We start from the raw sequence: 56798 nt of genomic DNA, 5'->3' as shown, positions 1-56798 counted from the left end.
TCAGCCACGGCTGCACCGGCATGAGCGAGCCCAACGCCGGCTGGCTCTACGACAACGTCACGATCGGCGACGTCGTGGAGACCACCGGCACCGACCGCCCCATGACCATGGGCAACGGCTACGCCGACTGGAACCTCAGCCCGACCCTGTGGGCGGCCGGCTCCGCGCTCTGACCGGAACACCACGAGGCGTCACGAGACGTCGTGAGGCCTTGTCAGGCGGCGCTGCGCTCCCCCAGCTCGGCGGCCGTCTCGACGGCCGCCCGCTGAACCGCCCGCGCGACGTGCAGCGCGACCGTGCCGAGGCCGCAGGCCGGCGTCACGACCACCTCGGTCAGCCCTGCCGGCGCCAGTCCCGTGCGACGCCAGGCGTCGACGAGCGGGCCCGCGAGCTCCTGCGGCCGCGTGCGGCTGCCGTCGGTGGGCACCGCCCCGGCGTGGAGCCGTATGCCGTCCTCCACCGCCACGGCGATGCCCTCCCACTCGCGGGGGCGCAGGAGCGAGGTGTCGAGCGAGAGCGCCGACGGGTGCACCCCGCGCAGCAGCGGGAGGGGCGGGTTCGCCGCACAGCAGTGGACCACCGTGTCGCCGTCGTGTGCCTGCAGGACCGTCGTGAGGCCGGCCGCGGCGACCTGGGGGTCGAGGCTGGGCAGCCGGCCGAAGCCGGACACCGTGGGCAGCCGCCCGGCCAGCACCGTCGGCAGGCTCGGCTCGTCCACCTGCAGCACGACCTGCGCGCCGGGCACGAGCCGGCGGACGGCCGCCACGTGCACGCGTACGCCCTCGGCGAGCGAGTCGACGAGGTCGCGGCACGCGCCCGGATCGACCACGACGCGCTCCCCGCGCGTGAGCCAGAGGTTGGCCGCCAGCGTCCACGGGCCGACGACCTGGAGCTTGAGCGGCCCGACGTGGCCGTCGAACGCCTCGGCGAGCTCGTCGAGGTCCTCACGCCACAGGGCGGCGGTGCGGGCGGCGTCCTTGCCGGGGCGGTCGACGAGTCGCCACCCGGTCGGCTGCAGGTCGACGGGCAGCTCCACGAGCAGGCCCGTCGTGCGCCCCACCATGTCGGCACCCGGGCCGCGCGCAGGCAGCTCGGGCAGGTAGGGCAGCTGCCCGTCGAGCAGCTCACGCACCTGCGCGAGGGCGTCGCGCACGGAGGTGCCGGGCCAGGAGCCGATGCCGGTTGCGAGGGTCACCGCGCCAGCCTAGGCGCCTGCTCTCGCAGGTAGCGTGGCGCCCGTGCAGCGCCACGACTTCTCCGGCCCCGCGGACCTGCGGGCGATGCAGGACCTGTGCTCCCGGACTTGGTCGCCGACGAGCCGCTTCCACCCGGGCCAGCTGGCGTGGAGCCGCTACTACCGCCCCGTCGACCCCGAGGCCCTCGACGACGGGGAGGCCGTCGCGGTGTGGACCCGGGACGGCGCGGTGACCGGCTTCGGGTGGGCCGAGGCGCCCGACTGGCTCGAGCTGCAGGTCGACTCCGCCTGTCCCGAGGTGGCGGCCCTGGTCGTCGAGTGGTTCGAGGAGTGGAGCGACGCCGAGGAGCAGTCCGTCATGGTGGTCGAGGGCGACGCAGCCGTCGAGCGCGCCCTGGCCGCCGCGGGGTTCGAACCGGAGCCCGGGGCCCCCTTCTTCACCCACCACGTCCTGCGGCTGGACGCCATCTCGCCCGTCCCCCACGTCCCGGGGTACGCGTTCCGGCCCGTGCAGGCCGGCGAGGCTGCGGCGAGGGCCGGCGTCCACGCCCGTGCGTGGTCTGATGTGGCCCCCTCGCGGGTGGACGCCGCGGCCTACCGGCAGCTCATGCGGGCGTGGCCGTACCGCCTCGACCTCGACTGGGTCGCCGTCGACGAACAGGGCGAGATGGTCGCCTCGGCGCTGGCGTGGCTCGACCCCGCCACGGGTGTCGGGCTCGTCGAGCCCGTCGGCTGCGTCCCGGGGCACCGGGGCCGGGGCCTGGCCGGCGCCGTGACGCTCGCCGCCCTGCACGCGCTCCGCGAGGCGGGTGGGCGGATCGCCCAGGTGACGCCGCGGGGCGACGACGACTACCCCGGACCCCGGCGGCTCTACCGGGGGCTGGGGTTCGGGCCAACGGCCCGCGTCCTCACGTGGACGCGCTCCGCGCTCTGACGTGCGTAGGTCTCCCCGTCAGGGGACGCGCTCCCGGTCGAGGCGGGCAGCGGCGATGGTCGCCGACCCGACGACCCGCGTGCCGTCGTAGAGCACCACGGACTGGCCCGGGGCCACGCCGCGGATGCGGCTGTCGAGGCGGACCTCGACCCGGTCGCCGTCGGCCCACGCCGTGGCCGCATACTCCTCTCCGTGGGCGCGCACCTGGGCGCCGACGTGCACGACGCCGTCGGGGGCGGGACCGCACCACCGGGCGTGGTCGCCCGTGATCGCGTTGACGCCGAGCAGGTCGGCCGTACCGACGACGACCTGGTTGGCCTCCGGGCGCACCTCCACGACGTATCGGGGCTGTCCGTCGGAAGCAGGCCTGCCGAGGGCCAGGCCGCGGCGCTGCCCGACGGTGTACGCGAAGGCTCCCTGGTGCTCTCCGAGGACGGTTCCGTCGCTGTCGACGATCTCCCCCGGCTTCGCGCCGAGCTGGCGCGTCAGCCAGCCGCGGGTGTCGCCGTCGGGAATGAAGCAGATGTCGTGGCTGTCGGGCTTGTTCGCGACGTAGAAGCCCCGCTCGGCCGCCTCGCGCCGGATCTCCGGCTTCGTCGTGTCGCCGAGCGGGAAGAACGAGCGCGCCAGCTGCTCGGCGTCGAGGACGCCGAGCACGTAGCTCTGGTCCTTGGCCGCGTCGACGGCCCGGTGCAGCTCGCGACGCACTCCGCCGTCGGCGCCGGTGGCCTCGACGACGCGGGCGTAGTGCCCGGTGGCGACGGCGTCGAACCCCAGGGCCAGGGCCTTGTCGAGCAGGGCGGCGAACTTGATCTTCTCGTTGCAGCGCAGGCACGGGTTGGGGGTGCGGCCGGCGGCGTACTCGGCGCGGAAGTCCTCGACGACGTCGCGCTGGAAGCGCGCCGCCATGTCCCAGACGTAGAAGGGGATGCCGAGCACGTCGGCGACCCGGCGGGCGTCCCCGGCGTCCTCGATGGTGCAGCAGCCGCGGGCGGACTCGCGCAGGGTCGCGGCGCTCTGGCTCAGGGCGAGGTGCACCCCGACGACCTCGTGGCCGGCGTCGAGCATGCGGGCGGCGGCCACGGCCGAGTCGACGCCACCGCTCATCGCTGCGACGACCCTCACGAGGCGGTCGCCTCCCGGGCGCGTCGGGCGCGCTCGATGGCCGCGGGGAGCGCCTCGATGAACGCGTCGACGTCGTCCTGCGTGGACGTGTGCCCGAGGGTCACGCGGAGGGCACCGCGCGCGTCGCTCTCGGCCACCCCCATGGCCAGCAGGACGTGGCTCGGCTGCGGCACTCCGGCCTGGCACGCTGACCCGGTCGAGCAGGAGATGCCGGCCGCGTCGAGGAGGTAGAGCAGGGAGTCGCCGTCGCAGCCGGGTACGAGCAGGTGCACGTTGCCGGGAAGGCGTGAGGAGGCGTCACCTCGGTGCCAGACGCCGGAGGGGCGGATGTCGGGCGCGAGAGCCATGGCCCGCTCGATGAGGTCGTCACGGAGGGCGACGAGCCGGGCCGCCTCGGCGGCCAGGTGGGCGGTCGCCTCCACGACGGCCTGGGCGAAACCGGCGATGGCCGGTGTGTCGAGGGTGCCCGACCGGACCTGGCGCTCCTGCCCTCCGCCGTGGGTCAGCGGGACGAGGGTCGCGTCCCGCCGCACGACGAGGGCGCCCACGCCGATGGGGCCGCCGAGCTTGTGGGCGGTCACGGACATGAGGTCGGCGCCGCTCGCGGCGAAGTCGACCGGCAGGTGACCGGCCGCCTGGACGGCGTCGGTGTGGAAGGGCACGGAGTACTCGTGGGCGACCTCGGAGATGGCCCGGACGTCCTGGACGGCCCCGACCTCGTTGTTGGCCCACATCACCGACACGAGCGCGACCGAGTCGGGGTCGGCCTCGATGGCGGCGCGCACCGTCGCCGGCTCGACGACGCCCTCGGACGTGCACTCGAGCCAGGTGACCTTGGCGCCCTCGTGCGCGACGAGGAAGTCGATGCAGTCGAGCACGGCGTGGTGCTCGGTGGCCCCGACGAGCAGCCGCACGCGCGCCGGGTCGCGGTCGCGACGGGCCCAGAAGGTGCCCTTGATCGCGAGGTTGTCGGACTCGGTGCCCCCGGAGGTGAAGACCACCTCGGAGGGGCGGGCGCCGAGGCAGCGCGCGATCTTCTCGCGGGACTCCTCGACGACGCGCCGCGCCTCCCGGCCGGTGCGGTGCAGCGAGGAGGGGTTGCCCACGACCGCGAGCCGCTCCGTCATCGCCGCGAGGGCAGCGGGGAGCATCGGCGTCGTCGCCGCATGGTCGAGGTAGACGGTCACCGGGTGATTCTAGGCCGCCGGCGCAGGGCTCCCAACTGCCGAGGGGACGGGAACGGGAACATGAAGCGGCCCCCGACCGAGTGGTCGGGGGCCGCTGTCGCGCGCCGTGCCGGGGACCGGGAAGGACCCCTGGCGAGGCAGGTGGTTCAGTCCTTGGCGGCCTTGATGGCCTCGGTCGCCTGCGGCAGGACCGAGAACAGGTCACCCACGACACCGAAGTCGACGAGCTCGAAGATCGGGGCCTCGTTGTCCTTGTTGACGGCCACGATCGTCTTGGACGTCTGCATGCCGGCGCGGTGCTGGATCGCGCCCGAGATGCCGCACGCGACGTAGAGCTGCGGGCTGACCTGCTTGCCGGTCTGGCCGACCTGCGAGGTGTGCGGGTACCAGCCGGCGTCGACGGCCGCGCGGGAGGCGCCCACCGCGGCACCGAGGCTGTCGGCGAACTCCTCGACCTTGGAGAAGTCGCCGGCCGTGCCGCGGCCGCCGGAGACCACGATCGCGGCCTCGGTCAGCTCGGGACGCCCGGTGGCCTGCTTGGGCTTGGACTCGGTGATCCGCGCGCCCTTGGCCGCCTCGGACGGCGTGAAGTCGAGGACCTCGTCGGCGGCGGCCGCCGCCGCCTCCTCCGGGGTGGCCGAGTTGGGCTTGACCGCGACGATGGGCGTGCCCTTCGTGACGGTCGCCGAGACGGTGTAGGAGCCGGCGAACACCGACTGCGTCGTCGCGACACCACCGTCGGCGGCATGGACGTCGACGGCGTCGGTGATCAGGCCCGACTCCGTCTTGACCGCGAGGCGGGCGGCGATCTCCTTGCCCTCGGGCGAGGAGGGCAGCAGGACCGCTGCCGGGGACTTCTCGGAGACGAGCTGTGCGAGCAGCTCGGCCTGGGGCACGACGAGGTGCTCGAGCACCTCCGGGGACTCGACGCGGTAGACCTTCTCGGCGCCGAAGCGGGCGAGGGCCTCCTTGGCCGTGTCGAACCCGGTGCCGACGAAGACGGCGGACGGCTCACCGAGGCGACGGGCGATCGTCAGCAGCTCGGCCGTGGTCTTGCGGACCTTGCCCTCGACGTGGTCGACGAGCACGAGTACTTCAGCCATGGTGCGGATCTCCTTTGCTGGCTGGAAAGGTCAAGAGGAAGTCAGACGAACTTGCGCTCGGTGAGGAAGGCGGCGAGCCTGCTGCCGCCGTCGCCCTCGTCGGCGACGATCTCGCCCTGCGTGCGCGGCGGGCGGGCGGCGAAGGAGTCGACCTTCGTCCACGCGGCGTCGAGACCGACCTGCGCGGGGTCGATGCCGAGGTCGGCGAGGCTCCACTGCTCGACCGGCTTCTTCTTGGCCGCCATGATCCCCTTGAACGAGGGGTAGCGCGGCTCGTTGATCTGGTCGGTGACTGACACGAGGGCCGGCAGCGTCGCCGTGATCGTCTGGGTGGAGGCGTCGCCGTCGCGGCGGATCGTGGCGACACCGCCGTCGACGCTCAGCTCGGAGGCGAAGGTCACGGCCGGCAGGCCGAGGCGCTCGGCCAGCATGGCGGGGACGACACCCATCGTGCCGTCGGTCGAGGCCATGCCGGTCATGACGAGGTCGACGTCACCCAGCTTCTTGACGGCCTCGGCGAGGACGAGCGAGGTGGCGACGGCGTCGGATCCGTGGATGGCCTCGTCGCTGACGTGCACGCCCTTGTGGGCGCCCATCTGCAGCGCCTTCTTGATGGCGTCGGCCGCGGCGTCGGGGCCGACGGTCAGGACGGTCACCTCGCCCTCGCCCGCCTCGACGATCTTCAGGGCCTCCTCGACCGCGTACTCGTCGAGCTCGGACAGCAGGCCGTCGACGTTCTCGCGGTCGGTCGTGTTGTCAGATGCGTTGAACGTGCGCTCGGCCTGTGCGTCCGGCACGTACTTGACACAGACGACGATGTTCATGGGTGAACGTCCTCTTCCGTTGCTGGTGGTGGTGCTCGTGGGAGCTGCCGGAGGTCGCCCCGGCACTGCCGACCATCCTCTCACTGAGCGCCCGCTTAGTCCGCACGCCGCGGGCGTGACGCTCACCACCAGGGCGATGGCGTATGCCGTCGGCCCGGCTCTGCGACAAAGACGTCCGACCCGGTGTGGTGAGGGTCAGCCGGGGTCGACCTCGGCGGTCTCGATGACGTGGAAGGCGGGCTCCTCGTACGGGTGCACCGCCCGCAGTGCCGCGACGACGCGGGCGCGGGCGGTGCGCGGAAGGGTCACCTCGACCCGGTGCTCGGGCAGGCGCTCGAGCGCGCCGACGGCGCCGATCGCGGGGTCGGCGCCGGGCCCGGGGCGGAACTGTCCCGAGCCCTCGACCCGCCAGGCGCACTCGGTGTAGTCGCCGACGGCGCCCGCCCCCGCGGCGAAGAGGGCCGCCAGGACGTCCTCGGTCGACTCGACCGGCGAGTAGAACACGAGGACGTCCAGCGGCTCACCCATGGGGCTCAGCGACCCTCGAACTGCGCCTTGCCCGGGCCCTGCTCGACGAACGAGGTCATGCCGATCTCGCGGTCCCTCGTCGCGAAGAGGGAGGCGAAGAGCATCCGCTCGATCTCGAGACCGGTCTCGAGGTCGACCTCGAGGCCGCGGTCGACGGCCTCCTTGGCGGCGCGGACGGCGTACGACGCGGCTCCCACGAACGTCGAGGCCCACTGGCGGGAGGCGGTGTAGACGTCGGCGGCGGGCACGACCTTGTCGGCCAGCCCGATGGCCAGCGCCTCCTGCGCGTCGACGAAGCGACCGCTGAAGATGATCTCCTTGGCCCGCGAGGATCCGACGAGGCGCGAGAGCCGTTGCGTGCCACCGGCGCCCGGGATGATGCCGAGCAGGATCTCGGGCTGGCCGAGCTTGGCGTCGTCGGCGACGACGCGGAAGTCGCAGGCCAGCGCGAGCTCGCACCCGCCGCCCAAGGCGTAGCCGGTGATGGCGGCGATGACCGGCTTGGGGATCCGCGCGACGGCGCTGATGGAGCTCGTGAGCGGTCCGGAGCGCTCGACCATGTCGGTGTACGACATGGACTGCATCTCCTTGATGTCGGCGCCCGCGGCGAACACCCGCTCACCGCCGTAGACGATGACGGCCTTGACGTCGGTGCGCGTGGACGCCTCGAGGGCGGCCTCGCGGATCTCCTCCTGGACCTGGACGTTGAGGGCGTTCATCTTCGGCCGGTCGAGGCGGATCGTGCCGACGCCGTCCTCGACCTCGAGCCGGACGAACTCGCCCATCAGGCGTCGCCGGGCGTGCCGGCAGGCGCGTCGTCCATGGGCAGCCAGGACTGGAAGAAGAAGCCGACGCTCTGGAGGATGTGGTTGACCGACAGCGGCACGAGGATGTCGAGGTCGGCGTTCGGGGTGATGACGTGCTCGGCGGAGACGACGAGGCTCTCCTGGACGAGCGAGAGCTTGACGAGGTTGAGCTGCATGGTCAGGTCGTTGCAGCGGGCGAGGCGCTCGTTGCGGTCGGGCGAGACGGGCTCGGCGAGCTGCCACTGGCCGAAGAAGCGCACGAGGGCCAGGTCGCCCTCGGCGATGCGGGCGAAGAGGGTGGTGCTCGTGCCCTGGTCGTCGACGATGGCGAACTCGAGGTCGCCGTCGCCGTCGACGCTCGCGTCGATGCCGAGGCCCTTGAGGACGTCGAGGATGCGGTCGCGCACCGGCGTGTCGCTCGCGGGAACGCCGTTCGGAGCGGCGTCGGGGGCGCTCGGCATGAAGTTGGGCAGCGAAGTCGGATCGGTCATGCGTCAACCGTAACCAGCCCGCGCCGAGAGGTCGATCCGGGCGGTCGCGCCCGGCCACCCGTACGCTCGGACACATGTGCCCATCCCCTCCCGCGATGCCCGATCTGCCTCCGGAGCCGGGCGTCCACCTGACAGGCGAGGGAGCGCAGTTCGCCGTCTACGCGGGGCACGCGAGGGGCGTGGAGGTGTGCCTCTTCGACACCGGGCCCGACGGCTCCGTCACGGAGCGGCGGCTGCCGCTCCGGCACCACGCGTACGGCACGTGGTACGACGTCGTGCCGGACGTGGGGCCCGGCCAGCGCTACGGCTTCCGCGTCGACGGCGAGTGGGATCCGGACCGGTCCCTGCTGCACAACCCGGACAAGCTGCTCCTCGACCCGTACGCCCGGGCGGTCGAGGGCGAGGTGCGGCTCGACCCCGCGCTCTACGGCCACCGGGTCGGCGACGACCTGCGCGGCGACCTGTGGGTGCGCGACGAGCGCGACTCGGCGCCGTACATGCCGCGCTGCGTCGTCGTCGAGGACGAGTTCGACTGGGGCACGGACGAGCCGCCACGCCACTCCCTCACCGAGTCGCTCGTCTACGAGGTCCACGTCAAGAACGCGACGAAGCTGCACCCCGGCGTCCCCGAGCACCTGCGCGGGACGTATGCCGGACTGGCCCACCCCGCCTTCGTCGAGCACCTGCAGGGCCTCGGCGTGACCGCCGTCGAGCTGCTGCCGGTCCACACCTTCACCCACGAGCCCGACCTCGTGCAGCGCGGGCTGCGCAACCACTGGGGCTACAACACCCTGGGCTTCTTCGCGCCCCACGCGGCCTACGCCTCGACCGCCGACCCGCAGGGTGTGCTCGACGAGTTCAAGACGATGGTCAGGGACCTGCACGCAGCCGGCATCGAGGTCCTGCTCGACGTCGTCTACAACCACACGGCCGAGAACTCGCGCGAGGACCTGACCCTGTCGTGGCGTGGCCTGGACCAGCGGGCCTACTACCGCCTCGACGGGCGCGGACGCGACGTCGACGTCACCGGGTGCGGCAACACGCTCGACCTGACGCACCCGGTCGTCGCGCGCATGGTGCTGGACTCGCTGCGCTACTGGGTGCAGGAGTGCCACGTCGACGGCTTCCGCTTCGACCTGGCCGTGGCGCTCGGCCGGGGCAAGGACGACGGCTACGACCGCGACCACCCGTTCCTCGTCGCCCTGCGCACCGACCCGGTGCTCTCCCGCACCAAGCTCGTCGCCGAGCCGTGGGACCTCGGCATCCACGGCTGGCGCACCGGTCAGTTCCCGCCGCCCTTCTCGGAGTGGAACGACCGCTACCGCGACGCCACGCGCACCTTCTGGCTGCGCGACCTCGCCGCCTCCACCGCGGGCGGCGTCGGTCACGGCGTCCGCGAGCTCGCCACCCGCCTGGCCGGCTCGCAGGACCTCTTCGACGGCCACGACCGCGGCACCATCGCCTCGGTCAACTTCGTCACCGCCCACGACGGCTTCACGCTGGCCGACCTCACGGCATACGACACGAAGCACAACGCGGCGAACGGCCACAGCGGGACCGACGGCTCCAACGACAACCGGTCGTGGAACCACGGCATCGAGGGCCCCACCGACATCGCCGAGGTCGCCGCCGCCCGGCGGCGGTCGATGCGCAACCTGCTCGGGACGCTGCTGCTCTCGACCGGCGTGCCGATGCTGAACGCCGGCGACGAGCTGGGCCGCAGCCAGGGCGGCAACAACAACCCCTACTGCCAGGACAACGAGACGAGCTGGACGTCGTGGGACCTCGAGCCCTGGCAGGAGGACCTCCTGGAGACCACCCGTCACCTCGCGCGGCTGCGCCGCGAGCACCCGGTGCTGCGCCGGCGGGCGTTCTTCTCCGGAAGGCAGGTGGATGCCGACGGATCCACCGACCTGGCCTGGTTCGCGGCCGACGGCCAGCCCGTGGGGCCCCGTTGGGACGGTCCGGGCCTCAACGTCCTGCAGGCGCTCTACAACGGCACCGCGCTCGGCCAGGACTCGGTGCTGCTCGTCGTGAACGGGTGGGCCTGGCCGGTCGACGTCACCCTCCCCCGGGCGCCGGGCGTCACGGCGTACCAGCTGCTCTGGGACAGCGTCGACGAGCGCCCCACGTGCGCCGCGGAGCTCGCCGACCCGGGCACGACCGTGCCCATGGAGTCGGCCTCCATGCGCGTCTGGCGCGCCCTCGGGCCCGGCTGACACGCGGCCGGCGCAGCGCCGCCACACCGCTCGGCGCGCACCCCGGAGGTGTGCCGAGAGCCCGGACCCACGCGGGTCCGGGCTCTCGGTCGTGGTGAGGTGTCAGGCGTTGCGCGCGAGCCCCAGCTCGGCGGCGCTGGCGAGCCCGGCGTGCTTGGGCACGACCCGGACGCTGTAGCCGAACGAGCCGGTGCGACGCAGCGGCTGCGAGCCGGCGAACTGGTGCCGGCCGTCCTCGTAGGACTCGACGAGCTGCAGCGGCGCGACCTCGGTGCCCCAGAGCTCGTCGCCCTCGGTGACGTGCCCGTGCACGAGCTGGACGTCGACGTCGTCCGGGGTCAGCCCGTCGAGCGAGACGTAGGCGCGCAGGTCGAGGACGTCCCCGATCTGCGGTGAGTCCGACAGCCCGGAGGGCTCGACGTGCTCGACCTTGACCTTGGGCCACGCGGCGTGGACCTTGGCCTTGTAGGCGGCGAGGTCCTTGGCGCCGGCGAAGTCGGAGGCACCCACCGAGCGCCCCGCACCGGCGGCCGGGCTGTAGAGCTTCCCGGTGTAGTCCTCGACCATGCGGCTCGCCAGCACCTTCGGGCCCAGCGTCTTGAGGGTGTGGGTCATCATCGCGATCCAGCCCTGCGGCAGGCCGGCGGCGTCGCGGTCGTAGAACTTCGCCGCGACGTCGTGCTCGATGAGGTCGTAGAGCGCGGAGGCCTCGATGTCGTCACGCCGGTCGGCGTCCTCGACACCGTCGGCGGTCGGGATCGCCCAGCCGTTGCGGCCGTCGAACCACTCGTCCCACCAGCCGTCGAGGATCGAGAGGTTGAGCCCGCCGTTGAGGGCGGCCTTCATGCCCGAGGTGCCGCACGCCTCGAACGGGCGCAGGGGGTTGTTGAGCCAGACGTCGCAGCCCGGGTAGAGGTGCTGGGCCATGGCGATGTCGTAGTTGGGCAGGAAGACGATGCGGTGGCGCACCTCGGGGTCGTCGGCGAACCGGACCATCTCCTGGATGAGGCGCTTGCCGGTCTCGTCGGCGGGATGCGACTTGCCGGCGATCACGAGCTGGACCGGACGGGTCGGGTGCAGCAGCAGCGCCTTGAGGCGCTGGGGGTCACGCAGCATCAACGTCAGGCGCTTGTAGGTGGGCACGCGCCGGGCGAAGCCGATCGTGAGCACGTCCGGGTCGAGGACGTCCTCGACCCAGCCGAGCTCGGCGTCGCTCGCGCCGCGCTTGTGCCACGAGGAGCGCACGCGGCGACGGACGTCCGCGACGAGCTTCTCGCGCATCTCACGCTTGGTGGACCAGACGGCGTCAGCCGGCACCTCGTCGATGCGGTTCCAGGCGTCCTGCCCCGCGATGTCGGCGGTGCCGAGGTGCTTGCGGGCCACGTCGTAGACGGCACGGTCGACCCACGTCGGGGCGTGGACACCGTTGGTGATGCTGGTGATCGGCACCTCGTCGTCGTCGAAGCCCGGCCACAGGCCGTCGAACATCTCGCGGCTGACGACACCGTGCAGCTGGGAGACGCCGTTGGCGCGCTGTGCGAGGCGCAGGCCCATGACGGCCATGTTGAAGATGCCGGGCTGGCCGCCCTCGTAGTCCTCGGCGCCCAGGGCGAGGAGCCGCTCGACGGGCACGCCGGGGATGGCGTTGGCGCCGCCGAAGAAGAGGTTGATCTTGGCGGCGTCGAAACGGTCGATGCCGGCCGGGACGGGGGTGTGCGTGGTGAACACGGTCGCCGCGCGCACGGCCTCGAGGGCCTCGTCGAAGGTCAGGCCGTGGTCGCGGACGAGCTCGGTGATGCGCTCGACGCCGAGGAAGCCGGCGTGACCCTCGTTGGTGTGGTAGACCTCCGGCGTCGGTGCGCCGGACAGGCGCGACCAGAGGCGCAGCGCACGCACGCCGCCGATGCCGAGGAGCAGCTCCTGCTCGAGGCGGGTGTCGCCTCCGCCGCCGTAGAGGGACTCGGTGACCTTGCGGGTCTGCTCGTCGTTGCCGGGCACGTCGGAGTCGAGCAGCAGCAGCGGGACGCGGCCGACCTGCGCCTTCCAGACGTGGGCGTGCAGCTGGCGGCCGGCGGGCAGGTTGACGGTCACGACCGCGGGCGTGCCGTCGTCCTCGCGCAGCAGCGACAGGGGCAGGCCGTCGGGGTCGAGGACGGGGTAGGTCTCGACCTGCCAGCCGTCGCGGTTGAGGGACTGCTTGAAGTAGCCGGTCTTGTAGAAGAGGCCGACGCCGACGATCGGCACGCCGAGGTCGGACGCGGACTTGAGGTGGTCGCCGGCGAGGATGCCGAGCCCGCCGGAGTACTGGGGCAGCACGGAGGTGATGCCGAACTCGGGGCTGAAGTAGGCGATCGCGGCGGGCGCGGCCTTGCCGGCGGCCTCCTGCTCACGACTCCAGGACTGGTACCAGCGCTCGTCGGTGAGGTAGTGGTGGAGGTCCTCGTTGGCGCGCACGACGTTCGCGACGAACTCGTCGTCGGCGGCGAGAGCGGCGAGCTCGTCGGAGGAGAGGCGGGAGAGGAGCTTGACAGGGTCCTCGCCCGCCTGGGCCCACTTGCGGGGGCTGATGCTCTCGAACAGGTCGCGGGTCGGCGGGTGCCAGGACCAGCGGAGGTTGCTCGCGAGGACGCCGAGTCCTTCGATGCGGCTCGGCAGAACGGTACGGACGCTGAAGCGTCGGATGGCCTTCACAAGGCGACAGCATAGAGGGCGCGATGACGGCTTCTTGCAGATCTTGCAGCGAGGTTTCACCCACCGGACCGCGGGCGAACGCCTCATGCCTTATGCGCCGCATGTTCGATACGGTCGACGGGTGACCGGCTCAGCGAAGAAGTCTCGTCCCAGCAGGCCAACCCGAGTGCGCAACGCCGCCCCCAAGCGTGCGGATGCCACCCCGACAGCAGACACCGCGTTCGTCGACGACACCGAGGCCGGAGCCGTGCACCTGGCTCCCGCCCACCCCGTGAGCACCCCACCGACCGTAGAGGGTATGCCGGGTGGCGCGCTCCCGATGGGCCGCATCCCCGTCAGCGACGTCCGCCCGCTCGTCGACTGCGGCCGGCGCCCGGCCAAGTCCGTGGTGGGCGAGGAGTTCACCGTCAAGGCCAAGGTGTTCCGTGAGGGACACGACGCGGTCAACGCGACGGCGGTCCTGACCGACCCCGATGGGGGCGAGCACTACTTCGCGATGCACAGCGTCAACCCGGGCCTGTCCGAGTGGTCGACCACCGTCGTGGCCGACCGCGAGGGCTGGTGGACCTACCGCGTCGAGGGCTGGTCCGACCCCTACGCGACCTGGGTCCACGACGCCGGCATCAAGATCGCGGCCGGCGTCGACGAGGACCTCATGTGCGCCGAGGGGGTCCGCGTGCTCGAGCGGTTCGCCGAGTCGGTGCGCGGCCTGGGCGTCGACGCCTCCGCCATCGACCAGGGCATCGTCGCCCTCGGCGACAACCGCAGCCCGGCCGCCCACCGCTTCGGCGCCGCGACCTCGCCCGAGATCCAGGGCCTCGCCTCGCTGGTCCCGCTGCGCGAGTTCGTGTCGAGCTCACCGGCATACTCCCTGCACGTCGAGCGCGAGCGTGCGCTCTACGGGGCGTGGTACGAGATCTTCCCGCGCTCCGAGGGCGCCCACCGCGACGAGAAGACCGGCGAGTGGGTGTCCGGCACGTTCCGCACCGCCGCCGAGCGGCTGCCCGCCATCGCCGAGATGGGGTTCGACGTCGTCTACCTCACGCCGATCCACCCCATCGGCACGACGGCTCGCAAGGGGCGCAACAACACCTTGGCGGCGCAGCCCGGCGACCCCGGATCTCCCTACGCCATCGGCTCGCCCGACGGTGGGCACGACGCGATCCACCCCGACCTCGGGACCTTCGAGGACTTCGACCACTTCGTCGCCGAGGCGAGGCGCAACGGCCTGGAGGTGGCCCTCGACATCGCGCTGCAGGCCTCCCCCGACCACCCGTGGGTGCAGACCCACCCGTCGCTCTTCACGACGCGCGCCGACGGCTCCATCGCCTACGCCGAGAACCCGCCGAAGAAGTACCAGGACATCTACCCCCTGAACTTCGACAACGACCCTGCCGCGGCCTACGCCGAGGTGCGCCGGGTCATCCAGGTCTGGCTCGACCACGGCGTCCGCATCTTCCGCGTCGACAACCCGCACACCAAGCCGGTCGCCTTCTGGCAGTGGCTGATCGCCGACGTCGCGCTGGAGCACCCCGAGACGATCTGGCTGTCCGAGGCCTTCACCAAGCCGGCGATGATGCACGAGCTGGCCAAGGCCGGCTTCCAGCAGAGCTACACCTACTACGCGTGGCGCAACGCCCGGTGGGAGCTCGAGGAGTACGGCCGCGAGCTGGCCGGCGACGAGACCGGCGCGGCATACATGCGCCCGTCGTTCTGGCCCACCACGCACGACATCCTCACGCCCTACATGCAGTACGGCGGGCCCACCGCCTGGAAGCTGCGCGCGGCCGTGGCCGCGACGATGTCGCCGACCTACGGCATCTACGCCGGCTACGAGCTCATGGAGCACGTGGCCCGGCCCGGCGCCGAGGAGCAGATCGACAACGAGAAGTACGAGTACAAGGACCGCCAGTGGTACCTCTACGAGCCGGGCGGCCCCCTCGAGAGCCGCTCGCTCGCGTGGTATCTCAAGCGGCTCAACGAGATCCGCGGCTGGCACCCCGCCCTGCGCTGGCTGCGCAACCTGCGCTTCCACTCCGCCGACGACGAGAACGTCCTCGTCTTCAGCAAGTCGCGCGTCGTCGACGCCGCAACCGGTGAGCGCGACACCGTCCTCGTCGTCGCCAACCTCGACCCCCACGCCAGCCGTGAGACCTGGGTGCATCTCGACATGGAGGCGCTGGGTATGGCGACATGGTCCACCTTCGACGCCCACGACCACATCACCAACCAGACGTGGGAGTGGCGCCAGGACAACTTCGTCCGTCTCGGGCCGGACTCCGAACCCGTCCACATCATCCACGTGAGGAGCCACTGACCGCATGCAGGGACTCAACCTCTCCCAGCCGGGGCTGAAGCACGACCCGCAGTGGTTCAAGAAGGCCGTCTTCTACGAGGTGCTCGTCCGCGCCTTCGCCGACTCCAAGGGGGTGGGAGCCGGCGACTTCACGGGCCTGATCCAGCGCCTCGACTACCTGCAGTGGCTCGGTGTCGACTGCCTGTGGCTGCCGCCCTTCTACGCCTCGCCGCTGCGCGACGGCGGCTACGACATCTCCGACTACAAGGCCGTGCTGCCCGAGTTCGGAACGCTGCCGGAGTTCACCGAGCTGGTCTCGCAGGCGCACGCCCGCGGCATCCGCATCGTGACCGACCTCGTCATGAACCACACGAGCGACCAGCACCCGTGGTTCCAGGCGAGCCGCGCCGAGCCCGACGGGCCCTACGGCGACTTCTACGTGTGGTCCGACACGGACGACGGCTACGACGACGCCCGCATCATCTTCGTCGACACCGAGGTGTCCAACTGGACCTTCGACCCGGTGCGCCGGCAGTTCTTCTGGCACCGCTTCTTCAGCCACCAGCCCGACCTCAACTTCGAGAACCCGGCGGTGCAGGAGGCGATGTTCGACATCGTCCGGTTCTGGATGGACCTCGGCATCGACGGCTTCCGGCTCGACGCAGTCCCCTACCTCTTCGAGGAGGAAGGGACCAACTGCGAGAACCTCCCGCAGACGCACGAGTTCCTCGCCCGGCTGCGCGCCATGGTCGACGCGGAGTATCCCGGCCGCATCCTGCTCGCCGAGGCCAACCAGCCGCCGGCCGAGGTGGTCGACTACTTCGGCACCGAGGAGGCGCCGGAGTGCCAGATGTGCTTCCACTTCCCGGTGATGCCGCGCCTCTTCTACTCCCTGCGCGAGGAGAAGGCCCACCCGATCATCGACGTGCTGGCCGACACCCCGGCGATCCCGAAGGGCACGCAGTGGGGCACCTTCCTGCGCAACCACGACGAGCTGACGCTCGAGATGGTCACGCCGGAGGAGCGGGCAGCGATGTACGGGTGGTACGCGCCCGACCCCCGGATGCGCGCCAACGTCGGCATCCGCCGCCGCCTCGCCCCGCTGCTCGACAACTCGAGGCCCGAGATCGAGCTGATCCACGCGCTCGTGCTCTCGCTGCCCGGCTCGCCGTGCCTCTACTACGGCGACGAGATCGGCATGGGCGACAACATCTGGCTCACCGACCGCGACGCGGTGCGCACGCCGATGCAGTGGACCCCCGACCGCAACGCCGGCTTCTCGAGCGTCGACCCGGGCAAGCTCTACCTGCCCGTGATCAGCAGCCTCGTCTACCACTACAACAACGTGAACGTCGAGGCGAACATGGCCTCCTCGGCCTCGCTGCTGCACTGGCTGCGCGGCATGCTGCAGGTCCGCAGCCGCCACCCCGTCTTCGGGCTCGGCGAGTTCCAGGTCGTCGAGGCGGACAACGACGCGATCCTCGCCTTCACCCGCGTGCTCTCGGGTGACCCCGACAACCCCGACGAGGCGGTGCTCTGCGTCAACAACCTCTCGAGCCGGCCGCAGGCGGCGACGATCCAGCTGCCGGAGCACCTGTCGGGACGCCAGCTCATCGACCTCTTCGGCGGCCAGGGGTTCCCGTGGGTCGCCAACGACGGCCGCGTCACCCTGACGCTCGGGTCGCGGGACTTCTTCTGGCTGCAGCTGCGCGGCGGGGAGGACAACCGCTGATGGCCATCGTGCACAAGAACGCCACGCTGACGCCGACGAAGACCGAGCTCGTGACCGAGTGGATGCCCCGCCAGCGCTGGTACCACGGCAAGGGCCACGTGCCGAAGCTGCGCCGCGTCGGCGGGTTCCGCTTCGAGGACCCCGAGGGCGAGGTCGGTTGCGAGACGCTGCTGCTCGCGGACGAGGCGGTCTCCCCCGCCGTGGTCTACCAGGTCCCGCTCACCTACCGCGCCGCCCCGCTCGAGGAGGCCGAGCACGCCCTGCTCGGCACCATGGAGCACAGCGTCCTCGGCACCCGCTGGGTCTACGACGGACCCCACGACCCCGTCTACGTCTCGCAGCTCATGGAGACGATCCTGGGCGCCCGCGTCTCCGACGAGGCCCAGGCCTCCGTGGGCAGCAACGCGCTGGCCACCGGGTCCTCGACGGGGCGGGTCGACGGCGTCGTGTCGTCGTCCAACGTGCTGAGCGGCGAGCAGTCCAACACCTCCGTCATCTGCCGCATGGCGGCGCGCGGTGGCGGACCGGCGGAGCCGCTGATCGTCAAGGTCTTCCGCACCCTCCAGGACGGCGACAACCCCGACGTCGTCGTGCAGTCCGCGCTCACCGAGGAGGGATCCGACCGGGTCCCGATGGCGATCGGCCACCTGGCGGGCGCCTGGGACGACCCCGCGGGTGGTCCGACGATGCAGGGGCACCTCGCCTTCGCGCAGGAGTTCATCCCCGGGGTCGAGGACGCCTGGCGCGTGGCGCTCGTCGCCGCCGCCTCTGGCACCGACTTCACCGCGCGGGCGCGCGACCTCGGCGTCGTGACGGCACAGATCCACACCGCCCTGGCCCACGCCCTCGGCACCCAGGAGGTCACGCCGCAGGCCCGCGAGGCCCTCGCCGTCTCCATGCGCGAGCGGTATGCCGCCGCCGTGGCGCTCGTGCCGGAGCTCGCCTCCTGCTCCGCAGCCGTCGACCGCGTCGTCGCCTCCGTCGGCGAGGTCCACTGGCCGCCGCTGCAGCGCATCCACGGCGACTACCACCTCGGCCAGGTCCTCGACGTGCCCGAGCGGGGATGGGTGGCACTGGACTTCGAGGGCGAGCCGCTGCGCCCGCTGGCCGAACGCGTACGCCCCGACCTCACGGCGCGAGACGTGGCCGGCATGCTGCGCTCCTTCGACTACGCCGCCGGCTCGGTCGCGCTGGCCGACCCGCCGGTCGACGCGACGGACTGGGCGGCGGCCTGCCGTGAGGCGTTCCTCGAGGGCTACGCGTCGGTCGCCGGCCGGCCCGACGCCGACGCGCAGACCCTGACCCGCGCCCTCGAGCTCGACAAGGCCCTCTACGAGGTGGTCTACGAGGCGCGCAACCGGCCCTCCTGGCTGCCCATCCCGCTCGGCGCCGTCGAGCGGCTCACCACCGAGGAAGGCACCCCATGACCACCGACACGAGCCAGGGCCCCTCGCTCGACGAGGCGGCGATCACCGCGTTCCTCCAGGGCCGCAACGGCCAGCCGCACGACCTGCTCGGCCAGCACCTCGGACCGGGCGGGCTCACCGTCACGGCGTTCCGCCCCTTCGCCACCCGCGTCGGGGCCCGCCTCGACACCGGTGACCGGGTCGAGCTGCACCACGTCCGCGAGGGCATCTGGTCGATGACCTCGCCCGACTTCACCTCGACGCACGACTACCGCCTGCTCGTCGAGTACGGCGACGGTGTCGAGCACGTCCAGGACGACCCCTACCGGTTCGCGCCGACGCTCGGCGAGATCGACCGGCACCTGATCAACGAGGGACGGCACGAGCAGCTGTGGTCCGTCCTCGGCGCGCACGTGCGCCACTACCCCGGCCCGCTCGGCGAGGTCTGGGGCGTCTCGTTCGCGGTCTGGGCGCCGCGCGCCAAGGCCGTCCACGTCATCGGCGACTTCAACGGCTGGGACCGCCGCACCCACCCGATGCGCGCGCTGGGCGAGAGCGGCATCTGGGAGCTCTTCCTGCCCGGAGCCACGGAGGGGATGAACTACCAGTTCGCCGTCCGCGGCCCCGACGAGCTCGTCCGGCTCAAGAGCGACCCGATGGCGCGGATGACCGAGGTCGCGCCCAAGCAGGCGGCCATCGTCACCGAGACGCACTACGAGTGGCGTGACGGCGACTGGATGGAGCAGCGCCGCACCCGCAACGCGCACCAGGGCCCGATGAGCACCTACGAGGTGCACCTCGGCTCGTGGCGCCAGGGCCTGGGCTACCGCGGCCTGGCCGAGCACCTCGTCAACTACGTCCGCGACCTCGGCTTCACCCACGTCGAGTTCCTGCCCGTGATGGAGCACCCCTACGTCCCGTCCTGGGGCTACCACGTCACCGGCTACTACGCCCCGAGCTCGCGGTGGGGCACCCCCGACGACTTCCGCTACCTCGTCGACGAGCTGCACCGCGCCGGCATCGGCGTGCTGCTCGACTGGGTGCCCGGCCACTTCGCCACGGACGAGTGGGCGCTCGCCCGCTTCGACGGCCTGCCGCTCTACGAGCACCCGGACCCCCGCAAGGGATGGCACCCGGAGTGGGGCTCCAACATCTTCGACTACGGCCGTCCGGAGGTGCGCAACTTCCTCGTCGCCAACGCCCTCTACTGGCTCGAGGAGTTCCACGTCGACGGGCTGCGCGTCGACGGCGTGGCCTCGATGCTCTACCTCGACTACGCGCGCGACGCCGGTGCGTGGGTCCCCAACAAGGACGGTGGCCGCGAGAACCTCGAGGCCGTCGAGCTGCTCAAGGAGACCAACGGCACCGCGTACAAGCGGGTCGGCGGCATCGTCACCATCGCCGAGGAGTCGACGACGTGGCCCGGGGTCACGCGGCCCACCAACCAGGGCGGTCTCGGCTTCGGCTTCAAGTGGAACATGGGGTGGATGAACGACTCGCTGAAGTACCTCGGCGAGGAGCCCATCTACCGCAAGTACCACCACGGCAAGCTCACGTTCTCGCTCATGTACGCCTTCGACGAGAACTTCGTGCTGCCCATCAGCCACGACGAGGTCGTCCACGGCAAGGGCTCGCTGCTGCGCAAGTCCCGGGGCACCCGCGAGGAGCAGGTCGCGACCCTGCGCGCGTTCCTCGCCTACCTGTGGTGCCACCCCGGCAAGCAGCTGCTCTTCATGGGCTGCGAGTTCGGCCAGGAGTCGGAGTGGTCCGAGGGCCGCAGCCTCGACTGGTGGCTGCTCGAGCAGCCGCTGCACTACCGCGTGCACAACCTCGTCAAGGACCTCAACGCCATCTACAAGGGCAACCGCGCCCTGTGGGAGCTCGACGCCGACCCAGCCGGGTTCGAGTGGCTCGAGGCCGACGACGCCGCGCACAACACGTTCTCGTGGCTGCGCTTCGGCACGGGCGACCGGAGCACGGACGCGCCCGTCGTGGCCTGCATCATGAACTTCAGCGGTCGCACCCAGGAGTCCTACCGGATCGGCCTCCCGCGGGGCGGCAGGTGGACGGTGGTGCTCGACACCGCCGGCTACCATCCCGACGCCCCGAGCAGCGCCGGCGTCGTCCTCGAGGCGCGCCAGGAGGCGTGGCACCACCAGCCGTATGCCGTCGACGTGACGGTCCCCCGGCTCTCCACCGTCTGGCTCGTGCCGGTCGACCAGCCGGCGGGCCAGGTCGTCATCGGGACCGCAGAGGAGGTGTCCCCGCCGGTCAGCGCGGAGGTCATCGCCGACTCGATGGCCGAGGCGGCCGCCGACCCGGACGCCGAGCTCGGCTCGACCGGAGCGTCGGGCCAGGCCGCCACCTCGACCACGAACGGAGACCTGTCATGACGCACCCCCGCGCCGGCCAGCCGGCCCAGGCAGAGGACCTCGTCGACGTCGACGCGCTCGTCGGCGCCTACTACGACCGGCACCCCGACGTGGACGACCCGGACCAGCAGGTCGCGTTCGGCACCTCGGGCCACCGCGGGTCGAGCCTGCGCACGGCCTTCAACGAGGACCACATCCTCGCCACGACCCAGGCCATCGTCGACTACCGCGCCTCGCAGGGCTTCGACGGGCCGCTCTTCATCGGCCGCGACACCCACGGCCTGTCCGAGCCGGCGTGGCGCTCGGCCCTCGAGGTCCTCGTCGCCAACGGCGTGCAGGTGCTCGTCGACGACCGCGACGGGTTCACCCCCACCCCGGCCGTCTCGCACGCCATCCTGCGGGCCAACCGCGGGAAGGCCTCGGGCGCAACCGGTCTCGCCGACGGCATCGTCGTGACGCCGTCGCACAACCCACCGGCCGACGGCGGCTTCAAGTACAACCCGCCGCACGGCGGCCCCGCCGACACCGACGCCACCTCGGTCATCGCCAAGCGCGCCAACGACCTCATCCGCGACGGCCTCAAGGAGGTCAAGCGTGTCGCGTTCGACCAGGCCCGCGGCCGGGCCGGCGCCTACGACTTCCTCGGCAGCTACGTCGACGACCTCCCCCAGGTCGTCGACCTCGCGCGGGTCCGCGAGGCCGGCGTCCGCATCGGCGCCGACCCGCTCGGCGGTGCCTCGGTGGCCTACTGGGGCGAGATCGCCGAGCGGCACGGGCTCGACCTCACGGTGGTCAACCCGCGTGTCGACCCGCAGTGGGCCTTCATGACCCTCGACTGGGACGGCAAGATCCGGATGGACTGCAGCTCGCCGTCGGCGATGGCCTCGCTCATCCGCAACAAGGACGCCTACGACCTCTCCACGGGCAACGACGCCGACGCCGACCGGCACGGCATCGTCACGCCCGACGCGGGCCTGATGAACCCCAACCACTACCTCGCCGTCGCGATCCAGTACCTCTACGGCGGCGCCCGCCCCGGCTGGCCGGCGACGACGGCCATCGGCAAGACGCTGGTCTCCTCCTCGATGATCGACCGTGTCGCGGACGACCTGGGCCGCACCCTGCTCGAGGTGCCGGTCGGCTTCAAGTGGTTCGTGCCCGGCCTGCTCGACGGCTCCGTCGGGTTCGGCGGTGAGGAGTCCGCCGGCGCCAGCTTCCTGCGCCAGGACGGCACCGTGTGGTCCACCGACAAGGACGGGATCCTGCTCGCGCTGCTGGCCTCCGAGATCCTCGCGGCGACTGGGAAGACCCCCAGCCAGCACTACGCCGAGCTGACCGCGAGACACGGCGACCCGGCATACGCCCGCATCGACGCTGCGGCGTCGCGCGAGGAGAAGGCCAAGCTGGCCGCCCTCTCCCCCGACGACGTGACGGCCGAGACCCTTGCAGGAGAGACGATCACGGGCAAGCTCACCGAGGCGCCGGGCAACGGCGCACGCATCGGCGGGCTCAAGGTGACCACCGAGAGCGCCTGGTTCGCGGCGCGGCCGTCGGGCACCGAGGACGTCTACAAGATCTATGCCGAGTCGTTCCAGGGCCCGGAGCACCTGGCGCGGGTGCAGGCCGAGGCCAAGGACGTCGTGACGGCGGCCCTTGGCGGATGACCTCCACCGACCCCGGCGGGACTCCCGACCCGCGCGGCCGGCTCGTGCTCGTGACGGGCACTCGAGCGGACGACCGGGCCGCCTTGGCCTGCGCGGTCGCCGAGCGGCTCGAGCGGGCCGTCGTCGTCGACGGGGCGGCCCTCGAGGTCGCCGTCACGACCGGCCCGGTGGCGGGCTGGGACGAGCCACCGACCACGCAGCAGCTGCGACTGAGGCTGCTGCGGTGGTCGGCCGCGCTCGCGGTCGCCGAGACCTACCAGCTCGAGGGCTTCGACGCGGTCGTCGCCGAGGACGCCCTGGGTGACCGTCTCGAGGACTTCCTCGACCTCGTCGAGCCCGAGCCGGTGCACGTCGTGGTCCTGCGCGACCCGGTCGACGCGACGACGCCGCACTGGGGCCTGTCGCTGCCCGTGCCGGGTGACGACCGAGACCTGGCCGATCTGGCCGACCAGGTGGTCGAGCGCCTTGCCGAAGCCCTCGTGGCGACCACGGCGACCGACTGACCGGCGCGCACGGCCGGCGTGGGCACTCGAGGGTTCGGGTGCCCACGTCCCGTCCGGGGGTCGGCTCCTAGAAGAGGGCGCTCATGAGGGACTTGCGCGCCTTGGCGACGCGCTCGTCCGTCACGCCGACGACCTCGAAGAGCTCGACGAGGTGCTCGCGGGCCTTGTTGCGGTCGGCGTCGGCCGTCACCCGCACCGTGTCGATGAGCCGCAGGAACGCGTCCTCGACGTGGCCACCGAGCAGGTCGAGGTCGGCCACGAGGATCTGCGCGTCGACGTCGGTCGGCGCCGCGGCCGCAGCCGCGCGAGCCTCCTGCAGGTCGGCGCCCTGGGTGCGCTGCAGCAGGCCGACCTGCGCCAGGCCCAGCTTGGCATCGGTGTCGCCCGGGCTCTGGGCCAGCGCCTCACGGTAGGCGGCAGCCGCCCCGTCGAGGTCGCCCGCCTCGATGGCCTCGAAGGCCTTCTGGTGAAGGGGCGGCAGCGGCGGCTCGGCCGCCTCGTCCTCCGTCGGAGCGTCGGCGTCGGCCGCCACCGCGGTGCCGGTGACGCCGTGCTGCGCGGCGAGCTGCAGCACCTGGTCGATGACGGCCGTGATCTGTGCTTCGGGCTGGGCTCCCTCGAAGAGCGGCACGGGCTGCCGCTGCACGAAGGCGAAGCTGACGGGCACCGCCTGCACCTGGAAGGCCTGCAGGATGCCGGGGTTGGCGTCGACGTCCACGGTCACGAGCTGGAAGCGGCCGGCATACCGGCGCGCCACGGCGCCGAAGGTCGTGAGGAAGTCGGCCGACTCCTTCAGGCGAGGCGACCACAGCACCAGGACGACCGGGTACTGCGCGGACGCCTCGACGACGTCGCGGAAGGAGGCGTCAGTGCCCTCGATGACGAGGCCAGCACCGTCCTCGGAGGTGGAGCCCGCGCCGGAGGCGGGGCCAGCCTGCGGGGCCGGACGCTTGAGCGATGACAGGTCGACGGCACCGCGCAGTGCTGCTGCGGTGAATGGCTGGTGACTCATAGATCAATCCTGCCTCACCTGCCCGAGCCGGCGACGAGCTGGTCGGACGCCGCAACGATGCGGGCCTGCCCGGACGCGGGGATGACGATGGCGACGATCTCGTTGGAGGTGAGGTTGGCCTCCGTCGTGATCTGCTTGATGCCGGTCAGCAGTGTCAGCTCCTTGGCCGGGGTCAGCTTGACCGGGGTGCGCATGGCGATGGCGTCGTTGCGCACGAGATGGGCGAAGACGATGGCGCCGTTGCCGCCCTTGAGCCGCAGGCCGCCGAGCACACCCTTCGGGTCGTGCTCCTGGGTGAAGGCGCCCTGGTTGTTGAGGGCCTGCGACTGCGCCCGCGCCGACTGGCGCAGCTGCTCCGACAGCGGGTCGTCGGCGAGCACCTTGGTGGCCGTGGGGTCGGGGTACTTCACCGACGCCGCGAAGGCGGCCAGAGCGTCCTGGGGCCTGGTGGCCAGACCCTTGCCGTCGCCGATGGCGGCGGAGCCGTCGGTCGCCGGGTCGAGGGCGTCGAGCTTGGCATCGGGCAGCATCGGGGTGACGGCGGCAGCCTTGAACGGGCCACCCGGCGTGTCCGCGACGAGCAGCACCAGGACCGCGGCGCCCGTCTTCTTCAGCGTCGTCTGCGCGAGGATCTGCTGGGGCTTGTCCCCGCTGCGCGAGACGCCCAGCACCTTGACGCTGCTCGTCGCCAGCTCGGCCTCCGCCTTCTCGGCCGCGGTGCGGCCGGGGAGCGTCTTGGCGTAGGCGTTGGCCGACTCCAGCGCCGCACCCACGAAGGCCTTCTGGCGCGCCGCGGCTCCCGCCGGCGTCGCGTCCAGGGAGGAGGTGGCCGCGGCGGACACCGCGGAGGCGGCCGTCGTCTGGGCGGTCTCCGCAGCCATGGCGGGGCTGCCCGAGCCCGTCTCGCCGTCCGAGCTGCCGGTGCAGGCGGACAGCATGGCAGCACAGGCGAGCGCGGCGGCAATACCTCGTCGACGGATCGCGGGGCGGGGCATGGTGAAGCCTTTCGATGACACAGGGGGATGGCCGAAGCACACGGCCGCGACCCACGATACGCAGCCTCGCGCCCGCAACGACAATCCGGTAAAGCGGCCTGCCGCATACAAACCGGGGCACTTCGGACACGTTGTCCCCCCGACTTCGCGGCGGGGATGTCGGGCACGTCACGCCGGCTGTCGCGAGCGGCCCGAGCAGCGCCGCGCGCCACTGCCGATGCCTCAGGGTGCGGGGCTCACCCTGCCCTCGTCGAGCACGATGCGCCGCACGGCCCCGGCCGCGGCCTCGAGGTCGTGGGTCGCCATCACGACGGCAGCGCCGTCGGCGGCGAGCCCCTGCAGCAGCGCCAGCACCAGCTCCCGGTTCGCGTGGTCCAGCTCGGAGGTCGGCTCGTCGGCGAGCAGGATGCGTGGGCGAGCGGCGACTGCCCGGGCGACCGCCACCCGCTGCTGCTGCCCTCCGGACAGCTCCTCGACGAGGTGGTCCCCGGAGTCCCCGAGTCCCACGGCCTCCAGGGCCTCACGCGTGCGCGCCATCGCCTCCGAGGCGCGCACCCCTGCCTCGAGGAGCGGCACCAGGACGTTCTCCGCCGCCGTCAGCACGGCGGCGAGCCCGTTGCCCTGGGGCACCACTGCCACCCCCAGCCGGACGGTGGCCTCTCGGGCCCCGCTGGAGCGCACGGGGGCACCTGCGACGACGACCTGCCCGGTGACGGACGCCGCCGGGTCGAGCGCCCCCGCCAACGACGAGAGCAGGGTGGACTTGCCGGCTCCCGACGGCCCACTGACCGCCACCAGCTCGCCCGGGGCGACCTCCAGGGTCACGTCGTCGAGCGCCACGACCTCACCGAAGCGCACCCCGAGGCCGTATGCCGTCAGGCCGGCGGGTGCGGACGTGTGCCCGCGGTCCAGCCCGTCCGAGGCCCCGACGCCGGTCCGCTGCGAGCCGACCTCGCCGCTCCCACGCCGCCTGCTCATGCGTGCTCCCTCCCGGGCTGTGCGCGGGCGACAGGGCCCGCAGCCACGTCGTCGTCGCCCTCGCCCTCGCCCTCGAGACGCCAGACCGTCCCGTCGTACCTGAGTCGCACGAGCGAGCCTGGCGGGAAGTCGTCGAGGGCGGCGCCCGAGAGCGGCAGGGACCCGTCTGCCGACACGACGGCATACTCCTCCCCCAGCCGGCCCTCGGCGCCCACGCGCCCGTCCCGGATGGTGACCGTGCGGGGCAGCCGCGCGGCCACCTGCGGGTCGTGCGTCACGACGACGATGGTCGAGCCGAGCCGCTCGTTGATGCCGGTGAGGGCGTCGAGCACCCGGTCGCGGGACTCGTGGTCGAGCTGGCTCGTCGGCTCGTCCCCGAGGAGCAGGCCGGGGAAGCACGCCATGCCCACGGCGATGGCGGTCAGCTGGAGCTGTCCCGGAGCCAGGCTGCGCAGCGGTCGGTCGCCGAGCTCCTCGATGCCGAGCAGGGCCAGCACCTCCCGGACGTCGGGGACCTCGCGACCCAGCCGCCGCGCCCCGGCCTGTGCGAACTCGACGTTCTGCGCGGGCGTGAGGTAGGGCAGCAGGTTGCGGCCGGCGCCCTGCAGCACGAGACCCACGTCGCCCGCGCGGAAGTCGTCGAGGTCGGCCTGTCCCATCGACTTCATCTCGTGGTGCCCGACGTGGACCCGCCCGGCACTGGGCTCGAGCAGCCCCCCGAACACGGTCAGAAGGGTCGACTTGCCTGCGCCGCTCGGACCGAGCAGGCCGACGACCTCCCCGGCGGAGACTCGCAGGTCCACCCCGGACAGGGCCGCGACGTCGTGCCCCTCCGAGCGGTAGATGACCACGAGCCCACGGGTCGTCACGTCGAGCCCACGGCGGGCACCTCGGCTGGGGAACGACACGGCGTCGTCGAGCGGCGCGCGTGGTGCGAGGCGCCTCATGCCTGCTCCCGCACTCGAGTGACGGTGGCCCTGCGGGCCAGCCAGACGCCGAGGGCCGCGGCCACGAGGACGAGCCATGCCAGGGTCAGCGCGGCCGCCGTGGCCATGGGGGCGAGGGCCGGTCGCAGGTCGCGCACGAAGGTCTCCGACGGTGTCGTGAAGAACGGGACGAGCCCGAGCGACAGCCGGGCGCCCACCGCCCCGCACGCCGCGCCGACCGCGGCCGCCCCTGCGATGACGACGACCTGCTCGGCCACGGCGACCTGTCGCAGCCGCCGGGGAGGGACGCCGGCCATGCGGAGGGAGGCGAGGTCCTTGGACCTCGTGCGCCACGAGGTCACCGTGACCAGCAACAGGACCAGGGCACCGAGCACGAGTGCCACGACACCGATGACGATGGCGAGGCGCAGGGACCACGCCGATGCGGACCTGTCGTAGGACTCGCGCAGGGCCGCGAGGTCGGACCGCGCGAGCACCGTGACGCCCGCGGCCTCGAGGGCCTGCTGCACCGAGGGCGCCCGGGACGCGTCGCCGACCCACACCTCGATGGAGCCGCTCGCGTACAGCCGGCTCGCCTGCGCGGAGAGCGCGTCGTAGTCGACGAGCGCGACGTTCGTCGCGTCACCGGGTGCGACTGCCACCCGGGCGACCTCTCGCGTGCGCACGCTCGAGCCGCTGAACCCGACGATCGACTGGGTCTGCGAGCCGGTGTCGCCGTCCAGCGCGGGGACCACGACCACGGGCAGCGCCGGCGGCCCGGTCGTGAACGTGACGATGCCCCCGGTCGAGGCGAACGAGGCCCGTAGTCCGTCGGCGCCCTGCGGCGTGACCGCGGCGTAGCCGGGCCGGTCGGGTTGCAGGTCGCGCAGCGGGTACGCGATGCCGACCCCGTCCCAGGCGAGGTCGCCGAGCCGTATCGGCGGCGCCGCGTCGCTGCCGAGGGACCGGATCCGCACGTGACCGGCGATGAGCCTCGTCTCGGTCGCGGCCCGGTCGACGGAGATGCCCGTCAGGGTGCACGAGGCGGTGGCGCAGGGGATGCGGCCCGTCAGGCGGACAGGGCCGGCGGCGGAGAACGGCACGGAGCCGAGCGGGACGTTGAGGTCGGCCCCGGTGCTGTCGCGCAGCTCGAGACGGAAGGGGAGCACGTCCGGACCGTGGGGGGTCGAGGGGCCGTCACCGGCGGCGAGGTCTGCGCCGGGCAGCACCCTGTCGATGCCGAGGCCGTCGATCGTCACCGTCGCCAGCGTTCCCCGCAGCTCGGCAGAGCCGCCTGCGGAGGCGGAGAGCTGGGACCAGCCGATGCGCGCGGCCGTGGAGCCCCCGGGCTCGAGCGCCACCGCACGCATGGCCGCAGGCACGACGGCCATGGTGGCGAGCGAGCCGGAGTTGGCGGCGAAGAGGGTGGCGACAGGTGCCGTGAACCTCGAGCCGGGGTCGAGGCGGCGCAGCACGTCGCGGACGAGCCGGGGTTCCTTGGCGTCGGTCTGCAGCACGACCTGGGCGCCCGCCTCCAGGGTCGCCCGCTGCTCGCGGTTGCGTGCCGCGACGACGTAGGCGTCGGTCGCGAAGACGAGCAGAGCCGTGGCCACCGTGACGATGGCCACGAGCCGGCGGACCGCTGGGCGGCGCGCCAGCTGGACGGCCGTCAGCCCGCTGGCGACGTGCCCCCGGCGAAGCAGGTGGTGGCCGAGGCGGCTGGCCACGGGGACGACGACGAGCGCGAGCAGCAGGCCCACGGCGAAGGCGAGCAGTGCCGGCGTCGCCATCGCGAGGGGACCGGTGACGTTGCCGCTGACGATGGTCACCACCCCCGCGGCCGCGACGGTGATGACGACGGCGTCGAGCAGGCCCACGGCCAGGGTCCGTGGGCGCGGCGGCACCCGCCGCAACAGGGAGGGGATGGGCTCGCGCACCACGCGGCGGGCTGCGAGGAGCACCGCCCCGAGGGCGGCGGCGAGCGCGAGGAGCGCGGCGGCATACGCACCCGGTGGCACCTCGAAAGGGGCACCGTGCGGAAGCCAGAGGCGCGCGGCCACGACGTCGAGGAGGACCGCCAGCAGCGCCCCGAGCGGTACCCCCAGGGTGACGAGCGTCCCGAGCTCGCTGACGACGAGCCGACGGGCGCCGCGCACCCCCTCGCCGCGGAGACGGGCGAGGGCGATCTCGGGCCGACGCTGCTCCACCGCGGCCGAGGCGGCGAGCCCGAGCACGATCACGGCCAGGAGGGCCAGCTGGCCCATGAGCAGGGGAACCAGCAGCGCCGCCTGCTGTTGCCCGAGCACCACGGTGTGGCCGAGCTCGTCGAGGCCGCTGTGCAGGACCGGGGTGGTCGGCCCGTCGATGCGGCGGTCCTGGGCGACCCGGAGGTCGGCGAGCAGCCGCGGCAGCTGGTCGACACCGAGCGACTCACGCCGGAGGGCGTAGCTCAGGGTCGTGGTCGTGCCGGTGGGGACGGCGGAGAAGAAGGCTGGGGCCACGATCGGGGCATCGACCTTCGGCACCGAGGCGAGTCCCTGCACCGAGGTGGTCCCGGCGCGCCCCGTGAGCCGCAGGCCGAACCACGCCGTGTCGTCCGAGACCTGGTCGTAGGTGCCCACGACCACGGCCTGCTGCTGCGTCGATCCGCGGGGTGGCACACCCTCGGGCGCGGCCACGAGCCCCACGACGTCACCGACGTGCCATCCCTCGAACGCCGCCTCCGCCGTCGAGACGAGAACCTGTCCCGCCCGGGTCGGGCACGCGCCGGCGGTGACCCGCAGGTCGGCGCACCCGGCGAGGGGCGCGTAGGCCGTCGTGAGCACGTCCGCGCCGCCGCGTCGGTCCGACTGGCGCAGCAGCACCTGCCCGGAGACCCTGGCCACCGGCGCCTCGAAGGCCGCCCGCGCCGGGGACGGCATCGCGGTCGACACCCGAGTGGCGTCCGGCACCGTCTGCCCGTCCGACTGCGCCTCGGCCACGGCGGCCGTCGCCATCACCGTGCTCCTGGCCAAGGCGTCGCGCAGCAGCCCGTGCTCGACCGAGCGGGCGTAGAGCGGGCCGAACACGGCGGAGGCCGTGACCAGCGCCGACAGCAGCAGGAGCGACACCGCCTGGGCCGGTCGGTGTCGCGTCGTGGCGAGAAAGGTGCGGACGCTCGCGGCGCCGGACCAGCGGCGGCCCCCGCGCCGACGCCGGGTCCGCGACGCACCGGGTCGCCGCCGCTGTCGGCTCGTCATGACCGGACCCCCGTCCCGTTCGGCGCCGCGGCGCGCTCCCCTGTCGTCCCGCACGCCGCCACGGCGACCTCGCCGGCTGCGGCGGTGCGAGTCTGCACCTCGGGCTCCGGGTCGCGGGCGGTCGGTGCTGCCCTTCGCGCAGATCGTGACCTCTTCGCAACCGAATCCGGGCGGCGTCGGCTCGGTCGGTGTCGGTCTGCGCGGATCGGTCAGCGTGCCAGGCGGCGGATCATGCGGATCTCGGAGGTTCCGGTGGCCGGGTGCTGCGAGCGTCCGCCCTCGTCGACGAAGCCGCGGCGGGTGTAGAAGGCCCGGGCACGGGCGTTGTCCTCGACGACCCAGAGCGTGGCGTCACGCTCGCCGACGACCGCGTCCAGGAGGCGGTCGGCCATGCCGGTCCCCCGGGCGATCGGCAGCAGGTTGACGACGTACAGCTCCCACTCGGTCGGGGCGTCCTCGTCGCGGCTCGGACCGGCGCTGCCGAACCCGGCGATCCGATCCTCTGCGTCGACCACGAGCAGCGTCCGGACGTCCGGGCTGGTGGGCGAGGAGAGCCCTTCCCGCCAGTTCGCAGCCGACCGCTCCTCGCTCAGGCCGGCGAGGTAGTCGGCGGGCATGATCCCGGCGTACGCGTCGCGCCAGACCGCCATGTGGACCCGGCCGAGCTCGTCGCAGTCCTCGAGCGTCGGCGGCCGCAGGTCCCAGCCGTCGTCAGCCATCGCCCTGGCGCTCGAGGGCCTCCTCGAGCCGCTCCAGCTTGCCGTCGAGCTCACCGGTGAAGCCGGGGCGGATGTCCGCCTTGAGCACGAGGCTGACGCGGGGGGAGTTCTCGGCCAGCACGTCGCAGCACCGCTTGACGACGGCCATGCACTCGTCCCACTCCCCCTCGATCGTCGTGAACATCGCGTCGGTGCGGTGCGGCAGCCCGGAGTCGCGCACGACACGGATGGCTCGGGCGACCGCGTCGGACACCGATCCGGTGTCGTCGGCCGCGACGGTGGGGGCGACGGAGAAGGCGATCAGCATGCCGACACCGTATGCCGCCCGCACCCGTGCGCAGTCGCGTGCCCCCGGCACGCGGCTCGTCGTGGGCCCTGCGACATACGAAGTCGGTGGGTGTCGGCTTGGCCGGGCACGGTGGCCCGGCTCGGGCTCGGCTTCCAGTGTTCGTGGGGCCTGTGGACGACCCCCGCGGTGCGGGTGCCCGCGCCGACAGGGTGGACCGATGGACGCGGTCGAGCAGGCGATCCGGCGCCTTGGAGGTGTGGCGACTCGCTCCGAGCTGCGCGAGCTGGCGTCCAAGCGGCAGCTGCGCAGGGCCGTCGACTGTGGTGTCGTGCTGCGCCCGAGACGCGGTCGCTACGTGCTCGCCGAGGTCGACGCGGCCCGGGCCCTCGCCCACGGCCTCAGTGCCGTGGTCTCGCACCGTTCGGCTGCACTCGCCCATGGCTGGAAGGTCAAGACCGTGCCGACGCTCGCGGAGATCACGGTCCCGCCGGGCCGCAAGATCACTGCCGACAGCCGGAACAGGGCCAGCATCCGCAGCTCGCCCCTCGCGCCCGACGAGATCGTCAACGGCCTCACCTCACCTGTCCGGACGGTCGTCGACTGCGCTCGCTGGCTGCCCTTCGACGAGGCGCTCGCGATCGCCGACTCGGCCCTGCGGTCTCGATCGGTGCGTGCGACCGACCTGGCCCGGGCTGCTCACTCGGTCAGAGGTCCCGGCCGACCCGGGGTGCTCCGCGTGCTGCGACTCGCATCCGGCAATGCCGCGAACCCGTTCGAGTCCGTGCTGCGTGCCATCGCGTTGGACGTCCCCGGCCTCGACCCGCGGCCACAGGTCGGGATCGCCGTCGGGGCGGGCGAACGCATCACACCCGACCTGGTCGACGTGTCGCTGGGCATCGTCCTGGAGGCCGACAGCCATGAGTTCCACACCCGCAGAAGCCAGCTCGTCACGGACTGCTGGCGTTACGACGAGCTCGTGCTCGGCGGTTGGGATGTCTACCGCTTCACCTACGAGCACGTCATGCATCGGCAGGCATGGACCCGCTCGGTGTTGGAGCGGGCAGTGGTCAAGGCCCGCCGGACACAGCAAGTCCGCTGCCGCGTCCAGTGCTGAGCACGCACCACGGGAGCGCCCGGGACCTCGTGCGTCCGGAGGGTCACGCCTCAGGCGCCGAGCTGCTCCACGAGGCGGTCGGCGGCGGCATACGGGTCCAGGTGACCGGCGAGCACCTCACGGGCCAGCGTGACGACGCCCGCGTGGCCCGCCACGTGGGCGAAGCGGGCGCGCAGCGCGGCGAGTGCGATGGTCTCGATCTCGTCCGCGGCCCGGCGCTCGCGCCGGCGCGTGAGCTCGCCGTTCTCCTCGACGAAGGCGCGGTGCTTGTCGAGAGCCTCCATGACCTCGTCGATGCCGACCTTCTGTGACGCGACGGCCTTGACGACGGGAGGGCGCCACAGCCCGGGCTCGGTGCGGTCGCCGAGGGAGATCATGTGCCGCAGGTCGCGGACCGTCGCGTCCGCGCCGTCGCGGTCGGCCTTGTTGACGACGAAGACGTCGCCGATCTCGAGGATGCCGGCCTTCGCCGCCTGGATGCCGTCGCCCATCCCGGGGGCAAGGAGCACGACGGACGTGTCGGCGAGGCCGGCGATCTCGACCTCGGACTGGCCCACCCCGACGGTCTCGACGAGCACGACGTCGCACCCGGCGGCGTCGAGGACGCGGATGGCCTGCGGCGTCGTGAAGGACAGTCCGCCGAGGTGCCCACGCGAGGCCATCGAGCGGATGTAGACCTCGGGGTCCAGGGCGTGGTCCTGCATGCGGACCCGGTCACCGAGCAGTGCGCCGCCCGAGAAGGGGGAGCTCGGGTCCACCGCCAGCACCCCGACGCGCAGCCGCCGCTCGCGGAAGGCGCCGACGAGCGCCGTGGTCGTCGTCGACTTGCCCACGCCCGGCGAGCCGGTGAGGCCGATGACGTACGCGTTGCCGGAGTGGGGTGTCAGCGCCGCCATCACCTCACGCAGCGACTCGTGCCCGTCCTCGACGAGCGAGATGAGGCGGGCGACGGCACGCGGCGAACCCGCCCTGGCCGACTCGACCAGGGCGGGGACGTCGACGGCTCGGCGTGCCACGCGGTGCGGTGCCTCGCCGCTCAGGCGGACGCGGGGACGCGGACGATCAGGGCGTCGCCCTGGCCGCCGCCGCCACAGAGCGCCGCCGCACCGACGCCGCCGCCACGGCGCTTCAGCTCGAGAGCGAGGTGCAGTGCGATGCGGGCGCCGGACATGCCGATCGGGTGGCCCAGGGCGATGGCGCCGCCGTTGACGTTGACCTTGTCGAGGTCGATGCCGAGCTCCTGGGCGGAGGCGAGGCCGACTGCGGCGAAGGCCTCGTTGATCTCGACGAGGTCGAGGTCGGCGGGCGTGATGCCCTCCTTCTCGCAGGCCCGGGCGATGGCGCGCGCCGGCTGCTGCTGGAGGGTGGAGTCGGGGCCGGCGACGACACCGTGCGCGCCGATCTCGGCGAGCCAGGTCAGGCCGAGCTCCTCCGCCTTGGCCTTGCTCATGACGACCACCGCTGCGGCGCCGTCGGAGATCTGCGAGGCCGAGCCGGCCGTGATCGTGCCGTCCTTGCTGAAGGCCGGGCGCAGCCCGCTCAGGGACGCGGCCGTCGTGTCGGGGCGGATGCCCTCGTCGTTCTTGAAGACGATCGGCTCGCCCTTGCGCTGCGGGATGCTGACCGCGACGACCTCGTCGTCGAAGATGCCGTCCTTCCAGCCCTTGGCCGCCAGCTGGTGGCTGCGTGCCGAGAACTCGTCCTGCTGCTCACGGGTGAAGGCCTGGGAGCCGGTGTTGGCCTGCTCGGTCAGGGCGCCCATGGCCTGGTCGGTGAAGGCGTCCCACAGGCCGTCGTAGGCCATGTGGTCGCGCATCGTCACGTCGCCGTACTTGTAGCCCTCGCGCGACTTCGTCATCAGGTGCGGCGCGTTGGTCATCGACTCCTGGCCGCCGGCGACGACGACGTCGAACTCGCCGGCGCGGATCAGCTGGTCGGCCATGGCGATGGCGTTGATGCCCGAGAGGCAGACCTTGTTGATGGTCAGGGAGGGAACGGTCATCGGGATGCCCGCGGCGTGCGCGGCCTGGCGGGCCGGGATCTGGCCGGCGCCGGCCTGCAGCACCTGGCCCATGATGACGTACTCGACCTGCTCGGGAGCCACGCCCGCCTTCTCCAGCGCGCCCTTGATGGCGATGCCACCGAGGTCCGATCCGGAGAAGTCCTTGAGCGAGCCGAGCAGCCGACCCATAGGGGTGCGGGCGCCCGCGACGATCACGGAGGTGGGACGGTCAGCAGTCATGGTTCGTTGGCCTCTTCCGACGTCTTTGGTGGTGTCCCGACCACAATAGACGCGCCGTCGCGGACGCCCCTGCCAGCGAGACCTACCGCACACGGCATACGCCGTCCGTATGCCGTGTGGTGGCAATACGTTGGCGCCATGACGGATGCGCTCTTCACCCACATCGACCACGTCGGCATCGCCGTGCCCGACCTCGACGCCGCCATCTCCTTCTACGAGGAGAAGTACGGCATGACGATGCTCCACCAGGAGACCAACGAGGAGCAGGGCGTCCGCGAGGCCATGATGGGCGTCGGCGAGTCCGGCTCGTGCATCCAGCTGCTCGCGCCGCTGTCACCCGAGTCGACCATCGCGAAGTTCCTCGACCGCAGCGGCCCCGGCATCCAGCAGCTCGCCTACCGCGTCGCGGACATCGACGCGGTGTGCGCGACCCTCCGCGAGCGCGGGCTGCGCCTGCTCTACGAGACCCCGAAGCGGGGGACGAGCGACAGCCGGGTCAACTTCATCCACCCGAAGGACGCCGGCGGGGTCCTCGTCGAGCTCGTCGAGCCGTCAGCGCACGCCGGCCACTGAGGACGCCACCCCGGCCCGGTGGGTGGCGAGCTCGCCCTCGGTGAGCACCACGAGGGCGGCGGTCCACGCGAGCGGCGCCGGACCGGCCGGTCTGCCGTCGGGGAGCACCTTCTCCGGAAGGCTCCCCCACGACGTGCAGTGGTGCTCCAGCCAGGCCATCCACCGTTCCGCGAGCGGCGCGTGGCCCGACGCCGCTGCGGTGTAGGCGACGAGGGCCGTCTCCGGCGTCCAGGAGACCCCGTCCTGCTTCCACTCGGCGCCGGGAGCGAGACCGCCCGCGCCGCGCAGGGCCAGGACCGGGTAGCGCTCCCACGCCCGCTCGGCCGCGGCGTCGTCGAGGACGGCGAAGGGCGGCATGAGCATGGCGACGCCTGCGTCGAGTCCGCCGGTGCTCCCGTGCCGCTGGTAGTCCGGTCCGAACCGTGAGCGGATCAGGGCGCGGAGGCGCCCAGCCGCGCGCCCGGCGGCCACGGCTCGCGGCGCGTCCCGCTCGGCGGCATACGTTCGCGCGGCGGCCTCGAGCCCGGCAGCCAGGGGCGCCGCCGTGCCGAGGGTGACCCGGCGCTCGGGCACCTCCCAGTAGTCCGGCGACACCTCGGGCAGGCGTGCGCCTGCGCCCGTCTGGGCCAGGACGAACGCGACGGACCGGTCGCGCAGGCCACGCAGCCCGGCCGGTAGGACGCCGTCCGGCCGGGTCACGCGCAGCCGGTCGAGCGACCACAGCACCCAGCCGGCGCCGTCGCTCTGGCGGGGACGGTCGTCGGGCGGCCCGGACCCGTCCAGCCGGTAGCGCGCCTCGAAGCCGCCGTCAGGGCGCTGGACGCGGGCGAGGAAGCCGAGCACCCGGAGCGCGTCGTCGGGGTGGCCCGTCTCGGCGTACGCGGCGGCCACGAACGCCGAGTCGCGCGGCCACGCGTACGCCCACGGGCCGTCCGGTCCGGCAGCGACGGCACCGTTGGGCCGGGTCAGGGCGTGCAGGTCCAGCAGGGCCTGGGACACCACACCGGCTCGCGCGCCCTCCGCCGGCACGTCCCCGTAGGCCAGCCAGACGGCCTCGGCGGGCGGGTCCAGGAGCCGGCCGCCGAGGGAGGAGGGGGCCAGCGCCCACGTCGAGCGCCACGCGGGGCCGTTGCGCAGGACGGGCGGAGGCTCGTCGTGCGCCAGCATCGGGACGAGGCCGAGGGCGGCCGCGGTGACCGCCGCCAGCACGCCAATCAGGGCACGACGCACGGTGACCTCCCCTCGCCCTCCGTCGAACGGGCGCCAGTGTGGCACGCACGGGGCCGGGTTCGCCGGGGATCCGCCCCGCTCGTGTCCCTGGTCGTAGCATCGCCTCCCATGGAGGTCACTCGCCGTCAGGCGCTCACGGCGGTCGCGGGCGCCGCGGTCGGGGCCGCTGGAGCCGTCGGTGCGGTGCGGCTCACCGAGCACCTCGACGAGGGCACTCCCCTCCCCTTCTACGGCAGCCCGGTGAGCGCGGTGCGCCCGGACCGTTCCCCGCCGTCGGCAGGCGCGGCGACGGTCGTCTGGGGCGGGCCCGGTGACCAGCGCCGGGTCGCCCTGACCTTCGACGACGGCCCCCACCCGCAGTGGACGCCGCGGGTGCTCGCCGCACTCGAGGCGGAGGACGTGCCCGCCACCTTCTTCTGCCTGGGGCGCAACGTGCGCGACCACGGGAGCCTGCACCGCGACAGCGTCGGGCGCCACGAGCTGGCCAACCACACCTTCGACCACCCCGACCTCGGCCGCCACGACTGGGCGAGCTGCCGCGACCAGGTCGCCCGGACCAGCCGGCTGATGGGGCAGGCGTACGGCGCCGCACCCACCCTCTTCCGGCCGCCCTACGGCCACCTCGGCGGGGCTGCGGTGCTCGCGGCGGCCGAGCTGGGCCTGACGACCGTCATGTGGTCGGCCCAGGCCCGTGAGGACCTGGCGACCGGGCACCCCGACCGGATCGTCGACGACATCGCCTCGCAGGTCCGCCCCGGTTCCATCGTGCTCGCGCACGACACGGGGTCGGACGACCGGCTCGTCACCATCGACCGGCTGCGCGCGATCATCAGCCGCCTGCGCTCCGACGGCTACACGTTCGCCACGGTCTCCGACCTGCTGGCGCCCAGCAGGGCCAGCGCCACGACGCCGAGCCACACGTAGGCGGGCCAGAGCGCCGCACGCTCGAGGGCACCCACCCATGTCGGGCCGCCGAGGCGCGCACCGAACGCGGCCGCGGCGGTGAGGGTCACCGCCGCGATGACCCCTCCTGAGATCCAGACACCGGACGGCACGACGACCGACCTCCGCAGCGCCCCCGCGGTGGCCAGGACGGCGAGCGGCTGGAGGACGAAGACGGGCAGGGCTGCGACGACGTGCCATCCCGGCTGCTCGTCGACGGGCGCGAGGCCGACGGCGGCAGCCGCGAGCCCCGAGGCCGCCCAGAGCCAGACTGCGACTGCTCCCCACGTCCCCCCTCTTAGCGTCGGTCGAAGGAGCGCGGCACCGCCCGCACGCAGCAGGCCGAAGGCGACGAACGCGGCGTTGATCAGCCCGTGGCCGGGCGAGCAGACCTCGAGGACCGAGCCGGCGTGGCCGGGCGAGCAGGCTGCCATGCCGAGGGCACTGACCGTGTCGTCGCGCAGGGAGTATGCCGCGGAGGCCCCGGCCGCCACGAGCAGCTCGACGAGAACGTACGCCGGCTGCACCAGCCAGCACGCGAGCCCCGCCATCAGTCGTCGCACGCGCCGACCGTACTCGGCAGCCTCGCCGCCCCACGCCATCCGCGCCGCCGGCGCCGCCGGCGCCGGCGGGGAACCCGTGACCCAGGTCACCTGTGGTGGCCGTCTCAGAAGCGGCTACCGGCGAGTCACCTCTCGCTACGTTCGCAGGCAAGGCACGGTTTCAGACCATCAATGACGCTGCGACGTAAGGACCTTCAATGCAGGCCATCCGCGACGCCATCCTCTCCGGCGACCGCACGCAGGAGACCTACGCGAACCTCGAGATCCCCGCGACCTACCGCGGGGCGACCGTCCACAAGGACGAGGTCGACATGTTCGAGGGACTCGCCACCCGGGACAAGGACCCCCGCAAGTCCCTGCACATCGACGAGGTCCCGGTGCCCGAGCTGGCCCCGGGCGAGGCGCTCGTCGCCGTCATGGCCAGCGCCATCAACTACAACACCGTGTGGACCTCGATCTTCGAGCCCGTCTCGACCTTCGGGTTCCTCGAGCGCTACGGCCGGATGTCGGAGTTCGCCAAGCGGCACGACCTGCCCTACCACGTCGTCGGATCGGACCTCGCCGGCGTCATCCTGCGCACCGGCCCCGGCGTCACGAAGTGGAAGCCGGGCACCGAGGTCGTCGCCCACTGCCTCTCGGTCGAGCTCGAGGACGCCGAGGGCCACGACGACACGATGATGGACCCGCAGCAGCGCATCTGGGGCTTCGAGACGAACTTCGGCGGCCTCGCCGAGCTCGCCATCGTCAAGGCCAACCAGCTGATGCCCAAGCCGGCGCACCTGACGTGGGAGGAAGCGGCCTCCCCCGGCCTCGTCAACTCCACCGCCTACCGCCAGCTCATCTCGAAGCACGGCGCCGCGATGAAGCTCGGTGACCGGGTCCTCATCTGGGGCGCCTCCGGGGGCCTCGGCTCCTACGCCACGCAGATGGCCCTGGCGGGCGGCGCGACCCCGATCTGCGTCGTCTCCTCGCCCGAGAAGGCCGCGATCTGCCGCGCCATGGGCGCCGAGCTGATCATCGACCGCAACGCCGAGAACTACCGGTTCTGGAACGACGAGGGCACGGCCCAGGACCCCCGGGAGTGGAAGCGCCTCGGCAAGCGGATCCGCGAGCTCACCGGCGGCTACGACGTCGACATCGTCTTCGAGCACCCCGGCCGGGAGACCTTCGGCGCGAGCGTGTACGTGGCCCGCAAGGGCGGCACCATCGTCACGTGTGCCTCGACGTCGGGCTACATGCACGAGTACGACAACCGCTACCTCTGGATGAACCTCAAGCGCATCGTCAGCTCGCACTTCGCGAACTACCGCGAGGCGTGGGAGGCCAACGAGCTGATCAACCGCGGCCTGATCCACCCGACCCTCAGCAAGACGTACACCCTCGACGAGGTTGGTCAGGCGGCCCTCGACGTCCACCAGAACGCCCACCAGGGCAAGGTCGGCGTGCTCACCCTGTCGCCCGAGGCGGGTCTCGGCGTGAGCGACCCCGAGAAGCGCGCCGGCTTCGAGAAGGCGATCAACCGCTTCTGCAACCAGTAGCCGGATGCCGTTCGGACGCGTCGTGGGTCGGCCCCACGGGCGCTGACGTAGGCTCACGCCCGTGAGCATCTGGGGACGTTGGACGCGCTACCGCCGCGCCCAGCGCGCGAGGATGGACGAGTTCCGGGCCCGCGACCTCGGCTTCGACCGGCAGGCCCGGGCGGCTGCATACCGGGAGTCCGTGGACGGCTCACGCGGGGCAGCCGACGGCGCGCCACCCGGGCGGGCCGACGGCGTCTCCGAGGCGGCCTCCCCCGGGTCCTCGGACCTCGGCACCCTGGTGGCCACACTCCCGCTCGGGGTCGGTGAGTCGCCGGACGGCGCGTCCGACGGGGACCAGGTGCCCGAGGCTGCCCCCTCGGACGGCGGGGCCGACGGAGAGACGGGCACGTCGGACGGCAGGCGGGCGAAGGGTCAGCGGCGCGACTTCGGGCCGAGCGGGACGCCCTTCAACCGGCAGTCCCCCTTCTACGTCGGCTTCGTCGGCGCCGTCGGCGTCCTCACCGCGTATGCCGTCGTGCAGGCGGTCGGCCGCCTCGGCACCGTCATCACGCTGCTCGTGGTCTCGTTCTTCCTGACGCTGGCCCTCAACCCGCTCGTCGAGGCCCTCACCCGCCGCAGGGTCCGTCGCGGCTGGGCCGTCACCATCGTCTTCCTCGGCGTGCTCGCGCTCTTCACGCTCGTCGGCTGGCTCGTCATCCCGCCGGTGCTCCAGCAGGGCACGGAGCTGACGACGAACGCGCCACGGATGTTCGACAACGTGCTGGCCAACCCGTGGGTTCAGGACGTCGACCATCGCTACCAGCTCGTCCAGCGCATCCAGGAGGAGGTCAACAAGCGGGTCGCCGACGGCAACCTCTGGGCCGGGGTGTTCGGTGGCGTGCTCGACGCCGGCAAGGTGATCGCCTCCGGGGTCTTCAGCGTCCTGACGGTCCTGGTGCTGACGCTCTACTTCCTCGCGTCGCTGCCGGCGGTCAAGCAGGCGGCCTACGCCGTCGTGCCGGCCAGCCGGCGCCCGCGCACCGTCTCGCTCGCCGAGGAGGTCATGCGGCGGGTCGGGTCGTACGCGATCGGCCAGGTCGCCGTGGCCGGCATCAACGCCTTCTGCGCGTGGATCATGATGACGCTGATCGGGCTGAAGTTCGCGGCGGTGCTCGCCGTGGCCGTCGGCTTCCTCGGCCTGATCCCGATGGTCGGCGCGACGCTGGGGGCCTCGGTCGTGGCGATCGTCGCGTTCTTCGACGAGCCCAAGAAGGCGCTCATCGTCATCATCTACTTCATCGTCTACCAGCAGATCGAGAACTACGCCGTCATGCCGCGGATCATGCAGCGCACGGTGGCGGTGCCGGGAGCGGTGACGGTCGTCGCCGCCCTGGCCGGCGGAGCCCTCCTCGGGATCCTGGGGGCGCTGCTCGCCATCCCGTTCGCGGCGGGGGCGCTGCTGCTCTACGAGGAGGTCCTGGTGCCGCGGCAGCGGCGACACTAGGACCGCCGCTGGGGACAGCGGAATGCGCGAGCGGGGCGCGGCTCGGCATGGCAGGCTCGGCGCCATGACGCAGCCGCCGACGCTCGCCGAGGACGTGTTCCAGCAACCGGTCCGGGTCCAGTTCGAGGTCTTCCTCGACGAGCACCGTGCCGGCATCCGCAGCGCCCTCGACGGCCTGAGCGAGGAGGAGGCCAGGCGCTCTCTCGTGCCGTCGGCCACGACCCTGCTCGGGCTGGTGAAGCACGCGACGTTCGTCGAGAAGGTGTGGTTCGACGAGGCCGTCACGTGCCGCTCGCGGGCCGAGATCGGCATCCCGGCGACGCCGCACGAGTCCTTCCTCCTGACCGAGGACGACACCGTCGCCTCGGTGCAGCAGGCCCACGAGCAGGCCTGCGAGGCCTCGCGCAGGGCGACGGCGCCACTCGGCCTGGACGACATCGTGCGCGGCAACCGCCGGGGCCCTCTCCCGCTGCGGTGGGTGTACCTGCACATGCTGCGCGAGCTGGCCCAGCACTGCGGGCACGCCGACATCCTGCGCGAGCAGGTCCTGGCGGCGCGCCCCCAGCCCTAGACCGCTCCGGCGACCGCCGACGTATGCCGGAGGGCGGCGATCCCATCGCGGACCTCCAGGGCGGTCACGACCGCCGCCATGTCGAGGGCGCCGGCTCCGGACTCCTCCGCCTCGCGGAAGAGCTCGCGGGTGGCGTCGAGAAGGGGGCTGGCCGCACCGGCGGACCGGGCTGCCTCGGCGACGAGCCGGGTGTTGAGGTGGACGTCGCGGATGGCGGCCTGCACCTCGAAGTCCCGCTCGACGAGCTTGGCCAGCTTCAGGGTCGACACGGCGCTGGCCATCGGCCCGGCGTCGAGGGCCTGCCGGAAGGCGTCCAGGTCCAGCTCGAGCGCGGTCGCGAGGTGGTAGGCCTCCGCCAGCCCGGCGACCATGGTGCAGAGGTAGAGGTTGACGGCCAGCTTCGTTCCGAGGGCAGCGGGGACTGGGCCGCAGCGCACGACGGTGCGGCAGGTCCCAGCGAGCAGTGGCGCGACCTCCTCCACGGCGTCGTCGGCACCCGCGAGCAGGCCCACCAGCTCACCGCGCTCGGCCGGGACGCGGGAGCCCGAGACCGGGGCCTCGACGTAGCGACCCCCTGCCGCCACGACGTCTCGCTCGAGGCCCGCGGAGAAGGCGGCCGACGTGGTGCCACAGGGCACCACGGTGCGCCCGGCCACCATGGTGGCGAACTCGGGCGTTCCCCGTCGCAGCACCTCGTCCACGGCGGCCTCGTGCGCCAGCATCAGCAGGACGACGTCGCTCTCGGCGAAGACGGCGGCGGGCGAGGGCAGCGGCCGCGCCCCGTCGCGCGCGAGGTGCTCCACGGCCTCGGGCGACCGGTTCCACACGGCCAGTGGGACTCCGGCTCGGAGCAGGTTGGACGCCATGGGCCGGCCCATGATGCCGAGGCCGATGAAGCCGACTCGGAGCACGGCTCCTCCTCCACTGGCTCGATCCGACTATGACGATCGTCATAGTGGCCCTCTCATCATGACACCTGTCATAGTTGAAGGGAAGCCATCACCGCGGCAGGAGGGCGACATGCCGGGACCGTCACGCGGACCTCGCGAGCGCATGGTCTACGAGACGGCGCAACAGCTCCGCCGCGCCGGTGTGACCGCGACCGGGCTGCGCCACGTGGTCGCCGAGGCCGATGCCCCGCGCGGCTCCCTTCAGCACTACTTCCCCGGCGGCAAGGACCAGCTCGTCGCCGAGGCCCTCCAGTGGTCCGGCGCCTGGGCGGCCCAGCGGGTCGGCGCGCACGTCTCGGGGATGCGCCGGCCCTCCCCCAGCCGGCTCTTCACGGCCCTGGTCGACGAGTGGTCGGCCGACCTGCGGGCGCGTGGCTTCGAGCGCGGGTGCCCCGTGGCGGGCGCCGTCGTCGACTGCGCCCAGGCCAACGAGACCGTCCGCCGGGCGGCCGCCGCCGCGCTCGAGACGTGGCGCACACCCATCACCGACGCCCTCGTCGCCATGGGCAGGACCAGGCGGCGGGCCGAGACGCTGTCGACCCTCATGCTCTGCGCGCTCGAGGGGGCCCTCGTGCTGGCCCGGGCCTCGCGTGACACCGCGCCGCTGCGCCTCGTGGCGCGCGAGCTCGCTCCCGTCCTCGACGCCTGACGGGGCGCGAGGCCCTCGTCAGCGGTAGGAGTTGCCGGGCGGCCGGGCGTCGCGGCGCTGCCAGCACCCTGAGTGCCAGTGCCGGCGGTCGCCGAGGCCACCGACCCCCTCGGCGGGCCAGACGACGACGTGCGGCGTGCCCGGCACGACGTCCTGCTGGCACCCGGGGCACAGGTACGCGCGGGTGGCGGACGCCCCGCTCACGCTGCGCACGGTCCACCGCGTGCCGGCATACGACTCCTCGCGGGTGCTGCCCCCCTGGATGCGCGTCACGTCGAGCGGGACGTGCTCGCGCGCGTGCTTGCTGGGGCGGCGGCGCGAGGGCATGGCTCCAGCGTAGGTGTCAGGCGTAGGTGCGGAAGCCGCGGCCCGTCTTGCGCCCGAGGTAGCCGGCCGTCACGAGGTGCTCGAGCAGCGGCGCCGGGGCGTAGCCGCGCTCGCGGAACTCGAGGTAGAGCTCGCGCTCGATGGCGAGCGACACGTCGAGCCCCACGACGTCGAGCAGCTCGAACGGGCCCATGGGCAGGCCACAGCCGGTCTTCATCGCGGTGTCGATGTCGTCGGCCGTCGAGTAGTTGGCCTCGAGCATCTTCACGGCGTCGTTGAGGTAGGGGAAGAGCAGCGCGTTGACGATGAAGCCGGCCCGGTCGCCACACGTCACCGGGTGCTTGCCGATGGTCCGGCACAGCTGCTGCACCGTGGCGACCACGTCGTCGCCCGTGGAGACCGTGTGCACGACCTCGACGAGCTTCATCACCTGGGCCGGGTTGAAGAAGTGCATCCCGATGACGTCCTGGGGACGCTTGGTGGCGGCGGCGCACTCGACGACGGGCAGCGAGCTCGTCGTCGTGGCGAGGATGGCCCCGGGGCGGCAGATCTCGTCGAGGTTCTCGAAGAGGGCGCGCTTGACGGTGAGGTCCTCCACGACGGCCTCGACCACGAGGTCGACCTCGGCGAGGTCCTCGAGCCGGACGCTGCCGCGCACGCGAGCCAGCGCCGCGTCGCGCTCCTCCTCGGTGGCCTTGCCGCGCTGGACGGCCTTCTCGAGGCTCTTGGCGAGCGCCGCCTTCACGGCCTCGACCCGCGCCTCGGTGCGGGCGACGAACGTCACCTCGAGCCCCGCCTTGGCGAAGACCTCGACCATGCCGGTCGCCATCGTCCCGGAGCCGACCACCCCGACCGCCTCCACGGGACGGGTGGGCCTCGTCGAGGCGGCCGCTCCCGACGGCGTCAGGGCGTCGTCGACGACCTGCGAGCTGCCGGGCTCGGCGTAGGTGTAGAAGCCCCGGCCGCTCTTGCGGCCCTTGAGCCCGGCGCTGACCATCTGCTTGATGATCGGGGTCGGGGCGTGCAGGCGGTCGCGGCCCTGCTTGTACATCGTGTCGAGGATCTCGTACGCCGTGTCGAGGCCGATGAGGTCCATCAGGGCGAGCGGGCCCATGGGGTAGCCGCAGCCGAGCTTCATGGCGGCGTCGATGTCCTCGCGCGTCGCGTACTTGCTCTCGTACATCGCGACGGCGTGGTTGAGGTAGCCGAAGAGCAGCGCGTTGGCGATGAAGCCGGCCTTGTCGCCGACGACGACCGGCTTCTTGCCGAGGCGCTCGGCTAGGGCCTTGACGTCCTCGAACGTCTCGTCGCTCGTGATGACGGTCTTGATGACCTCGACGAACTGGAGCACCGGCGCCGGGTTGAAGAAGTGCATGCCGACGACGCGCTTCGGGTTGATCGTGGCGACGGCGATCTCGGTGACCGGCAGCGAGCTCGTGTTGGTGGCGAGGATCGCGTCGTCGGAGACGATCGTGTCGAGCTTGGCGAAGATCTCCTTCTTGAGGTCGAGGTGCTCGGGCACGGCCTCGACGACGAGCTGGCACTCCTTGAGGTCGGCCATGTCGCTCGTGAACTGCACACGGGCGTGCAGGGCGTCCCGGTCCGGCTCGCTCAGCTTGCCGCGGGAGACCGCCCGGTCGGTCGAGTGCTGCAGGACGCCGCGGCCCTTCTCGACCGCCTGCTCGTCGACCTCGACCGCGACGACGTCGATGCCGTTGCGGGCGAAGACCTCGACGATGCCGGCACCCATGGTGCCGAGTCCGATGACGCCAACCTTGGTGAACTCACGAGCCATGGGTGCGAGTCTCGCAGAGCACGTGGGCAGCCCACACCCGCCCGGAGCGTGACGCTGCCCACGCGGCCTCCTCTAGGGTGGTCCGGTGCGTCTCGTCATAGCCCGCTGCAGCGTCGACTACGACGGTCGGCTGACCGCCCACCTGCCCCTCGCGACCCGGCTGCTCCTCGTCAAGGCCGACGGGTCCGTCCTCGTGCACAGCGACGGCGGCTCCTACAAGCCGCTGAACTGGATGTCCCCACCGTGCTCCATGGCCGAGGTCGAGCCCGACGAGGCACTGGGCGCCGACGGGGTGGTCGCGGTCTGGCGCGTGCAGCACGCCAAGAGCGAGGACCGCCTGACCGTCCACATCCACGAGGTGCTGCACGACTCGGCGCACGAGCTCGGCGTCGACCCGGGGCTCGTCAAGGACGGGGTCGAGGCGCACCTGCAGAAGCTGCTTGCCGAGCACATCCACACCCTCGGCCACGGCTGGTCTCTGGTGCGCCGCGAGTACATGACCGCGATCGGTCCGGTCGACATCCTCGCCAGGGACTCGTCGGGCACGAGCGTCGCGGTGGAGATCAAGCGCCGTGGCGAGATCGACGGCGTCGAGCAGCTGACCCGCTACCTCGAGCTGATGAACCGCGACCCGCACCTCGCGCCGGTCACCGGCGTCTTCGCCGCCCAGCAGATCAAGCCGCAGGCGCGCACGCTCGCGGAGGACCGCGGGATCCGCTGCGTCGTGCTCGACTACGACGCCCTCAAGGGCATCGACGACGCGGAGTCGCGCCTCTTCTGACCCTGCGCGCCCTCACCGGGCTCCCGACGCCGACCGAGGGCGTATGCCGTGTCGCCGGCAGGTGCCTCAGCGCAGTCCCTCGATCGGCTGGCGCGACACGCCGTCGGCGTCGACGAGGAGCATGACGGGCTCGCTCGCCTCGCCGCCGCGCACGACGACGACCGTCTCTCCGCGGTGGCGGTCGACGAGCTCCTCGAGCCCTGCCGACCCGTCGTGGAGCTCGCCGTGCCCGAGGTGCGAGGGCACCCCGAGGTCGTCGGCCAGGGACTCGACCGGGCCGGTGTCGGGGACGTCGTCGGCGGCGTACACCGCCTGGACCCGCTCGAGGTGGATCGCGGAGGCGAGCCACGCGACGTCGGTGAGTCCGGGCGGGTTCACGACGATGACGCGGGCCGCGCACTGCAGGTCGCTCATACCGGCGACGCTACCCCTGCTCAGGCGGGCGTGGCCTCCAGAACCGGGAGCCCGCGTGCTGCCCGGATCACACCGACCATCTCGGCCATGATGTCGTTGAGGCCGAAGTCCTTCGGGGTGAACACCATGGCGACGCCCGCGGCCCGGAGGGCGGCTGCGTCGGACTCGGGGATGATGCCGCCGACGATGACCGGCACGTCGCCGGCGCCTGCCTCGCGCAGGCCGCGCAGGACCTCGGGCACGAGCTCCATGTGCGAGCCGCTGAGGATCGAGAGGCCCACGAGGTGGACGTCCTCGGCCACCGCAGCGGCGACGATCTGCTCGGGGGTGAGGCGGATGCCCTGGTAGACGACCTCGAAGCCGGCGTCGCGCGCCCGCACGGCGACCTGCTCGGCGCCGTTGCTGTGGCCGTCGAGGCCCGGCTTGCCGACGAGGATGCGCAGCTTCTCGCCGAGCTCGTCACCGGTGCGCGCGACGAGGTCCCGCACTCGGGCGAGCGCGTCGCCGGGCTCGCTGGAGCCGACCCCCACCGAGCCGGAGACGCCGGTGGGGGCGCGGTACTCGCCGAACTGCTCGCGCAGGGCGGCGGCCCACTCCCCCGTCGTCACGTCGGCGCGCGCGCACTCGAGGGTGGCGGCCATGAGGTTGGTCGACGACGCGGCGTCGGCGCGCAGCCGCTCGAGCGCGGCAGCAGCCCTCGCTCGCCGCTCGGGGTCGGCGTCGCGACTCTCGCGCCACGCGCGCACGGCGTCGGACGCGTGGCTCTCGACGTCGTGGTCGACCGTCTGGATCGCGGTCTCGAGGTCGGCCGTCAGCGGGTTGGGCTCGGTCGTCTCGAAGCGGTTGAGCCCGACGACGACGGACTCCCCCGACTCGATCCGGCGCCGGCGCTCGGCGTGGGAGGCGACCAGGGCCGACTTCATGTAGCCCGACTCGACCGCGGCCACCGCACCGCCCAGCTCCTCGACGCGCGCCATCTCGGCCCGGGCTCCGGCCACGAGCTCGGCGACCTTGGCCTCGACGACGTGCGACCCCGTGAAGAGGTCGTCGTACTCGAGGAGGTCGGACTCGTAGGCGAGCACCTGCTGCATGCGCAGGCTCCACTGCTGGTCCCACGGTCGCGGCAGGCCGAGCGCCTCGTTCCACGCCGGCAGCTGGATGGCGCGGGCTCGCGCGTCCTTCGACAGCGTCACGCCGAGCATCTCGAGGACGATCCGCTGGACGTTGTTCTCCGGCTGGGCCTCGGTGAGGCCGAGGCTGTTGACCTGCACCCCGTAGCGGAAGCGTCGTGCCTTCGCGTCTGTGACGCCGTAGCGCTCCCGGGTCAGCTCGTCCCACAGCTGCACGAAGGCGCGCATCTTGCACAGCTCCTCGACGAACCGCACCCCGGCGTTGACGAAGAAGGAGATCCGCGCGACGACGCTCGCGAACTCCTCGGGCGGCACCTGGCCCGAGTCGCGCACGGCGTCGAGGACGGCGATCGCCGTCGACATCGCGTAGGCGATCTCCTGCACCGGCGTCGCCCCCGCCTCCTGCAGGTGGTAGCTGCAGATGTTGATCGGGTTCCACTTCGGGATCTCGCGCACCGTGTAGGCCACCAGGTCGGTGATGAGCCGCAGGGAGGGGCCGGGCGGGAAGACGTAGGTCCCGCGCGAGAGGTACTCCTTGATGATGTCGTTCTGCGTCGTGCCCGACAGGGCGTGCACCCACTGGGCGGGGTCCTCGCCGGCGGTCTCGGCCTGGCGCTCGGCGGCGACCTGGTAGAGCGCGAGCAGCCACATGGCCGTCGCGTTGATCGTCATCGACGTGTTCATCTCACGCAGCGGGATGCCCTCGAAGAGGGCCGTCATGTCGCCGACGTGGCTGATCGGGACGCCGACCTTGCCCACCTCGCCCCGCGACAGCGCGTGGTCGGGGTCGTATCCGGTCTGGGTCGGCAGGTCGAAGGCGACCGACAGGCCGGTCTGGCCCTTGGCGAGGTTGCGCCGGTAGAGCGCGTTGCTCGCAGCGGCGCTCGAGTGGCCGGCATACGTGCGCATGACCCACGGACGGTCGGGCGTCGCCCGTCGGGCGAGGGGCGGCGTGCTCTCCGTCGAAGACATGGCTCGACGGTAGCGGCGGGCCCGCGCGGCGAGGAGACGCTCAGGCGGTGAGAGGCGCCACAGTCACGCCCGGGCGGCCCCGGTGGGCCGAGCGATCGGAGTGGCCCGTGTGACCGGCGACGAGGATCCGGTCGAGCCGGCAGCCGCGCAGCAGCCGGGTCGTGCGGTCGCTCGCGTCGACGAGCAGCAGCCGCCGATCGGCACGCGTGGCGCGGCGGTGGAGGTGGACGAGGACGCCGAGCCCGGTCGCGTCGCCGATCTCGGCACCGCCCACGTGCAGGCGCAGCTCGCCCGGACCCTGGCTGATGACCGCATGGATGGCGTCACGGATGTCGGGAACCGTGTGGACGTCGAGCCGTCCCTCGATGACGACGTCGTGGCCGTCGGGCGCCTCGAGCACCCGGACCAGGCCGGTGCAGTGGGTGTTCAGCGTCATGTGGACCCCTTCCAAACGCTGTGACGACATTCATGATGACGTCTCGGCCAGCCGATTCGTTGTCCTCAGGAGTCAAGAACTGGTCAAGAAAATACGAACGTCGCGACATGGAGCGTCGCCCCGGTGCGAGCACCCCGGGGCAGCTCGGCCGGATCAGGCGAAGGGGGGTTCGTCCTCCGGCTCGCGGGTGACGTCCGCCCCCAGCGCGCGCAGCGCCTCCTCGAAGCGCGGGTAGCCGCGGTCGATGTGGTGGACGCCGCTGACGAGCGTCTCGCCGTCGGCCACGAGCCCCGCGAGGACGAGCGCGGCGCCGGAGCGGATGTCGCTGCTCTCGACCGGGGCACCGGAGAGCAGCTCGACCCCGTGGGTCATGACGTGGTGGCCGTCGATCTGCGCATCGGCCCCGAGGCGTGCGAGCTCCTGCACGGTGCGGAAGCGTGCCTCGAAGAGGTTCTCCGTCACCATCGCGGACCCGTCGGCAACGGCGTTGTAGGTCAGGGCGAAGGGCTGCAGGTCGGTCGGGAACCCCGGGTAGGGCAGGGTCGCCACGTCGAAGGCACGGGGCCGGCGCCCCAGGGCCGAGACGCAGAAGCCGCGCTCGGTCACCGTGACGTCGCAGCCGGCCTGCTCGAGCGCGCCGAGCGGCGCCCGCAGGTGGTCGGCGACGCCGCCGACCACCTCGATCTGGCCCCTGGTCGTGGCCGCGGCGAAGGCCCACGTGCCGGCAGCGATGCGGTCCGGGACGACGGCATGCCGCGTCGGGGCGAGGCTGTCGACCCCGTGGACCGTGATGCGCGAGGTGCCGGCGCCCTCCACCCGAGCCCCCATCGACTGGAGCATCTCGGCGATGTCGACGATCTCCGGCTCCCTGGCGACGTTGTCGATCGTCGTGGTGCCGCGCGCGAGCACCGCTGCGGTCAGGACGTTCTCCGTCGCCCCGACGCTCGGGAAGTCGAGGCGGATGTCGGCGCCCTGCAGGCCCTGGGGCGCCGTGGCCACGAGGTAGCCGTGCGTGACGTGGACCTCGGCGCCGAGCGCCTCCAGCCCGGCGGCGTGCAGGTCGAGACCCCGCGAGCCGATCGCGTCGCCCCCGGGAACGGCCACATCGGCCTCGCCGACGCGGGCCACCAGCGGGCCGAGCACGGAGATGGAGGCGCGCAGGGCGCGTACGAGCTCGTAGTCCGCACGGTGCCCGATGCGTTCCGGGACGTCGAGCACGACGACGCCGGCCTCGGGGTCGTAGTCGACGCCCACGCCGAGGCGACGCAGCAGCTCCGCCATGATCATCACGTCGGCGATCGCCGGGACGTTGGTCAGGGTCGTGCGCCCCACGGCGAGCAGCGCGACCGCCATGAGCTTCAGGGCGCTGTTCTTGGCACCGACGACGGTGGCCTGCCCGACGAGGTGCGCGCCGCCGACGACCCGGAATCGCTCTCTCACCCGAGAACCCTACCGGTGGCCCACCGCCACCCCCGGTCGACCACGGGTCGGCGCACGGGACGGCGCGCGGGACGGCGCGCGGGACGGTGACCATGGGGTGAGAGAGTGACCCCATGGTCAACCTGACGCGGATCTACACGCGAACCGGCGACGACGGTACGACGAGCCTCGGCGACTTCTCGAGGGTCAGCAAGAACGACGCCCGGCTGCACGCGTACGCCGACTCCAACGAGGCGAACGCGGCGATCGGCATCGCCGTCGCCTGCGGCGAGCTCCCCGAGGAGGTCGTGGCCACCCTCCGCCGCGTCCAGAACGAGCTCTTCGACGTGGGCGCCGACCTGTCGACGCCGCTGCGCCACTCCTACGACTACCCGCCGCTGCGGGTGGAGCAGCCGTGGGTCGACGACCTGGAGCGTGACTGCGACCACTACCTCGAGCAGGTCGAGAAGCTGCGCTCCTTCATCCTGCCCGGTGGCACCGCGGGGTCGGCGTACCTGCACCTGGCCACGACCATCGTGCGGCGGGCCGAGCGGTCCGCGTGGGCTGCCGTCGACCAGCACGGCACCGAACCGGCTCCGGAGGACACCGAGGCCCGCGGTGTCGGCGGCGTCAACGTGCTCACCGCGAAGTACCTCAACCGGCTCTCGGACCTGCTCTTCATCCTCGCGCGGATCGCCAACAAGCCGATCGGCGGGGACGTGCTGTGGCAGCCGGGTGGTGGACGCGTCGAGAAGCCGGAGCGCGCGAAGAAGCACTGACGCGGCCGGACGGCATACGCCGGGGCGCGTCAGGCGACGTTGACGTTGTAGCCGGGAGGCGAGGCCTCCTGCCACGACCGCAGCGCGGTGTAGGCAGGCCCCTGCAGCGCGAGCTCGAAGCGCTTGTCGCCGTCGGCGCACGGCACCCTGCTCGCCCCGGGCAGCAGCGGGATGGACTCGGGGCCCGACAGCAGCTCAGGGGCCTCGAGCAGGAGCCGCTGGCGCAGCCACCGGCCCTTCGGACGCAGGGAGACGCCCCCGAGCGTGTACCACTCGAGGGCGTTGTCGCCGAACCTGATGAGGCCGAGGCGCCAGCGGTCGGTGCCGGGCCGGCGCAGCCCGCACAGCGTGAGCGGCAGGCCCTTGGCGATGTAGCGGCGGCGCAGGTAGGTCGTCGCGAGGACGACCACCGCGACCACCAGCAGCGTGCCGATCACGATCTCGGAGGAGATGAGAGCGGACGGCACGCGGGGCCTCAGTTCGTCTGCAGCGACGAGGCGTCGACGTGCTCGGCGACGATCGTCACCACGTCGGAGTCGACCGAGAGGAAGCCGCCGTCGACCATCACGGTGCGGCGCTCGCCCTCGAGGGACTCGATGGCGACCTCGCCCTCGACGAGGACGCCGAGCAAGGGGGTGTGGCCGGGCAGGATGCCGAGCTCGCCGGAGATGGAACGGGCGCGTACGAACTTGGCCTCGCCCTCCCAGACCTTCCGGTCGGCGGCAACCATCTCAACCTTGAGCGAACTCACGTTTCCTCCGGATCGTGGGGGTGTGCTGCCGAGTTTAGTGCCTCTGGCAGGATGCTCCGAACGCGAGGGGGCACCGCCCGCCCGCGCCAGTCCCCATCCTCCACAGGAGCACCAAGATGAGCACAGCAGTGTCCGACGCCCTCCTCGAGCCGTCGCGCCGGCCCGTTGCCGTCGCGACCCTCACCGACGTCATCGACGCCGAGGTCGCTGACAAGTCCGGGTTCGGCGGCGCCGCCGTCAAGACCGGGTACGCCGCCGCCAAGCGGCTCGGCGGCGGCTTCGTCCAGAACGCCACCGACCGGCTGCTCCCCCAGTTCGCCTCGGCCCTCGACCCGTTCTGGGCCACCAAGGGCGAGCAGCCCTTCGGCAGCCACCTGGCCGCGCAGCCCGATGCAGTGGCCGACGCCCTCCTCGCGGTCACCGACGCCAAGGCGGCGAAGACCACGCACACCTCAGCCGCGAAGGTCTACGGCTCCCTGCGCGGCAAGGCGAAGGAGCACGTCGTGGCCGCCCTGCCGCGTCTCGGGGCAGCCGTGGAGCGCCTCGTGCGCTGACCGTCTGCGAGCACGTGAGCAGGTATGCCGCCGGGCCGGGTCACGCGAGCCCGCCCTGCGGCATACGTGGATCGTCTCAGTCGACGCGCGGCCGATCGGCAGGAGCGGGCAGGCCCGCGTCGGGAGCCGGGCCCTGGGCAGCCGGGGCAGGCACGCCCTGGGCCCGGGCAGCCGCCTGCACCCTTGCGTCGGGGCCTGGCTGCGTCGGGTCGACCGGCTGTGGGCCCCCGTCGCCGGACTGCCCGTGCGGCTGCTCCTCCTGCTGGTGGCTCGGCTGCTCGTGCGGTCGGTCCTTGGCCAGGCGCGGGAGCTCGGGGCTGAACTCCTCGCCGAGGTCGGAGATCGCCTGCCGGGCGAAGACCTGCTGCTCGGTCACGACGCGCTCGGAGCGCCCCCTGCCGATGAAGGTGACCACCCAGTGCAGCAGGGTGGTGATCCGGTGCTTGAAGCCGATGATGTAGACGAGGTGCACGGCCAGCCACAGCACCCAGGCGAAGAACCCGCTGAACTGCGCCTTGCCGACCGACGCGACGGCCGAGAACCGCGAGATCGTGGCCATCGAGCCCTTGTCGAAGTACTGGAACGGGCCCTTGGGCTCTCGGCCCTCGAGGCGCCGCACGATCTGGTCCGCGGCGTAGCGTCCGCCCTGGATGGCGACCTGGGCGACCCCGGGCAGGTGGTCGAGCGACATCATGTCGCCGACCACGAACACCTCGGGGTGGCCCGGCAGGGTCAGGTCCGGCTGGACCTCGACGCGACCGGCCCGGTCGAGCTGCGCCCCCGTCTGGTCGGCGAGCTGGCGCCCGAGCGGCGACGCGCTGACGCCGGCCGCCCACACCTTGCACACCGACTCGATGCGCTCGCGTCGGCCGTCCGGGTGCTCGACCTCGATGCCGGTGGAGTCGACGTCGACGACCTTGGCGTTGAGGCGCACCTCGACGCCCATGTCGGTCAGGCGCTTGACCGCCCGGTCACCGAGCTTCTCGCCGAACGAGCCCAGCACCGCGGGAGCGGCGTCGAGGAGGATGACGCGGGCCTTCGTCGGGTCGATGCGCCGGAAGTCCCGCCGCAGCGTGCGCTTCGCGAGCTCGGAGATCTGCCCCGCCATCTCCACACCCGTGGGGCCCGCACCGACGACGACGAACGTCATGAGCCGGTCGATCTCCTCCTGGGTCGACGCGAGCTCCGCGAGCTCGAACGAGCCGAAGATGCGGCCACGCAGCTCGAGGGCGTCGTCGATCGACTTCATGCCGGGAGCGTGCCGGGCGAACTGGTCGTTGCCGAACCACGACTGGCCGGCCCCGGCGGCGACGATGAGCGAGTCGTACGGCGTCACGGTCTCGCGGCCCACCGCGGTGTGCGTCACCGTGCGCGCCTCGAGGTCGATCTCGCTGACGTCGCCGAGCAGCACCTTGGCGTTCTCCTGCCGGTGGAGCACCTCACGCGTCGAGGGCGCGATCTCGCCCTCGGACAGGATGCCCGTGGCTACCTGGTAGAGCAGGGGCTGGAAGAGGTGGTGCGTCGTGCGGGCGATGAGGGTCACGTCGACGTCGGCGTGCTTCAGCCGCTGCGTGCTGAACAGGCCGCCGAAGCCCGATCCGATGACCACGACCCGGTGACGAGGTGCCTGCTGGGTGGAGGTGCTCACGATTCTCCTAGAGCTGGGATGGAGGTGTGCTTCCCGTCGGCGCTGACGTCCGTTACATCGGTGTCAACACTGTGAGGCGTACCCGCATGCCCGGAGGCGAGTCCCACTGCGGACCCGGGCCGCCCTACGACGAACGGGGAGGGCCCCAGAGGGCACCTCCCCGTCGTCGGGTGTGTCGAACCGCTCGGATCAGAGGTTCTTCTGGATCTCCGCCCACTGGCGCTCGACGTCGTCGAGGCCACCGCACATGAAGAAGGCCTGCTCGGCGACGTGGTCGTACTCGCCGTCGGCGATCTTCGTGAAGGCCTCGATGGTGTCGGCCAGCGGCACGGTCGAGCCCTCGATGCCGGTGAACTGCTTGGCGACGTAGGTGTTCTGCGACAGGAAGCGCTGGATGCGACGGGCCCGGTTGACGAGGATCTTGTCCTCTTCGGAGAGCTCGTCGATACCGAGGATCGCGATGATGTCCTGCAGCTCCTTGTTGCGCTGGAGGATCGAGCGGATGCGAACCGCGGTGCTGTAGTGCTCCTGCGTCACGTAGCGCGGGTCGAGGATTCGCGAGGTCGACGTGAGCGGGTCGACGGCCGGGTAGATACCCATCGACGCGATGTCACGCGAGAGCTCGGTCGTCGCGTCGAGGTGCGCGAACGTCGTGGCCGGGGCCGGGTCGGTGTAGTCGTCGGCCGGCACGTAGATCGCCTGCATCGAGGTGATCGAGTGACCACGCGTCGAGGTGATGCGCTCCTGGAGCGTGCCCATCTCGTCGGCGAGCGTGGGCTGGTAGCCCACGGCGGACGGCATACGGCCGAGGAGGGTCGAGACCTCGGAACCGGCCTGCGTGAAGCGGAAGATGTTGTCGATGAAGAGCAGGACGTCCTGCTTCTGCACGTCGCGGAAGTACTCCGCCATCGTCAGGGCCGACAGCGCGACGCGAAGACGCGTGCCCGGCGGCTCGTCCATCTGGCCGAAGACGAGGGCGGTCTGCCCGAGGACGCCGGCCTCCTCCATCTCGACCATGAGGTCGTTGCCCTCACGGGTGCGCTCGCCGACACCGGCGAACACCGACACACCACCGTGGTCGCGGGCGACACGGGCGATCATCTCCTGGATGAGCACCGTCTTGCCGACACCGGCACCACCGAAGAGGCCGATCTTGCCACCCTGGACGTAGGGGGTGAGCAGGTCGATGACCTTGATGCCCGTCTCGAACATCGTGGTCTTGGACTCGAGCTGGTCGAAGGCCGGAGCCTTGCGGTGGATGCCCCAGCGCTCCGTGACCTCGAGCTTCTGGCCCTCCTCGAGGTTGAGGCAGTCACCCGTGGCGTTGAAGACCTTGCCGAGGGTCACGTCGCCCACGGGGACGGTGATGGGGCCGCCGGTGTCCTGCACGGCCGAGCCGCGGACGAGGCCGTCGGTCGGCTGGAGCGAGATGGCGCGCACCATGTTGTCGCCGATGTGCTGGGCGACCTCGAGGTTGATGTTCTTCGTCTCGTCGCCGAGGGTCACCTGGGTCGTGAGCAGGTTGTACTGCTCGGGCATGGCGTCGACGGGGAACTCGACGTCGACGACGGGGCCGATGATCCGGGAGATGCGACCGACGCCGCCCGCGGCCGGGGCCGTCCAGGCGGTGTCGCTGACAGTTGCAGTCATGTTGGTCTGCTTCCTTACCTGTGGGCGTTACTTCTTGGCGTCGGCGAGGGCGTCTGCGCCGCCCACGATTTCGCTGATCTCTTGGGTGATGCCGGCCTGACGGGCCTGGTTGGCGAGGCGCTCGTACTTCTTGATGAGCTCGCCTGCGTTGTCGGTCGCGGACTTCATCGCGCGCTGGCGAGCCGCCAGCTCGGAGGCCGCCGAGCTGAGCAGGGCGGTGAAGATGCGGTTGCGGACGTACTTGGGCAGCAGCAGGTCCAGGACCTCGGCTGCGCTCGGCTCGAAGGAGTACTCGGGCGGGATCTGCCCCTCCTCGTAGTGCCGGACGCTGAGGTCCACGCTCTCGTCGTCGCGGGCCTCGTCGGCCTCGACGACCTCGAGGGGCAGCAGGCGCAGCACGTGGGGCTCCTGGCGCACCATCGAGCGGAAGCGCGTGAAGACGACGTGGATCTCGTCGTGGCCGCCCTGCTCGGTGTCCTTGAGGAAGTCCTCGGTGATGCGGTCGGCGATCTCCTTGGCGTTCTCGAACGTCGGGGCGTCGGAGAAGCCCGTCCACTCGGCCGCGTAGGGACGCTTGCGGAACTTGTAGTAGCTGACGGCCTTGCGACCGACCAGGTAGGGCACGACCTCCTTGCCCTCGGCGGTCAGGCGCGAGATGAGCTCCGCGCTCTCCTTGATCGCCGCGACGGAGTAGGCACCGGCAAGTCCGCGGTCCGCCGTGATGATGACGACGCCGGCCCGCTTGGCGGTCTCCTTCGCCGTCGTCAACGGGTGGTCCTCGTTCGTGTTGGTCGCCACCGCGGACACGGCGCGGGTCAGCGCGGTCGTGTACGGCATCGCCTCGGTGGCCCGCTGGCGGGCCTTGACGACGCGGGCGGCGGCGATCAGCTCCATCGCGTTGGTGATCTTCTTGATGGAGTTGACGGACTTGATGCGCTGGCGGTAGATCCGCATCTGCGCTCCCATGTGCTCCGCCTCTCTTGGTCTCTGGGTCTGCTGTGAGTCTGTGGTTGCCTGCGGGGTGGGCTCACGCCCGATCCCGTATGCCGC

At 72.3% G+C, this 56798-nt stretch carries 51 protein-coding genes (1 of these 51 running past the window's edge); 19 read left to right on the top strand and 32 right to left on the bottom strand.

The features are described from left to right. Positions 1-173, top strand: partial view of a L,D-transpeptidase gene (locus tag ABD241_RS02660; RefSeq protein ID WP_344058162.1) — the final stretch only. Its footprint begins 1066 nt before the window's first position; the window shows 173 of its 1239 coding nt (coding positions 1067-1239); its start codon lies beyond the left edge, outside the window; it ends in the stop codon at positions 171-173. A gap of 41 nt (positions 174-214) precedes the next feature. On the opposite strand, the gene ABD241_RS02655 is transcribed toward ABD241_RS02660, so the two are convergent. Next, positions 215-1195, bottom strand: coding sequence for a uroporphyrinogen decarboxylase/cobalamine-independent methonine synthase family protein (locus ABD241_RS02655; protein ID WP_344058160.1), 981 nt, complete (start codon positions 1193-1195; stop codon positions 215-217). Between the two features lie 43 nt (positions 1196-1238). On the opposite strand from ABD241_RS02655, the gene ABD241_RS02650 reads away from it, so the two are divergent. Beyond that, complete coding sequence (locus ABD241_RS02650) at positions 1239-2129, top strand: GNAT family N-acetyltransferase (RefSeq protein WP_344058157.1); 891 nt, start codon at positions 1239-1241, stop codon at positions 2127-2129. 18 nt (positions 2130-2147) lie between these two features. On the opposite strand, the gene mnmA is transcribed toward ABD241_RS02650, so the two are convergent. The 7 genes from mnmA to ABD241_RS02615 all read right to left on the bottom strand — a co-directional run bounded on the left by mnmA (position 2148) and on the right by ABD241_RS02615 (position 8193). Further along, complete coding sequence (mnmA, locus tag ABD241_RS02645) at positions 2148-3254, bottom strand: tRNA 2-thiouridine(34) synthase MnmA (RefSeq protein ID WP_344058155.1); 1107 nt, start codon at positions 3252-3254, stop codon at positions 2148-2150. Continuing rightward, the gene (locus ABD241_RS02640; protein ID WP_344058153.1) at positions 3251-4441 is read right to left on the bottom strand and encodes a cysteine desulfurase family protein; all 1191 of its coding nucleotides are present in this window, start codon (positions 4439-4441) and stop codon (positions 3251-3253) included. The genes mnmA and ABD241_RS02640 overlap by 4 nt, the downstream gene beginning before the upstream one ends. Positions 4442-4587: 146 nt before the next feature. After that, positions 4588-5544: an electron transfer flavoprotein subunit alpha/FixB family protein gene (locus ABD241_RS02635; RefSeq protein WP_344058151.1), complete on the bottom strand. Its 957-nt coding sequence runs from the start codon at positions 5542-5544 to the stop codon at positions 4588-4590. Between the two features lie 41 nt (positions 5545-5585). Further along, positions 5586-6368: an electron transfer flavoprotein subunit beta/FixA family protein gene (locus ABD241_RS02630; protein ID WP_344058149.1), complete on the bottom strand. Its 783-nt coding sequence runs from the start codon at positions 6366-6368 to the stop codon at positions 5586-5588. A 195-nt stretch (positions 6369-6563) separates the two neighbouring features. Next, positions 6564-6896: a YqfO family protein gene (locus ABD241_RS02625; RefSeq protein WP_344058147.1), complete on the bottom strand. Its 333-nt coding sequence runs from the start codon at positions 6894-6896 to the stop codon at positions 6564-6566. A 5-nt stretch (positions 6897-6901) separates the two neighbouring features. Further along, positions 6902-7681, bottom strand: coding sequence for an enoyl-CoA hydratase/isomerase family protein (locus ABD241_RS02620; RefSeq protein ID WP_344058145.1), 780 nt, complete (start codon positions 7679-7681; stop codon positions 6902-6904). Next, positions 7681-8193, bottom strand: a complete 513-nt coding sequence (locus tag ABD241_RS02615) for a YbjN domain-containing protein (protein ID WP_142184446.1) — start codon at positions 8191-8193, stop codon at positions 7681-7683. The genes ABD241_RS02620 and ABD241_RS02615 overlap by 1 nt, the downstream gene beginning before the upstream one ends. Before the next feature lie 95 nt (positions 8194-8288). Between ABD241_RS02615 and glgX the strand changes: the two genes are divergently transcribed. Then, a complete protein-coding gene (gene glgX / locus ABD241_RS02610; RefSeq protein WP_344058142.1) occupies positions 8289-10412 on the top strand; it encodes a glycogen debranching protein GlgX in 2124 nt (707 codons plus the stop codon). A 102-nt stretch (positions 10413-10514) separates the two neighbouring features. On the opposite strand, the gene glgP is transcribed toward glgX, so the two are convergent. Beyond that, positions 10515-13103 (bottom strand): alpha-glucan family phosphorylase, encoded by a 2589-nt coding sequence (glgP, locus tag ABD241_RS02605; RefSeq protein ID WP_344058140.1) that lies wholly within the window; start codon positions 13101-13103, stop codon positions 10515-10517. A 121-nt stretch (positions 13104-13224) separates the two neighbouring features. On the opposite strand from glgP, the gene ABD241_RS02600 reads away from it, so the two are divergent. From ABD241_RS02600 to ABD241_RS02575, 6 genes are read left to right on the top strand one after another with little or no spacing between them, the layout of a single operon-like run. After that, the gene (locus tag ABD241_RS02600; RefSeq protein WP_425580657.1) at positions 13225-15420 is read left to right on the top strand and encodes an alpha-1,4-glucan--maltose-1-phosphate maltosyltransferase; all 2196 of its coding nucleotides are present in this window, start codon (positions 13225-13227) and stop codon (positions 15418-15420) included. Between the two features lie 4 nt (positions 15421-15424). Continuing rightward, positions 15425-17131 carry a maltose alpha-D-glucosyltransferase gene (gene treS, locus ABD241_RS02595; RefSeq protein WP_344058137.1) on the top strand — a complete coding sequence of 569 codons (1707 nt, stop codon included), beginning with the start codon at positions 15425-15427 and terminating at the stop codon, positions 17129-17131. Next, positions 17131-18558: a maltokinase N-terminal cap-like domain-containing protein gene (locus ABD241_RS02590; protein WP_344058134.1), complete on the top strand. Its 1428-nt coding sequence runs from the start codon at positions 17131-17133 to the stop codon at positions 18556-18558. Before treS ends, ABD241_RS02590 begins: the two co-directional genes overlap by 1 nt. After that, positions 18555-20930 (top strand): 1,4-alpha-glucan branching protein GlgB, encoded by a 2376-nt coding sequence (gene glgB, locus ABD241_RS02585; RefSeq protein WP_344058132.1) that lies wholly within the window; start codon positions 18555-18557, stop codon positions 20928-20930. Before ABD241_RS02590 ends, glgB begins: the two co-directional genes overlap by 4 nt. Then, positions 20927-22573 carry a phosphoglucomutase (alpha-D-glucose-1,6-bisphosphate-dependent) gene (gene pgm, locus ABD241_RS02580; RefSeq protein ID WP_344058130.1) on the top strand — a complete coding sequence of 549 codons (1647 nt, stop codon included), beginning with the start codon at positions 20927-20929 and terminating at the stop codon, positions 22571-22573. The genes glgB and pgm overlap by 4 nt, the downstream gene beginning before the upstream one ends. Beyond that, a complete protein-coding gene (locus ABD241_RS02575) occupies positions 22570-23076 on the top strand; it encodes a hypothetical protein (RefSeq protein WP_344058128.1) in 507 nt (168 codons plus the stop codon). The genes pgm and ABD241_RS02575 overlap by 4 nt, the downstream gene beginning before the upstream one ends. Before the next feature lie 67 nt (positions 23077-23143). Here ABD241_RS02575 and ABD241_RS02570 read toward each other — a convergent pair whose 3' ends face one another. The 7 genes from ABD241_RS02570 to ABD241_RS02540 all read right to left on the bottom strand — a co-directional run bounded on the left by ABD241_RS02570 (position 23144) and on the right by ABD241_RS02540 (position 31252). Continuing rightward, complete coding sequence (locus ABD241_RS02570; protein ID WP_344058126.1) at positions 23144-24088, bottom strand: tetratricopeptide repeat protein; 945 nt, start codon at positions 24086-24088, stop codon at positions 23144-23146. 14 nt (positions 24089-24102) lie between these two features. Continuing rightward, the gene (locus ABD241_RS02565; RefSeq protein WP_344058124.1) at positions 24103-25026 is read right to left on the bottom strand and encodes a hypothetical protein; all 924 of its coding nucleotides are present in this window, start codon (positions 25024-25026) and stop codon (positions 24103-24105) included. Positions 25027-25305: 279 nt separating this feature from the next. Further along, positions 25306-26061 carry an ABC transporter ATP-binding protein gene (locus tag ABD241_RS02560; protein WP_344058122.1) on the bottom strand — a complete coding sequence of 252 codons (756 nt, stop codon included), beginning with the start codon at positions 26059-26061 and terminating at the stop codon, positions 25306-25308. After that, positions 26058-27008 carry an ABC transporter ATP-binding protein gene (locus ABD241_RS02555; protein ID WP_344058120.1) on the bottom strand — a complete coding sequence of 317 codons (951 nt, stop codon included), beginning with the start codon at positions 27006-27008 and terminating at the stop codon, positions 26058-26060. Before ABD241_RS02555 ends, ABD241_RS02560 begins: the two co-directional genes overlap by 4 nt. Beyond that, a complete protein-coding gene (locus ABD241_RS02550; protein ID WP_344058118.1) occupies positions 27005-30226 on the bottom strand; it encodes an FtsX-like permease family protein in 3222 nt (1073 codons plus the stop codon). Before ABD241_RS02550 ends, ABD241_RS02555 begins: the two co-directional genes overlap by 4 nt. Before the next feature lie 209 nt (positions 30227-30435). Further along, positions 30436-30945, bottom strand: coding sequence for a GNAT family N-acetyltransferase (locus ABD241_RS02545; RefSeq protein ID WP_344058116.1), 510 nt, complete (start codon positions 30943-30945; stop codon positions 30436-30438). Next, positions 30938-31252: a thiamine-binding protein gene (locus ABD241_RS02540; protein WP_344058114.1), complete on the bottom strand. Its 315-nt coding sequence runs from the start codon at positions 31250-31252 to the stop codon at positions 30938-30940. Before ABD241_RS02540 ends, ABD241_RS02545 begins: the two co-directional genes overlap by 8 nt. A 199-nt stretch (positions 31253-31451) precedes the next feature. Between ABD241_RS02540 and ABD241_RS02535 the strand changes: the two genes are divergently transcribed. Then, complete coding sequence (locus ABD241_RS02535) at positions 31452-32348, top strand: type IV toxin-antitoxin system AbiEi family antitoxin domain-containing protein (RefSeq protein ID WP_344058112.1); 897 nt, start codon at positions 31452-31454, stop codon at positions 32346-32348. A gap of 50 nt (positions 32349-32398) precedes the next feature. Here the strand turns inward: ABD241_RS02535 and meaB are convergent, their stop codons facing one another. Beyond that, a complete protein-coding gene (meaB, locus tag ABD241_RS02530) occupies positions 32399-33364 on the bottom strand; it encodes a methylmalonyl Co-A mutase-associated GTPase MeaB (RefSeq protein ID WP_344058110.1) in 966 nt (321 codons plus the stop codon). Between the two features lie 20 nt (positions 33365-33384). After that, positions 33385-34590, bottom strand: a complete 1206-nt coding sequence (locus ABD241_RS02525; RefSeq protein ID WP_344058108.1) for an acetyl-CoA C-acetyltransferase — start codon at positions 34588-34590, stop codon at positions 33385-33387. A 138-nt stretch (positions 34591-34728) separates the two neighbouring features. On the opposite strand from ABD241_RS02525, the gene mce reads away from it, so the two are divergent. Continuing rightward, entirely contained in the window at positions 34729-35163 is a 435-nt protein-coding gene (mce, locus tag ABD241_RS02520; RefSeq protein WP_142221078.1) for a methylmalonyl-CoA epimerase, read from the top strand. Here the strand turns inward: mce and ABD241_RS02515 are convergent. Continuing rightward, positions 35143-36393 carry a glycoside hydrolase family 15 protein gene (locus tag ABD241_RS02515; RefSeq protein ID WP_344058105.1) on the bottom strand — a complete coding sequence of 417 codons (1251 nt, stop codon included), beginning with the start codon at positions 36391-36393 and terminating at the stop codon, positions 35143-35145. The two genes, mce and ABD241_RS02515, sit on opposite strands and share 21 nt — an antisense overlap. A 108-nt stretch (positions 36394-36501) precedes the next feature. Between ABD241_RS02515 and ABD241_RS02510 the strand changes: the two genes are divergently transcribed. Continuing rightward, positions 36502-37317 (top strand): polysaccharide deacetylase family protein, encoded by an 816-nt coding sequence (locus ABD241_RS02510; RefSeq protein ID WP_344058102.1) that lies wholly within the window; start codon positions 36502-36504, stop codon positions 37315-37317. On the opposite strand, the gene ABD241_RS02505 is transcribed toward ABD241_RS02510, so the two are convergent. Next, positions 37245-37898 (bottom strand): DUF998 domain-containing protein, encoded by a 654-nt coding sequence (locus tag ABD241_RS02505; protein ID WP_344058100.1) that lies wholly within the window; start codon positions 37896-37898, stop codon positions 37245-37247. The genes ABD241_RS02510 and ABD241_RS02505 overlap by 73 nt on opposite strands. Positions 37899-38095: 197 nt before the next feature. Here ABD241_RS02505 and ccrA point away from each other — a divergent pair, with 197 nt between their 5' ends. The 3 genes from ccrA to ABD241_RS02490 all read left to right on the top strand — a co-directional run bounded on the left by ccrA (position 38096) and on the right by ABD241_RS02490 (position 41493). Then, positions 38096-39436 (top strand): crotonyl-CoA carboxylase/reductase, encoded by a 1341-nt coding sequence (gene ccrA, locus ABD241_RS02500; protein ID WP_344058098.1) that lies wholly within the window; start codon positions 38096-38098, stop codon positions 39434-39436. Positions 39437-39497: 61 nt separating this feature from the next. After that, positions 39498-40922 (top strand): AI-2E family transporter, encoded by a 1425-nt coding sequence (locus tag ABD241_RS02495; RefSeq protein ID WP_344058096.1) that lies wholly within the window; start codon positions 39498-39500, stop codon positions 40920-40922. Positions 40923-40986: 64 nt separating this feature from the next. Then, positions 40987-41493: a DinB family protein gene (locus tag ABD241_RS02490; RefSeq protein WP_344058095.1), complete on the top strand. Its 507-nt coding sequence runs from the start codon at positions 40987-40989 to the stop codon at positions 41491-41493. Here the strand turns inward: ABD241_RS02490 and ABD241_RS02485 are convergent. Further along, positions 41490-42404 carry an NAD(P)-dependent oxidoreductase gene (locus tag ABD241_RS02485; RefSeq protein ID WP_344058093.1) on the bottom strand — a complete coding sequence of 305 codons (915 nt, stop codon included), beginning with the start codon at positions 42402-42404 and terminating at the stop codon, positions 41490-41492. The two genes, ABD241_RS02490 and ABD241_RS02485, sit on opposite strands and share 4 nt — an antisense overlap. 109 nt (positions 42405-42513) lie before the next feature. On the opposite strand from ABD241_RS02485, the gene ABD241_RS02480 reads away from it, so the two are divergent. After that, positions 42514-43092, top strand: a complete 579-nt coding sequence (locus tag ABD241_RS02480) for a TetR/AcrR family transcriptional regulator (RefSeq protein WP_344058091.1) — start codon at positions 42514-42516, stop codon at positions 43090-43092. Positions 43093-43110: 18 nt separating this feature from the next. Here the strand turns inward: ABD241_RS02480 and ABD241_RS02475 are convergent, their stop codons facing one another. Beyond that, positions 43111-43419 (bottom strand): hypothetical protein, encoded by a 309-nt coding sequence (locus ABD241_RS02475; RefSeq protein ID WP_142184488.1) that lies wholly within the window; start codon positions 43417-43419, stop codon positions 43111-43113. Positions 43420-43435: 16 nt separating this feature from the next. Continuing rightward, the gene (locus ABD241_RS02470; protein WP_344058089.1) at positions 43436-45214 is read right to left on the bottom strand and encodes a 3-hydroxyacyl-CoA dehydrogenase family protein; all 1779 of its coding nucleotides are present in this window, start codon (positions 45212-45214) and stop codon (positions 43436-43438) included. An 85-nt stretch (positions 45215-45299) separates the two neighbouring features. On the opposite strand from ABD241_RS02470, the gene nucS reads away from it, so the two are divergent. After that, entirely contained in the window at positions 45300-45995 is a 696-nt protein-coding gene (nucS, locus tag ABD241_RS02465; protein ID WP_344058087.1) for an endonuclease NucS, read from the top strand. A 66-nt stretch (positions 45996-46061) separates the two neighbouring features. On the opposite strand, the gene ABD241_RS02460 is transcribed toward nucS, so the two are convergent. The 4 genes from ABD241_RS02460 to murA form a co-directional block, all read right to left on the bottom strand. Next, positions 46062-46409, bottom strand: a complete 348-nt coding sequence (locus ABD241_RS02460; protein WP_344058085.1) for a hypothetical protein — start codon at positions 46407-46409, stop codon at positions 46062-46064. Positions 46410-46429: 20 nt separating this feature from the next. Then, positions 46430-48448, bottom strand: coding sequence for a protein meaA (locus tag ABD241_RS02455; RefSeq protein ID WP_344059490.1), 2019 nt, complete (start codon positions 48446-48448; stop codon positions 46430-46432). Between the two features lie 103 nt (positions 48449-48551). Next, the gene (locus ABD241_RS02450; RefSeq protein ID WP_344058083.1) at positions 48552-48947 is read right to left on the bottom strand and encodes an STAS domain-containing protein; all 396 of its coding nucleotides are present in this window, start codon (positions 48945-48947) and stop codon (positions 48552-48554) included. Between the two features lie 153 nt (positions 48948-49100). Next, positions 49101-50387, bottom strand: coding sequence for a UDP-N-acetylglucosamine 1-carboxyvinyltransferase (murA, locus tag ABD241_RS02445; RefSeq protein WP_344058081.1), 1287 nt, complete (start codon positions 50385-50387; stop codon positions 49101-49103). Between the two features lie 113 nt (positions 50388-50500). Here murA and ABD241_RS02440 point away from each other — a divergent pair, with 113 nt between their 5' ends. Continuing rightward, complete coding sequence (locus tag ABD241_RS02440) at positions 50501-51145, top strand: cob(I)yrinic acid a,c-diamide adenosyltransferase (RefSeq protein WP_344058079.1); 645 nt, start codon at positions 50501-50503, stop codon at positions 51143-51145. A gap of 29 nt (positions 51146-51174) precedes the next feature. Here ABD241_RS02440 and ABD241_RS02435 read toward each other — a convergent pair whose 3' ends face one another. Beyond that, a complete protein-coding gene (locus ABD241_RS02435; RefSeq protein WP_142184502.1) occupies positions 51175-51612 on the bottom strand; it encodes a DUF2550 family protein in 438 nt (145 codons plus the stop codon). Between the two features lie 8 nt (positions 51613-51620). After that, positions 51621-51896: a F0F1 ATP synthase subunit epsilon gene (locus tag ABD241_RS02430; RefSeq protein WP_030194945.1), complete on the bottom strand. Its 276-nt coding sequence runs from the start codon at positions 51894-51896 to the stop codon at positions 51621-51623. Positions 51897-52012: 116 nt separating this feature from the next. Here ABD241_RS02430 and ABD241_RS02425 point away from each other — a divergent pair, with 116 nt between their 5' ends. Next, positions 52013-52450 (top strand): DUF6918 family protein, encoded by a 438-nt coding sequence (locus ABD241_RS02425; RefSeq protein WP_344058075.1) that lies wholly within the window; start codon positions 52013-52015, stop codon positions 52448-52450. Between the two features lie 76 nt (positions 52451-52526). Here the strand turns inward: ABD241_RS02425 and ABD241_RS02420 are convergent, their stop codons facing one another. From ABD241_RS02420 to ABD241_RS02410, 3 genes are all read right to left on the bottom strand, one after another. After that, a complete protein-coding gene (locus ABD241_RS02420; protein ID WP_344058073.1) occupies positions 52527-54098 on the bottom strand; it encodes an NAD(P)/FAD-dependent oxidoreductase in 1572 nt (523 codons plus the stop codon). Between the two features lie 189 nt (positions 54099-54287). After that, positions 54288-55748, bottom strand: a complete 1461-nt coding sequence (atpD, locus tag ABD241_RS02415) for a F0F1 ATP synthase subunit beta (protein ID WP_344058071.1) — start codon at positions 55746-55748, stop codon at positions 54288-54290. Positions 55749-55775: 27 nt separating this feature from the next. Continuing rightward, positions 55776-56714, bottom strand: a complete 939-nt coding sequence (locus ABD241_RS02410; RefSeq protein WP_344058069.1) for a F0F1 ATP synthase subunit gamma — start codon at positions 56712-56714, stop codon at positions 55776-55778. Positions 56715-56798 lie beyond the last annotated feature (84 nt).

The organism is Terrabacter lapilli (assembly GCF_039531305.1).
In the GTDB taxonomy this organism is placed as follows: domain Bacteria; phylum Actinomycetota; class Actinomycetes; order Actinomycetales; family Dermatophilaceae; genus Terrabacter; species Terrabacter lapilli.
Note: the sequence above shows the minus strand (reverse complement) of the source record. Positions and strands in the feature narration are given on the sequence as shown.

What these genes read in the sequence shown, in the direction of transcription:
- ABD241_RS02615 (WP_142184446.1), bottom strand. Translation starts at nt 8,193, where the DNA reads ATGACCGATCCGACTTCGCTGCCCAACTTCATGCCGAGCGCCCCCGAC.
- ABD241_RS02535 (WP_344058112.1), top strand. Translation starts at nt 31,452, where the DNA reads ATGGACGCGGTCGAGCAGGCGATCCGGCGCCTTGGAGGTGTGGCGACT.
- atpD (WP_344058071.1), bottom strand. Translation starts at nt 55,748, where the DNA reads ATGACTGCAACTGTCAGCGACACCGCCTGGACGGCCCCGGCCGCGGGC.
- ABD241_RS02450 (WP_344058083.1), bottom strand. Translation starts at nt 48,947, where the DNA reads ATGACGCTGAACACCCACTGCACCGGCCTGGTCCGGGTGCTCGAGGCG.
- ABD241_RS02590 (WP_344058134.1), top strand. Translation starts at nt 17,131, where the DNA reads ATGGCCATCGTGCACAAGAACGCCACGCTGACGCCGACGAAGACCGAG.
- ABD241_RS02480 (WP_344058091.1), top strand. Translation starts at nt 42,514, where the DNA reads ATGCCGGGACCGTCACGCGGACCTCGCGAGCGCATGGTCTACGAGACG.
- ABD241_RS02510 (WP_344058102.1), top strand. Translation starts at nt 36,502, where the DNA reads ATGGAGGTCACTCGCCGTCAGGCGCTCACGGCGGTCGCGGGCGCCGCG.
- glgX (WP_344058142.1), top strand. Translation starts at nt 8,289, where the DNA reads ATGCCCGATCTGCCTCCGGAGCCGGGCGTCCACCTGACAGGCGAGGGA.
- ABD241_RS02460 (WP_344058085.1), bottom strand. Translation starts at nt 46,409, where the DNA reads ATGAGCGACCTGCAGTGCGCGGCCCGCGTCATCGTCGTGAACCCGCCC.
- ABD241_RS02455 (WP_344059490.1), bottom strand. Translation starts at nt 48,448, where the DNA reads ATGCGCACGTATGCCGGCCACTCGAGCGCCGCTGCGAGCAACGCGCTC.
- ABD241_RS02470 (WP_344058089.1), bottom strand. Translation starts at nt 45,214, where the DNA reads ATGGCTCGTGAGTTCACCAAGGTTGGCGTCATCGGACTCGGCACCATG.
- ABD241_RS02550 (WP_344058118.1), bottom strand. Translation starts at nt 30,226, where the DNA reads ATGACGAGCCGACAGCGGCGGCGACCCGGTGCGTCGCGGACCCGGCGT.
- ABD241_RS02555 (WP_344058120.1), bottom strand. Translation starts at nt 27,008, where the DNA reads ATGAGGCGCCTCGCACCACGCGCGCCGCTCGACGACGCCGTGTCGTTC.
- ABD241_RS02545 (WP_344058116.1), bottom strand. Translation starts at nt 30,945, where the DNA reads ATGGCTGACGACGGCTGGGACCTGCGGCCGCCGACGCTCGAGGACTGC.
- glgB (WP_344058132.1), top strand. Translation starts at nt 18,555, where the DNA reads ATGACCACCGACACGAGCCAGGGCCCCTCGCTCGACGAGGCGGCGATC.
- treS (WP_344058137.1), top strand. Translation starts at nt 15,425, where the DNA reads ATGCAGGGACTCAACCTCTCCCAGCCGGGGCTGAAGCACGACCCGCAG.
- ABD241_RS02540 (WP_344058114.1), bottom strand. Translation starts at nt 31,252, where the DNA reads ATGCTGATCGCCTTCTCCGTCGCCCCCACCGTCGCGGCCGACGACACC.
- pgm (WP_344058130.1), top strand. Translation starts at nt 20,927, where the DNA reads ATGACGCACCCCCGCGCCGGCCAGCCGGCCCAGGCAGAGGACCTCGTC.
- ABD241_RS02635 (WP_344058151.1), bottom strand. Translation starts at nt 5,544, where the DNA reads ATGGCTGAAGTACTCGTGCTCGTCGACCACGTCGAGGGCAAGGTCCGC.
- ccrA (WP_344058098.1), top strand. Translation starts at nt 38,096, where the DNA reads ATGCAGGCCATCCGCGACGCCATCCTCTCCGGCGACCGCACGCAGGAG.
- ABD241_RS02570 (WP_344058126.1), bottom strand. Translation starts at nt 24,088, where the DNA reads ATGAGTCACCAGCCATTCACCGCAGCAGCACTGCGCGGTGCCGTCGAC.
- ABD241_RS02575 (WP_344058128.1), top strand. Translation starts at nt 22,570, where the DNA reads ATGACCTCCACCGACCCCGGCGGGACTCCCGACCCGCGCGGCCGGCTC.
- ABD241_RS02525 (WP_344058108.1), bottom strand. Translation starts at nt 34,590, where the DNA reads ATGACTGCTGACCGTCCCACCTCCGTGATCGTCGCGGGCGCCCGCACC.
- ABD241_RS02440 (WP_344058079.1), top strand. Translation starts at nt 50,501, where the DNA reads ATGGTCAACCTGACGCGGATCTACACGCGAACCGGCGACGACGGTACG.
- ABD241_RS02410 (WP_344058069.1), bottom strand. Translation starts at nt 56,714, where the DNA reads ATGGGAGCGCAGATGCGGATCTACCGCCAGCGCATCAAGTCCGTCAAC.
- ABD241_RS02560 (WP_344058122.1), bottom strand. Translation starts at nt 26,061, where the DNA reads ATGAGCAGGCGGCGTGGGAGCGGCGAGGTCGGCTCGCAGCGGACCGGC.
- ABD241_RS02625 (WP_344058147.1), bottom strand. Translation starts at nt 6,896, where the DNA reads ATGGGTGAGCCGCTGGACGTCCTCGTGTTCTACTCGCCGGTCGAGTCG.
- ABD241_RS02620 (WP_344058145.1), bottom strand. Translation starts at nt 7,681, where the DNA reads ATGGGCGAGTTCGTCCGGCTCGAGGTCGAGGACGGCGTCGGCACGATC.
- mce (WP_142221078.1), top strand. Translation starts at nt 34,729, where the DNA reads ATGACGGATGCGCTCTTCACCCACATCGACCACGTCGGCATCGCCGTG.
- ABD241_RS02565 (WP_344058124.1), bottom strand. Translation starts at nt 25,026, where the DNA reads ATGCTGTCCGCCTGCACCGGCAGCTCGGACGGCGAGACGGGCTCGGGC.
- ABD241_RS02475 (WP_142184488.1), bottom strand. Translation starts at nt 43,419, where the DNA reads ATGCCCTCGCGCCGCCGCCCCAGCAAGCACGCGCGCGAGCACGTCCCG.
- ABD241_RS02425 (WP_344058075.1), top strand. Translation starts at nt 52,013, where the DNA reads ATGAGCACAGCAGTGTCCGACGCCCTCCTCGAGCCGTCGCGCCGGCCC.
- ABD241_RS02490 (WP_344058095.1), top strand. Translation starts at nt 40,987, where the DNA reads ATGACGCAGCCGCCGACGCTCGCCGAGGACGTGTTCCAGCAACCGGTC.
- ABD241_RS02630 (WP_344058149.1), bottom strand. Translation starts at nt 6,368, where the DNA reads ATGAACATCGTCGTCTGTGTCAAGTACGTGCCGGACGCACAGGCCGAG.